Below are 57,671 nucleotides of genomic sequence, written 5' to 3' on the forward strand. Positions count from 1 at the left end.
GTTTGTTTTCTGTACCACAATCTTTTCCTTAATCATCCCGCAAACGTGCCTGACCGCCGCGCATTAAACGGTTTTCATGGTCGATACGTAATAATACGCCGATCGTGATCGACATAATAATCAAGCTCGAACCGCCGTAACTGACCAGCGGGAAAGTCAGCCCTTTGGTCGGCAACAGCCCTAATGCCATGCCCAGATTGACAAAGCCCTGAAAAAAAATCCAGAAACTGACGCCGAATGCGAAAAAGCCTTTAAAACGCTGTTCCAGTTGTAATGATTCACGCCCGATTTTCATCGCTCTGAACACTAACAGCGCCAATAACACAATTACAAAAAAAATGCCGATAAAACCGAATTCCTCGCCGATAACCGCCATCACAAAGTCGGTATGGGCTTCCGGCAAATATTCCAGTTTCTGAATGGAGTTGCCCAGCCCTTCGCCGCTGAATTCACCGCGCCCGAACGCCATGAGGGAATTGGATAACTGGAAACCGGTACCGTACGGATCCTGAAAAGGATCCATAAACCCGGTCAAACGTTTCAGTCGATAAGCGGACGACACCGCCAGCCACAAGATCAGCAACACGCCGGAAAAGCCCAGCGCAACAAACTGCCAGAAATTCGCGCCGGCAATAAACAGCAGCCCGAAGGTAATAATAAACAATACAATGGTGCTGCCCAGATCCGGCTGCAATAATAACAAGCCGCCCAACAGCCCCATGACAATCATCGGTTTAAATGCGCTTAGCCGCTTACTGCGAACTTCATCATAACGGCGGGTAAAATAGCTGGCCAGAAAGCAGGTCAGCGCCAGTTTGGCAAATTCGGCAGGTTGAAAATTAAAGAAAACCAGCGGAATCCAGCGCCGCGCGCCGTTGATTTTCGCCCCGATACCGGGAATCAGCACCAGCACCAGCAAAAACATGGCACTCCAGAAAATATAAGCGTGATATTTTTGCCAGCTGTCCATCGGAACCTGTAAAAAGGTATAGCAGGCGACAATGGAAATCACCACATACAGCGCATCGCGTTTGGCAAAATAGAAAGAATCGTTGAACAGCCGGGTTCCCACCGGAATGGAAGCGGAAGACACCGCCACCAGACCGATCAACAATAAACTGATAAATAGCCAGAACAGCGCACGATCATACAGTAAATTAGCCGGCGCCAGTCTCGTCCAATGTTGGTAGTTCTGTTTAAAATTCTCGATAAACCGCATTAACCTGACTCTAACTTAATTTTGCCAAACGGGTGAATTCCGCTCCGCGCTGTTCAAAGGATGCGAATTGATCCAAACTGGCGCAGGCCGGCGATAATAATACCATATCACCCGCTTTTAATGCCGGGCGCAGGCTTTCAATCGCCTGCTGCATGGTATCGAACAAACGGCTTTGCGCGGATAATTCGGCTAACTGCGCGCCGTCCCGCCCGAAACAGTAACAATAAATATGCGGTTTGTTCAGCAATGTCGCCAACGGCGAAAAATCCGCCCCTTTACCGTCACCGCCCAGCAATAAATATAAATTGCCCGCCACTTGCAAGCCGGTCAGCGCCGCCACGGTGCTGCCCACATTAGTGGCTTTGGAATCGTTAATCCAGCGCACGCCCTGTGCCAAATGAGCTAACTGAAAACGGTGATCCAGCCCGCCGAAACTGCGAAGTGCGGTGCGAATTGCGTGTAAATCGATACCCACCGCCTGTGCCAGCGCCGCCGCGGCCAGCGCGTTCATCAGATTGTGCCGCCCGGTCAGCCGGACTTCGTCGCACGGCAGAATCATCTCATCGTGCGCCATTAAATACGGTTTGCCGTTTTCGCTTTTCAGCCGGTAATCCGCATTCTGTTCGGCAAAACTGACCTGTTTTTGCGCCGTTTGTCCGTTATCTTCCCGGGTGAGCGGATCGTCACCGTTGACTACCGCGGTTTGGCAATGCGCATAGATGGTTAATTTCGCCCGGCGATAATCCTGCAAATCGGTATAGCGGTTCATGTGATCTTCCGTCACATTCAGCACGGTGGCCGCCGCCGCATGCAGGCTGTAGGTGGTTTCCAGCTGAAAACTGGATAATTCCAGCACATAAAGCTGATAATCCTGTTGCAGCAGAGAAAGTGCCGGAATGCCGATATTCCCGCCCATACCGACGCGGATTCCCGCCGCTTTCGCCATTTCGGCCACTAACGTGGTTACCGTGCTTTTACCGTTTGAGCCGGTAATCGCCACAATCGGTTTGTCCGCCGCACGGCAGAATAGTTCAATATCGCCCACCACTTCCACACCGGCCTGAAGTGCGGTCTGAATTTCCGGCGTTTTTACCGCCAGTCCGGGGCTTATCACAATCATGTCGCTTTCCAGCAGCCACTGCTGATTCAGCCCGCCGCAGTGCAGCGCAATGGCGCTGTCCAGTTGTTCGGCGCCGGGCGGAGCGGAGCGCGTATCAATCACGCGGACATGAGCTTGCTGCGCAATTAAAAAATCGACACAGGACAAGCCGGTTTTACCCAAACCGACCACACAGATATTTTTATTCCGATATTGATTATTCATATTGATTCTCTTAACGCAGTTTCAGCGTAACCAGCCCCAGCAGCACCAGCATCAGGGAAATAATCCAGAAGCGGATAATCACCCGCGGCTCGGGCCAGCCTTTCAGTTCAAAGTGGTGATGAATCGGCGCCATACGAAAAATACGTTGTTTACGCAGTTTGTAAGATCCCACCTGCAAAATCACCGACAGGGTTTCCATCACAAATACCCCGCCCATAATCACCAGTAAAAATTCCTGCCGCACCAACACCGCAACCACGCCCAGCGCGCCGCCGAGCGCCAGCGATCCCACATCGCCCATAAACACCTGCGCCGGATAGGTATTAAACCACAGAAAGCCCAATCCCGCGCCCACAATGGCGGTACAAAACACCACCAGCTCGGAAGTATATTTAATATACGGGATATACAGATATTTCGACCATTCCACATTGCCGGTCGCCCATGCGATTAAAGCGAATGCGCCGGCCACGAACACCGTCGGCATAATCGCCAGACCGTCCAGACCGTCGGTCAGGTTAACCGCGTTACTGGTGCCGACAATCACAAAATAGGCCAGAATAATATAAAACAGCCCCAATTGCGGCATCACTTCTTTAAAAAAAGGCACCACCAGCCGGGTGGCGTCGCTGTCTTTGCCCACCGCATACATGCCGAACACCGCAACCAGCGCAATGGCGGACAGCCAGAAATATTTCCAGCGCGCAATCAGCCCGTCGGTATTTTTGCGCGTAATTTTGCGGTAATCATCAATAAAACCGACCGCACCGTAACCGAACAAAACCAGCAGACTGAACCAGATATACGGGTTGGCTAAATTCGCCCATAACAGCGTGCTGACACCGATCGCGAATAAAATCATGATACCGCCCATCGTCGGCGTGCCTTTTTTGCTTAAATGGCTTTCCGGCCCGTCGTTGCGCACTTCCTGACCGAATTTCAGAATCTGTAGGCGGCGAATCACCTTCGGCCCGATCCATAACGACAGTAAAAGTGCGGTCAGTAACGCCAGAATTGCGCGTACCGTAATGTACGACACCACATTAAACCCGCTTTGGTATTGCTGCAAATATTCAGCCAGCCAGACTAACATACAAAATTATCCTTTAATGAATTGATCACATCTTCCATTCGCATACTGCGTGATCCTTTTGCTAATAAAACCACTTTTTGATCGGCGTTCAATTTATCCTGAATTAATGCCGTAACATAGGCTGTCAGCGCCGCCTTATCGGTAAAGTGCGTTCCGCCGCAGGCCGCCGAGACAGCGGCGCTTTGCACACCGAAGCTGACCACCGCCTCCAGTCTTGCCGCCCGGGCGAACTCCGCCACCTGCTGATGACAAAGTTGACTATTTTCGCCTAATTCCGCCATATCACCAACAACTAAAATGCGAAACGCGGCATATTTTTGTAATACGCTGATCGCAGAACGCAACGAAGCCACATTGGCGTTATAGGTATCGTCCAGTAATAACAGGTTGTGACAAGGGGTTAGCGGGAATAAACGCCCGCTCACCTGCGATTTGCGCTCCAGCCCCCGTTTTACATCGGCCAAACCGGTGCCCACGCTCATCGCCAGCGCCGTCGCCGCCAGCGCATTGCTGATATTGTGCGCGCCTAAATAGGGCAGGTTGATCGCAATTTGTCCCTGCGGGCTGTGCAGCACAAAATCGGAACCGTTTTCCGTGATATGTACGTCCGCGGCATAATAATCCGCCTGCGCATTGTCGGCGGAAAACGACCGCACTTGATGGGCGCCGATATCCGCCTGCCAGCGCGTCAGATAATGACAATCCAGATTAATCACCGCCACGCCCTGTGCCGCCAGGCCGCGATAGATTTCGCCTTTTGCCTGTGCTACGCCGTCAATGCTGCCGAAACCTTCCAGATGCGCCGCCGCCACATTGTTGACCAACGCCGCATCCGGGCACACCAGTTCGGTGGTATAGGCGATTTCGCCCGGATGATTCGCGCCCAGTTCGATCACCGCAAAACGGTGCCGTTCGGTTAAACGCAATAAGGTCAGCGGCACACCGATATCGTTATTGAAATTACCATGAGTAAATAAAACCGCTTCGGAATCGACCGCACTTTCACGCAGGATCGAGGCGGTCATTTCTTTTACCGAGGTTTTCCCCGACGAGCCGGTAATCGCCACGGTTTTCGGCTTCAAATGCGCTTTCAGCCATTGCGCCAGCCGTCCCAGCGCCAGGCGGGTATCGGCGACGATAAGCTGCGCTGCGGCAACCTCACTGCGCCGCTGCACCACCACTGCCCGGCAGCCTTGTGCGACCGCCGCGTTAAGATAGGCATGGGCATCGAATTTTTCGCCTTGCAGGGCAAAAAATAAGCCGTTCTCAGTCTGTCGGCGGGTATCGGTGCTGATATTTTCCACGGTGATCGTGCCATCACCGATTAATTCGGCATGCAGAATGTCTGCAATGCATTTGAGATCAAGTTTAATCATGATTATGTGTCTGCGTCCGTCAACAGGCAGCGGCGGCTTAGCCCGTCCCCCTGCCTTGCCGTTTAAAAATACTTGCTTACCGTTTCCTGATCGGAAAAGTGCTGTTTGGTCGTGCCGATGATCTGATAATCCTCATGCCCCTTACCGGCGATTAAAATCACATCATTTTCCACCGCACTTTGCAGCGCGGTACGAATGGCCTGTTCGCGGTCATGAATCACCGAAACCCGCTGCGGTTGGCTAAAGCCGGCTAAAATATCCGCCATAATTTTCCGTTTATCTTCGGTGCGCGGATTATCGTCGGTGGCGATCACCCGATCGGCCAGGCGCTCGGCGATTTGTGCCATTAACGGCCGTTTGCCGCTGTCGCGATCGCCGCCGCAGCCGAAAACGCACCACAATTTGCCATGGCAATGCAGCCGCGCGGCGCTCAAGGCTTTTTCCAGCGCATCGGGGGTGTGTGCGTAATCCACGATCGCCGTCGCTTTGCCGGGCGCGGTCAACATTTGCATGCGCCCGCATACGCCGTGTAATTGCGTCACGCTGTCCGATAACTGCGCCACGGAATAGCCCAAAGCCAATAACGTTGCGCTCACCAGCAACACATTGCTGACATTAAACGCGCCGATTAACGGACTGTGCAATTCGCCCGCGCCCCAACTTGAGTTAAATGCAATGCGCGCCCCGTTAGCCTCGAAGGTGATCCGTTCGGCCTTCAGCCAGCGATGACGGTGCGGTCGAAACGCCGGGTTGCAGCTCACGGCAATGGCCTGCGGTAATTCAGCCAGCCATTGTGCGCCGCTATCATCGTCGGCATTGATAATTTTGTGTTCGCTGTGCAGTTCGGTGAAAAGCCGTTTTTTCGCCGCGGCATAATTTTCCATTGAATGATGATAATCAAGGTGATCGCGGCTGAGATTGGTAAAAATCACAGCGGCGAAATGCAGCGCCTCCACCCGGTGCTGCACCAGACCGTGAGAAGACACTTCAATCGCGGCAAAATCCGCCCCCTGCGCCACAAATTGCGCCAGTGACGCCTGAATTTCCACCGCCGATCCGGTGGTATTGGCCGCGGCTTTTACCTGTCCATACAAACCGTTGCCGATCGTCCCCATCACTCCGGCGCGATGCCCCAGCAGTTGCGTCCATTGCGCCAGCAGCTGCGCCACCGTGGTTTTGCCGTTCGTGCCGGTGACACCGACTAAAGTAAGATGACGGGAAGGCGAATGATAAAAATGATCGGCAATGGCGGATAATTGTTCAGGCAAGCGATAATAAGCAATCAGCGGAATGCCGTTTTGCTGCTGAAGCTGTAGATGTTGCGCGGCGCTGTCGGCCTCAAAAAGCACCGCACTTGCGCCGTTTTGTAAGGCTTGCGCAATATAACGGCGCCCGTCGGTTTGATGTCCTTTGATTGCAACGAAAAGACAGCCAGTCTTTACAGAGCGGCTGTCCAATGTCATATCGGTCAGCTCGACGCGATGGTCAAGCCCGGATACCCCTAAAAGTGCGGTCAGTTTTTGCATAATTTTTTCTTCATTTGACGCTTAGTTCGTTTTTTCCGTTCTTTTATCACTTAAACGAACCGTGCGTTTTGCCACTTTATCCTGATCAATACCGTCCGGCGTGACGTTATTGGTACGCAACGCATACCCCATAATGCTGGAAAATACCGGCGCGGAAACCGCACCGCCGTAATACTGCCCCGCCTTCGGATCATTAATCAGCACGATTAACGCATAGCGCGGATCGCTGATCGGCGCAACGCCGGCGGTATATGCGATATATTTATCCACATAACGGCCGTTTTCCAGTTTTTTCGCCGTCCCGGTTTTTACCCCGACCCGATAGCCGTCCACCATGGCGCGTTTATTTTTGATCGCCACTTTTTCCATCATATTCACCACTTCGCGCGTCAATTTTTCCGGGAACACGCGATTGCCGATCACCGGCGGATCAACCTTGGTAATGGAAAGCGGACGATAAATGCCGAAGCTGCCCAGCGTCACATAAGCGCGCGCAATCTGCAACGGCGTGGCGTTGATGCCGTAACCGTAGGCCACGTTGGCGCGTTCAATATCCGCCCAGCGTTTACGATTGGCGTTCAGCAGGCCGGATTGTTCGCCGATTAACCCGAGATCCGTCGGCTTGCCCAAACCGGCATTCTGATAGGTTTCCATTAACGCCGCCGGCGGCATGCGCAGCGCCAGACGGCTGACGCCGCGGTTACTGGAATTTTCCAGAATCTGATCCAGCGTTTGTTTATCGCGCGGGGCAACGTCGCGGATTTCATGTCCGTTTAACACCAGCGGCCCGGTATTAATCACTTCGTCACGGCGTACCGCTCCACGCTGAAGTGCGGTCAAAACCACGAAAGGTTTTACCGTCGAACCCGGCTCGAAGGTATCGGTAATCGCTCGGTTACGCATCAGATCCGCTTTTACCCCGATTCGGTTGTTCGGGTTGTAAGACGGCGCGTTGACCATCGCCAGTACTTCGCCGGTGCGAATATCCACCAACACGGCGGTGCCCGATTCCGCTTTATTTTCCGCCACCGCTTTTTTGATTTCGCGATACACCATGGACTGCAGCTTTTCATCAATACTCAGCGTTACGTCATGGGCATCGTATTTTTTCACATCGGCAATATCTTCCACCACGTTACCGTATTTGTCTTTACGATAGGTGCGCGAACCGGATTTGCCGATTAACAGCGAATTAAAACTTTTTTCGATCCCTTCAATGCCGGCGCCGTCAATATCGGTGTAACCGATAATATGTGCGGTTTCTTCCACCCGCGGATAAAAACGCCGCGCCTCGGTTTTCAGCACCACGCCTTTGAGTTTTAACTGTTTGATATAATCGGCAACAGTCGGCGAAACCTGACGGGACAAATAGACAAAACGGGAGGCCGGATCTTTTTCCAGCCGTTTAATCAGCGTGTTATAAGGCACGCCCAGCACTTGCGCCAGGGCTTTCCAGCGATCTTTATCCTGTAGGGCGTTTTCTTCATAAATAAATTTCGCATCCGCCACAATGGAATACATCGGCACGCTAACCGACAGCAGCTGGCCGTTACGATCCAGAATGGAGCCGCGCACGGACAACACTTCCTGTGTGCGCAAAGAACGTTTATCCGCTTCATCCATTAACGGATCCGAATTCATAACCTGAACATAAGTGGCTCGCGCAATCAATGCGCTCAGGCCGATAAGCACCACCCCGATAGTCCAGTAGAAACGCCCTTTTAAAAAGCTCGTATCATAACAAACCTTGGGTTTATTGCGTTTAATCGCACTGCCGCCGCTATTACGCTTGGTTTTATTACCGTTTTGCTTATTCAATTTGATCATCGTACGCACCTCAGCCTATTCCAGGATCAGAACTTCCTGTTCAGGCTCAATCGCTTTCATCTGTAATTTTCCCGTGGCAATCGCTTCAATACGGGTATTATCACTTTGTGTCGCCTCTTCTAGTTTTAAATTTAAAAATTCATTTTCCAGCGCCTGATGCTGCAACACCAACTCGCTTTTTTGCGCAATTAGGCCGCGGGTCTGATGGGTAATCCAGATGGTGCCCAGTGCGGTAATCAAAACCAGCATCAGCAATACCATCACTAATTTGTTCGAGACAAATAAATCTTCCAGCAGGATCGTCTGCAGCGGGTAACGCTCTGAATTTTTCAGCATGCCACTACCCTCTCGGCAACGCGCAGCACCGCACTTCTGGCACGGGGATTATGTGCGATTTCGGCTTCCGTCGGCATGATCGCTTTGCCGATCAGCGTTAATGTCTGATTACGCGGAATCTGATCATCGCGCAGCGGTAATCCTTTCGGGATAATCTCGCCCTGACTTTGCTTACGCATAAAATGTTTCACCATGCGATCTTCAAGGGAATGGAAACTGATCACCGCTAAACGGCCTTTCGGCGCCAACACCGTTAATGCCGCTTGCAAAACGCGTTCCAGCTCTTCCAGTTCGGCGTTAATAAAAATGCGGATTGCCTGAAAACTGCGGGTGGCGGGATGTTTATGCTTATCTTTGAAAGGCACGGAGCGGGCGATTAATTCCGCCAGTTGCAGCGTACGGGTTAAAGGCGGCGTGCCTTGCTGCCGGGCATTACGGTTATAGCCGACAATCGCCTGCGCAATACGTTTGGCAAAGCGTTCTTCGCCGAAGGTTTTTAATACCCACGCCAAATCCTGTTCGGAAACCTGTTGCAACCAGTCTGCGGCGGAAAGCCCCTGGGTCGTATCCATGCGCATATCCAGCGGGCCGTCCTGCATAAAACTGAAACCGCGCGCCGCATCATCCAACTGCGGTGAAGATACGCCTAAATCCAGCAAAATACCGTCGATTTTACCGACCAGCCCTAATTTTTCACAAATGTCGGCAATGGCGGAAAAGCTGTTATGTTCGATATGGAAACGGGGATCCTGAATTTGTTCGGCGGCGGCAATCGCTCTTGGATCGCGATCAATGGCAATCAGGCGGGCGCCGGCGGATAATTGTGAGAGGATCAAACGGGAATGACCACCGCGCCCGAAAGTGCCGTCAATATAAACACCGTTTTCTTTCAAAGCCAGTCCCGCAACCGCTTCATGCAATAAAACGGTGAGGTGTTCCGGTGATGAAAAAGTATGCTGCGCGTTCATGATCATTAAATTAAAAAATAAAAAACAAATAATTTGAGGAAGATAAGGCGGTGTACCCTGTACACCGCTTACCTTTGCTAGTGCCGCTGTTCTTTTGCATGAAAGAAAATCTTTCTTTTATATCGACAGCGTAATTAATTCCGGTGATAACGACAGCTGACCGCTGGCACCCAGCGCCATATCTTTTTCGATCTGGGATTGCCACTCAGCGTCGCTCCAAATTTCAAATTTATTCAGCTGCCCGACCAACATGATACTTTTTTCTAATTTTGCATGCTGGCGTAACGGCCCGCTGATCAAAACCCGCCCTACACTATCCAGTTCGCATTCCGTTGCATAACCCAGCATCACACGCTGTAAACTGCGCTGCACCGGATCAAAATTGGATAAAGCGAGCAGTTTTTGTTCTATGCTTTCCCATTCATTCAGCGGATAAAGCAGTAAACAAGGCTGGCGGATATCTACCGTACAAACCATTCTTCCCTGATTATGTTGCATAATTTCCGGACGATAGCGGGTGGGGATAGCCATTCTCCCTTTCGAATCCAGATTCACCGCCGATGCGCCACGAAACATAAGATTTCCTTTGATTTTTTCGCAACTCAAGATTGATACGATTTATTTTCGGCATTTTTTACCACAAAATACCACTTTCCACCACTTTGCCTAAGTTTATTATTAGTTAAATCAACTTGCAAGCGTTTAATTCCCGAATAACGTAAAGTTTTGTATAACGCCATAAAAAAACAAAACCGCTTACGGTTTCCCGTAAGCGGTTCATCACAAGTTACAGCGAATGATTAATTTTCGTTTCCGTCGTCATTGACTAACGGTTTTAACATACCGAAGAACATCAGCACGGACAATACGCCGCAGGCAAGACCGAGCCAGACGGATAAATCATAATTCAGCCCCAATCCGATAGGTGCATTCAGAATGAAAGTCGCACAGACAACCGTCATAAACACGGCCGGAATGGTGGCGATCCAGTGGAACTTGCCGTTACGGTACAGGAATGCCGCGCCGACCCATAATGTCACCATTGCGGTGGTCTGGTTCGCCCAGCCGAAATAGCGCCATAACATGGAGAAGTCCATTTTAGAGACCAGAAAACCGATAGCAAACAACGGCAGTGCGATAGTCAGACGCTTAGCGATATTACGCTGATCAAATTTGAAGAAATCGGCAATCAGCAAACGTGCGGCACGGAATGCCGTATCGCCGGAAGTAATCGGCAGAATCACCACGCCCAGCACCGCTAAAATACCGCCGAACAAACCGAGCATACCGATCGCGGAATCATACACCACTTTCGCCGGTGTACCGATCTTAATGGCTTCGGCCAATGATGCCTGATCATTATAGAAACTTAAACCGACCATACACCAGATCAACGCGATCACCCCTTCACCGATCATCGCACCGTAGAAAATAAAGCGGCCTTCTTTTTCATTTTCGGTACAACGCGCCATTAACGGTGACTGTGTGGCATGGAAACCGGAAATCGCACCGCAGGCGATGGTGATAAACAGCAACGGCCAAATCGGCATATTCGTAGGGTGCATATTTTTAAAGAAGTCCATAAAGCTGACGTCCGCACCCACCGTTCTGAAAAACGGAATGCCTTCAAAGAACAAGCCGAACAACATACCGCAAGTCATAAACATTAACAACGCGCCGAAGAACGGATAAATACGGCCGATAATTTTATCAATCGGCACCAGCGTGGCGAGAATATAATAAATGAAAATGATTGATGTCCATATGGTTAAAATATGGGTGGTGGACGCGCCCGCCTCATCATTTACCGCCGCGGCGCTGACCGAACCGGAACTCATTAAATCATTGGTAATATTGGTTAATAATGACGCCGGGCTGGCTACGAATACCACGCCGACCAACAACAATAACAAAATCGCCAGCACATTCATGAAATGCTTGGCCGGCTGGCCTAAATATTTACCCGCCAAATACGGAATATTCGCCCCGCCGTTACGGATACTCAGCATACCGGTTAAATAGTCATGCACCGCGCCGGCAAAAACGCAACCCAACACAATCCACAACATCGCAACCGGTCCGTACAGCGCGCCCAGAATCGGGCCGAAAATCGGGCCGGTACCGGCAATATTTAATAACTGAATCAGCCAGATTTTCTTTTTGGAGATGGGAACATAATCAACACCGTCTTTTTTACTGAAAGCCGGTGTTTCGCGTTTCGGATTAATAACAAAAACTTTCTCAACAAACTTGCTATAAATAAAATAGCCCGCAAGCAACATTGCAACACAAAAAAGGAACCACAACATATAATCACCTTGAATAAATAATAAAATTCGCCCGCCTTACTGATTTTTATAAAGCGAGCATATTTTATGTAGTCACTGCAATGAAGTAAACGCCGCTCCGGTTATTTGCCGGGAAAATATTCATAAAAAGTGAGGTCTATCACAATTTATCCTGATGTTCGTCTGTTTTTTCGCCGCCTTTTTGCGCATCGGTTTCGTCAAACCGCACCACCGGAATACAGCTGCGGCATGCGCCCTGATCCACCCCGACTTCCTCGCAGAATTGATTGTATTTATCCCATGCTCTGCGAAACCAGCTTTTCTTTGCCTCTGTCATAGTCATTCTCCTTTCATTAACGAGCAAATGTAATCATAAAAGGCTTTCGTATTTTTGCAACATTTCTTTTACTTCCATTCTACAAGCCTTTAACCATTGTTTTTTACCGGCAACGCTTGCCGGCTTTCCGTCTCGCTGCCGACAATAGGCCGTCAGCAACGGGCCAGATAACGCCCCCTGCCGCACAGTCAAACGATGCAGCAAACGCCGGATGGCCGGCAATGCCGCCGCTAAAGTGCGGTGAAAATCGGCAAAGTTTTGCAGGCTTAAGCGGTCTTCCCGGCGCAATGTCCAATCCGGCGCTTCACTCATAAAATGCGCTGCCAGCGGATGAAAAGACAAACCGATATTGCGCCGAAACTGCGCGCCTGCCTGCTGACAGAACGCCTCTCCCGCCGCACTTAACGGGCGTACGGCAAGCGCCGAATAACAACCGCTGCTGGCCTCCCGGTGTTCGCCGAGACAAACTATCTGAAAACCGCAGCACCGCCAGAATGTCATCAACGACGGCGTATAACCGAAGCTGACGGAAACAAAATCCGCCGCACCTTGCTGCGCCAATGCTTCGACCAGCTGCCGCCCGATACCCTGCCGCTGTCTGTCCGGCCGTACCGCAATACGGGAAATACGCACGGATCGCAGGCTACAGGCTGCCGCCACCCCCGTTTGCTGACACAGCATCTGCGCCGCCAGATTGCCCCTCGGACGCCGCACGCCGCGCTGAATATCGGTAATCAGTGCGGTATCATACAAACCGCCTTCCGCCACGCCCCACAAACAACCGAACAGGCCGTCTGCGGAATCCGCCAGCCAGAAATGCTGGCCCGGCGCATCAAATAAACGGCGCAGATCCGACGGCGAGGTTTTATAATGCGCCAACGTCAGCAAACCGTAAAATTCGCGGTAACGCCGCCGCGCAAGCAGCTGCTGCCGGGGGAAACGATAAATCTGGTATGAGGTGCCGGCCGGCGATCGCGGCTGCGGCTGCGCCAGCGCCTGTTCCGCATCCAGCAGCAACAGCGCGTCAATAAAGGGTTCCACCTTATCATCCGCGCGCCAGCGCAACGGCGCACTTAAGGAGAGATGGCATAAAGTGCGGTCGGTTTTTTGCATAAATTTCAGCAAAAATCCCCGCCCGGTGCCTTCGTAACTTTGTACCGTGGTGGTACATAAAATATGTTTGAACGCTGATGTCAGACCACGCAGCAGCGGCAGCGGGATCATCGCCGCCTCATCAATAATCAGCCAATATTCGGCAAACCGCTGCGGCGCCCGTGCAATTTGCCGGCATAATTCATCGGGAGCAATAAAAGGCAATTCGACGCCCGCAAATTCGCGCAAAATATTGACCGCACTTTTATTCGGTGCGGTAATCAGCACATGGGTTAATTGCGCCGCCAGCATGCCCGCCAGCGCGGATTTACCGCGCCCGCGTTTTGCCGTCAGCACGAAAATATCCGCCTGCGCGGATAAAATCCGTTGCAGCACCGCCCGTTGTTCCGCCGTCGGCACATGATGATTGTCCCGGCAAGAAGGGCGCGGCACGGATAAATCGATCCGCGGCATATTCTGCTGCCGGTAAACGGGAAAAGCGCAGCGCGCAATATGGCGCTGAAAAAAACGGATAAAATTCGGTGTGCGGATGCCGCACGCCTCGCCGCTCCAGCGCAGGCTATCCATATCAATCTGTTGTTGTAGCGTTCGCCACCGATTAAACAGCAGCAGCAACAAACCGCCGGCCTGCAAGCCGCCGCCGGCGACGGCCAGCGCATCCAGATGAATGCCGTAGCGCGCATCGTAAATGATCAGCGCCGCCTCTTGCCCCAAACGGTTTCTTGCCTGCGAAAAACTGACCGGTTGATACGGGCAATCCAACGCTAAGTGCGGTGCATTTTCGGCATAAAAAAGCACCGCACTTTCACCACTTCGCCGACCAAGCGCGCGCAGTTGTCCACGCAGTTGTTCAATGAGCCATTCATCTTCGCCGACCAGCAGCGCGATCTGCCGAGCCTGCACGTTACGCTTTTTCCGCCAGATAAGGATCGGCAAAGCCCAGCGCGCCCATAATCTCCGTTTCCAGCTTTTCCATTTCTTCCGCCTCATCATCGTCAATATGATCATACCCGAGCAGATGCAAACTGCCGTGCACCACCATATGCGCCCAGTGCGCCGTCAGCGGTTTGCCCTGTTGCTGCGCTTCGCGTTCCACCACCTGACGGCAAATCACTAAATCGCCCAACAGCGGCAACGCCACTTGCGGCGGGCATTCAAAGGGAAACGACAGCACGTTGGTCGGGCGATCTTTTCCGCGATAGGTTAAATTCAGCTGATGACTTTCCGCCTCATCCACAATCCGCACCGTGATTTCCGGCACGCTGTGCTCCGCCCGCACCGCCGCACTCGCCCATTGCTGAATCTGGGCGGCGCTCGGTAAGTTTTCACGATCTTCACTGGCGATTTGTAAATCGATCATTACATTTTGCATATTCTTTCTCTGACTGGCTGATAATTTGCATAGCTTATCATTCAAACGCGGTGAAGAATATTGATTTTTCTGTTGCGCTCCGTCAGGCGGCGGATATGCAATAATGTCTTATAAATCTGGAAATTAGATCACATTTCAGAAAAAAATGCAGGCTTTTCGCTAAAAAAAGATTTATTATTACCGCACTTTTTCGGTCTTTTGCGAAAAATGAATTTTTACACCGGAATCAGGAGCAATTTTAATGTTTAAACAACTGCAACAGATCGGCAAAGCCTTTATGCTGCCGATCGCGATCCTGCCTGCCGCAGGGTTATTGTTGGGGATCGGCGGCGCCCTTTCCAATCACGCCACCATTCAGGCCTATCCCGTATTAAATCATGCCATGCTGCAAAGCGTTTTCCAGCTGATGTCCGCCGCAGGCAGCGTGGTGTTCGGCAATCTGGCGCTGTTGCTGTGTATCGGGCTTGGTATCGGGCTGGCGAAACGGGATAAAGGCGTCGCCGCGCTGGCCGCGACGGTCGGTTATCTGATTATGAGCGGCACCATTGATGCGCTGATTCCCCTGTTCGCGCCGGACAGCAAAGGCATCGACACCGGTGTGATCGGGGCATTGGTGATGGGTTTGATTACTGTTAAGCTGCACAATAACTATCACAATATTCAATTGCCGCAGGTGCTCGATTTCTTCGGCGGCTCGCGTTTTGTGCCGATTATTACCGCATTCTGCGCAATTTTCGTCGGCGTGCTGTTTTTCCTTATCTGGCCGACGTTTCAGGGCTGGCTGCTTGCCGCCGGCGAACATATTGCCTCAATGGGCGAAATCGGTACCTTTTTCTATGGCTTTTTAATGCGGCTGAGCGGCGCGGTGGGGCTGCATCATATGATTTATCCGCTGTTTTGGTACACCGAACTGGGCGGTACGGAAATCGTGAACGGCGAAACGATTGTCGGCGCGCAGAAAATCTTTTTCGCCCAACTCGCCGATCCCAATCATCAGGGCTTATTTACCGAAGGCACCCGCTTTTTCGCCGGCCGTTTCGACACTATGATGTTCGGGCTGCCCGCCGCCTGTCTTGCTATGTATCATGCGGTGCCGAAATCGCGTCGCAGCCGGATCGGCGGATTATTCCTCGGTGCCGCGCTGACCTCCTTTATCACCGGCATTACCGAGCCTATCGAATTTATGTTTTTATTCGTCGCCCCTTGGCTTTATGTATTCCACGCTTTTCTGGACGGCGTTTCTTTCTATATTGCCGATTTTCTCAATATCGCGATCGGCAATACCTTTTCCGGCGGTTTTATTGATTTTCTGTTGTTCGGCATTTTGCAAGGCAATGAAAATACCCATTGGATTCGGGTGATTCTGGTCGGGATCCCTTGGGCGCTGCTGTATTATTTCTCTTTCCTGTTTTTGATCAAAACGTTTCATGTGATGACGCCGGGGCGCGGCGATGAGCAGGAGGAGCGCACGGAAGTGCAAACCACCTCGCTGACCGAAAACGCGCATGCGATTATTCAGGCACTGGGCGGAGCGCACAATATCGAACACGTCGATGCCTGTATTACCCGTTTACGGGTCGCGGTAAAAGAGGTGAACGCGCTGGATAAAACCCGGCTGAAAGCGCTGGGCGCGATCGATGTGCTGGAAGTGGGCGGCGGTGTGCAGGCGGTTTTCGGCGCCAAAGCGGTGTTATATAAAAGCGAAATCAACCAGATATTAGGCAAGGAAGATTAAAAACCAAGCGGATTAACACTATAAAGCAAGGGCGTTTCGGCGCCTTTGCTTTTTGTTTTCCGACCAATTTATTCCGCCTTCGCCCGTTCGATACGGCGCTGTTCCGCCAGCGCCTGACGGCGGATTTCCTCCTGCGCCTCCCAAGCGTCATAAGCCTGCACCACTTTCGCCACCACCGGGTGACGCACAATATCTTTACTGTCGAAATAATTAAAGCTAAGTTCCGGCACCGCTTCCAGCACTTCAATGGCGTGGCGCAGACCGGATTTCTGGCTGCGCGGCAGATCGATTTGAGTAATATCGCCGGTGATCACCGCTTTGGAATTAAAGCCGATCCGGGTCAGGAACATTTTCATTTGTTCCACCGTGGTGTTCTGGCTTTCGTCCAGAATAATAAAGCTGTCGTTCAGCGTGCGGCCGCGCATATAGGCTAGCGGTGCGATCTCAATTACATTGCGCTCGATTAATTTCTGTACTTTTTCAAAGCCGAGCATTTCAAACAGGGCGTCATATAACGGCCGCAGATAAGGCTCGATTTTTTGTCCCAGATCCCCGGGCAAAAAGCCCAGTTTTTCACCGGCCTCCACCGCCGGACGGGTCAGCAGCACGCGGCGGATTTCCTGCCGTTCCAAGGCTTCCACCGCCGCGGCGACGGCCAAAAACGTTTTCCCGGTACCCGCCGGGCCGATACCGAAACTGATATCATAGCGCAAAATATTATGCAGATACTGAATCTGGTTCGGTCCGCGCGGTTTAATTAAGCCGCGTTTGGTTTTAATCGTGGTGCCGTAAACCCGGCTTTCATCGCTCTGCGCCTGTAGCAGCATGCGGCTTTCCTGAATCGCCATATGCACATCGGACAAATCGATTTCTTTCACTTTGCCGCGAATCGGCGCCGTTTCCAGATACAGACGCTGAATTAATGCCGCCGCACCGGCAATCACCGCCCCATGATGGGATTTTACCTCATCTTCCTGCGATTGTATGGTAAAGGTAAAATTACGGCGGCAAATGTTGAGGTTAAATTCTTTTTCAATCAATTGGATATTTTCATCGAATGCGCCGCAAAGGGCTTGCAGGCGCATATTATCCTGCGGTTCGAGGGTAAATTCCCGGCTCGGTGTTGGTGTCAAAGCATGGTTCCTTAGTTAAGCGTCGCAGCCGCCGGCAGACGGCTTTCATCAGGCTTATTGTAAAAAAGTGCGGTGCGATTTGCTACTGTTTTTAAAACTTGCTAAAAATCCACCGCACTTTTTAGCGCCGTTTGAGCGCCGCTATCATGCCTGTTTCAGACGGCCGGCAAAACATTGCAGAAAATGCAGCATTAAATCGCGATCCGATTCGGCCAGCTCCGTTATCATGCGATGAATATGATGCGTCTGGTCGGACAAGCGCGGACTGCTTTCACCGATCAGATCGGCGGCGGTGCAATTAAAAATCTCCGCCAGTTCGATTAATCTGACCGCATTCGGAACGATAATACCGCGTTCCATGCGCGAGACCGCCTCATTGCCGATCTCCAGTATTTCCGCCACTTGCTCTTGGGTAAAGCCGCATTGCTGGCGATATTTGGCGATGGTTTTTCCGATGCGTTTATTCATTTCGTGATGATTAAAATTCAGTTTCATACAAGCCTCCATTCGACGTTAATAGTGGAGTAATCAACCTGTTTTATTAAGGACTTTTAAATAAGAGATAACAACTTTTTAGGTTGTTTTTACAGCAAGATAGGCTATACTGCCTGTAACGATTCAGTACAAATCGTTGCAAAAATCATATGACCGCGATAATGTCTTATTATTGCACAACCAATCAAAGGAGCATGTCATGGGAAAAACTCTGGATATCATCAACAATCCGCTGACCAATAAAGGCACCGCTTTCACGTTGCGGGAACGCGCCGCACTCGGTCTGACCGGTCGGCTGCCGGCGGCGGTGGAAACCCTTGACCAACAAGTGGCACGAGCTTACAAACAGCTGTCAAGCTATGAAAAAGATATTGAAAAATATATCTTTTTAGATCAGCTGCATAACCGTAACGAAGTGCTGTATTATCGCCTGATTACCGATCATCTGGCGGAAATGCTGCCGATCATCTATGATCCGACCGTCGGCGAAGCGATCAAAAAATGGAGTCGGGATTACCGTCGCTCGCGCACCGTTTATCTGAATGTCAACCGTCCCGAGGATATCAGAGCCTCCTTTGAAACACTGGGATTAGGCGCGGACGAGGTGGATTTAATCGTGGTGTCCGATGCGGAGGAAATTCTCGGTATCGGCGACTGGGGCGTCAACGGGACGGATATTTCCGTCGGCAAACTGGCGGTTTATACCGCGGCCGCCGGTATTGATCCGGCGCGTGTTATCGCCGTCAATCTTGACGTGGGTACCGATAACGAAGCCTTATTGAATGATCCCGCCTATCTCGGCAACCGTCACGCCCGGGTGCGCGGCGAACGTTACGATCATCTGATTAACGAATATCTCAAGGTCGCCGCCGACATGTTCCCGCACGCGTTATTACATTTCGAAGATTTCGGCCCCTCCAATGCGCGCCGTATTTTACAGCAGAACCGCACCCAATACCGCATCTTCAACGACGACATGCAAGGCACCGGAGCGATCGTGATGGCGGCGGTGATTTCCGGCCTGAAAGTCACCAAACAGACTTTTGCCGACCAGCGTTTGGTGGTGTACGGTGCCGGCACGGCGGGTACCGGCATGGCGGATCAGATCAGCGCCGCAATGGAACGCAGCGGCCTTTCACGCGAACAGGCCAAACAGCGCGTGTGGTTAATCGATATTCACGGTCTGGTCACCGATGACATGCCGAATCTGCCTGATTATCAGCAGGAATATGCCCGCCCGGCCGCCGAAGTCGTCGCGTGGCGGAAAGAAGATAACAAGATCGGTCTGTTGGAAGTGGTCAGACAGGTTAAGCCGACCATTTTGATCGGTACCTCCACCGATCACGGCGCCTTTAACCAACAGGTGATTGACGCGCTGTGTGCCGGCGTAGAACGCCCGATTTTATTACCGCTTTCCAACCCGACCGAAAAAATCGAAGTGATGCCGCAGGATGCCGTGCCGTGGTCAAAAGGCAAAGCCTTAATCGCCACCGGCATTCCGGTCGCGCCGGTGGATTATCAGGGAACGACATTCCATATCGGACAAGGCAATAACGCCCTGCTCTATCCGGGTTTAGGTTTGGGCGTGATCGTATCCGGTGCCGAACAGGTTACCGACGCTATGTTGCTGGCGGCCGCCGAAGCCGTGGCAAGTCAGGTCAATCCGCAGGATTTAGGCGCTTCCCTCTTGCCGCCGGTGGATAATCTGCGCGCGTCTTCCGCAACCGTTGCGGTTGCCGTCGCCAAACAGGCGGTCGCCGACGGAGTTGCAACCAAACAATCGGAAAACTGGATACAGACCGTGCAGGATGCCATGTGGCAACCGCTTTATCGCGCCTAACCACAAACCGTCTGCGGCAAGCAGACGGTTTCATTTTTATGCCCAGATTTTACAGGAGATAAAAAATGAAAAACTCAGGTTTATTTATCGCCGGATTACTGTCTTTAATCGGCGGTCTTTTCGCGTGTTTTAATCCGTTCGCCGCCAGCTTAACGGTTGATCTGTTAGCCGGCTGGTTCTTGATCATTTGCGCTGTCGTCATGCTCTATTTCGCTTTCAGCAGTCTGAGCGGACAGGCGAAATGGAGTGAAATTATCATTGCGCTGGCTTATTTACTGCTCGGTTATTTTTTACTGGCGCACCCGCTACAAGGGCTTGTTTCGCTGACGCTCCTGTTCGGGATTATGCTGTTGTTGGCCGGTATTTTTCGTCTCTGCGTGGCAGTTAAACTGCTGCACGGCTACATCCGTTGGATAATGATCGCCTCCGCGGCGTTATCCTTACTGCTGGCCGGTCTGATATTCGCCAATTTCCCGCAATCGGCGGCCGTCACACTGGGATTGATTTTCGCTATTGAGCTGATGTCCAACGGCATTTCTCTGTTGTTCTGGTCATCCGCCGACAGCGTTTAGATAAAAAGTGCGGTGGTTTTTTTTGCAGTTTTTTCGCCCAATCGGCGCTATAATCCCGCATCGTTTTATTCTGAATGCGGTGAACATGATGTTCGCCGTCGCATTAATCCGATAGGAACAGGAGCAAGATTACATTGAGTGTTTATGCGGATAAACTGAAAACGTTCTGCGGGGAAATTTACTGGCGCGAAACGGTGTTGTGCGCACCGGCGATTATTATTGTGCTGGCATTCAGCCTAGATTTGGATCCGACTTCGGCGGTCGTGCTGGTCGGTGCCGCTTTTTCGGTGGGATTCGGCGCCTCCAGAACCTTTGCCGGTTATCGCTGGGGCGCGGTGATCGCCGCAACGCTGGGTATGGCGCTGGCGGCATTTGCCGGCTCGCTGGCCAGCGAACATGCCCTGTGGCTGTTGCCGGTAACGGCGCTGCTGACTGCGGTGTGTGCGTTTCTGACCGGTTATGACAATAATTTATGGTGGATCAGCTTACAGGTGGTGGTCGCCTTTCTGGTCGCCAGTTATTATCCGCAATCTTTCGAACCGGCCTTGCTGCGCGCCGGATTGGTGCTGTCCGGTGGCGGCATACAGTTACTCGGCATGATGTTGTTATCGCTGCTGATCCCGAAAAGTGCGCAGCCGTTACCGGTCGCCGCCACTACGCCGTTAGCGCCGGCCTTGCTGCTGCGCTTTGTGCTGTGTGTGGTGATCGCTGTGATTGCCGCGCTGCTGATGGCGAAACAAGCGGGAATTGCCAACGATTATTGGGCGCCGATGACCGCGCTGCTGATTTTACGTCCGGCGGGCAATGTCACGCTGGCACGCGCGATTAACCGTTTGGTCGGCACCTTATTCGGCTGCGGGCTGGCCACCGTAATTATTTACCTGTTTCATGACGCCTTATTTGTGCTATTGATTTGTCTGACCGTAACCGCAGCCGCCGCATTTTCCATGCAGAAAGCGCATTACGCCTTACTCAGCAGTATGATTTCCGCCACCATTGTCTTTCTGATTGCGCTGGGTTTCGGCGATCCGATTCAAACCACCGAACATCGTTTAATCGCCACCCTGCTCGGCGGGGCGACCGCGCTGGTCATGGGGCGAATTTTCCGTTTATGAGGGTGCAATCGATGCGCTATTCGGCGCATACGCTTACACCGTCTGTTACTCAAGAGGCTTAACTATGGCATTTTTAACCGCACTGGAAAGCGTACTTTCCATTATTCTGATCATCGCCCTGGGCTTTTATCTGCGCCGGCAGGGCTGGTTTGCCGATTCCTTTGCCGCGAATCTTTCCAAACTGATTATGAACATCGCCATGCCGGCGTCCATTTTCATTTCCGTCCTGACCTACTTAAGCCGCGATAAACTGCTTACCTTATCGGACGGTTTGTTTTACGGCGTCGTTTCGGTCGTGATCGGCTATGTACTCGCCTGGCTGATGGTCAAGATGCTGCGCGTACGTCCCGGCCGCCGCGGGGTGTTTATCAACACGATTGTGAACGCGAATACGATTTTTATCGGTTTGCCGCTGAATATCGCGCTTTTCGGCGATCTCAGCATGCCGTATTTTCTGGTGTATTATGTGCTCAATACCGTCTCGACCTGGGCATTCGGCGCCTTGCTGATTGCGCGCGACAGCAGCGAAGCGCAGCCTAATGCGCAGAAACAGGCCTTCAACTGGAAAAAGCTGTTTCCGGCACCGCTTATCGGCTTTTTGATTTCTTTAATCTTTTTACTGGGCGATATTCCCGTGCCGGGTTTTATTCATTCGTCACTGCAATATGTCGGTGCAACCGTGACGCCGCTGTCTCTGATTTACATCGGCATCACCTTATGTGACGCCGGCTTAAACAGCATTCGTTTCGATAAAGACACCCTCGCCGCCCTGTTCGGTAAGTTTGTGCTTTCACCGGTGGTGATGTTTGCGTTGATTATGCTCGGTCAGCACTGGCTGCCGCTGCCGTCAATCGAAGCGAAAACGCTGATTGTACAATCCTCCGTCTCGGCGCTGGCGGTGCTGCCGATTCTCGCCAATGAGGCCAAAGGCGACGTGCGGTTCGCCACCAATGTGGTGACGACCAGCACCATTTTATTTATGATTGTGGTACCGATTGTCGATGCGCTGCTGCAATTGATGCCATAGCGTATCAATCGCAGAACGTGCCTTCGCCTTATTCCGTCATCTTAACTTAAGGATAAGATCATCTTGTATGCCGTTATTTCGTAGCAAATTTCTGTTTTCTCTCCTCGGCGTCGGCATTATCGCCGGGTTGGTCGGTATTTTACTGACGTTGCTGCTGCATCATGTCCAGCACTATGTATTCGACTACGGCTTTAATACGCCGATGTCATTTCGTGAAGGCGTGGAAGATGCCGCGCCCTGGCGCCGTTTCTGGGCGCTGATCGCCTGCGGTGCGGCGGCGGGTCTGGGCTGGATGAGCATTCATCGCTGGGGAAAACCGTTAATCGAGGTTAAAAGTGCGGTCAATAACGGGCAATCGATGCCTTTTGTCACCACAATTAGCCACGCGCTATTGCAGATTATTACCGTCGGCATGGGGTCGCCTTTGGGGCGCGAAGTCGCACCGCGCGAAATGAGCGTCGCCTTTGCCGAACAGTGGTCGCGCCATACCGGACTGAACGCGGAAGAACGGCGTATTTTACTGGCTTGCGCGTCGGGCGCAGGACTGGCGGCCGTTTATAACGTTCCTTTTGCCGCGGTCATTTTTATTCTGGAAACCCTGCTGCTGGCATGGCAGCCTCGACTGGTCGTTAGCGCGTTAATCACTTGCAGCAGCGCGGTTGCCGTCGTCAGAATGGGCTTGGGCGACGGCATACAATATCCGATGACGGATATCCCGTTAAATCAGAATTTCCTGCTGTGGGCGCTGGCGACAGGCCCTTTGCTCGGCTTGGGCGTTTATCTGTTCGACCGCTGTATCGCCGGCCTGCCCGAACTGCCGCGCCGCAGCCCGCGCATGCTGCTGTTCTCGCTGGCAGCGTTCGGATTAATCGGTCTTATGGCGGTGTATTACCCGGATATTCTCGGAAACGGTAAAGCCGGCAATCAATTAAGTTTTCATGCTTTAATCGGTTGGCGGGAAGCGGCGGAGCTGTTGGCGGCCAAATGGTTCGCCGTATTGCTGGCGATGCTGGCGGGGGCTTACGGCGGACGAATTACGCCGTCAATGATGTTGGGCGGCCTGCTGGCGTTTCTCAGCGCCGCGCTGTGGAACGCGCTGTTGCCGGAAATTCCCCTCGGCGCGGCGGCATTTATCGGCGCGGCCGTCTTTTTAGGTTTGGCGCAAAAAATGCTGCTGACCGCCATGGTCTTTATGCTCGAACTCACCCGCCTATCACCGGCTTACTGGCTACCCATGTGTTTATGCACCGCCGGCGCGTTATTGCTGCACCGATATTTATCCACAACGGCATCTCATGCGCCGACCAATCGATAAAAGCATCTCTCGCCGGCGAATCCGGTACGATAAAAAACCGCATGATTAGCATGCGGTTTTTTCTGTTATTTCACTTCCGGGAACAACATGCGGATAACATGTTGCGTCACCCGTCTGGATTGTCCGGCATAAGGGAAAATGTGCATCATCATCATCGGATTGAAATTCGCTTCAATCACGCCCCAAGATGCCAGTGTCGGTTCGGCGGGACGTTTCAGGTCGGGAATGATTAAATCCACCCCGCACACCGCCGCCCCCATGGCTTTGGTAATGCCGACGGCAAGGCGTTTATAACTGTCATGCATTTCATCGGTCATATCAATGCTGTCGCCGCCGGTGCTGATATTGGAATTGGCCCGCAGCTGCACCGACTGACCGTTTGCCGGAATGCTGTCTATCGTCAATCCCTGCTCTTTCAGTTGCAGCCGTTCAATATCCCCCAAGGCGATTTTTTTCAGCGGGGTACGGCTGCCGTCGCCGCGCAGCGGGTGAGCGTTTTTCGCCGCAACCAGTTCCGCCACCGTATGCACGCCGTCGCCCACCACATTGGCAGGCACGCGCAGCAGCACCGCCAGCGTGTCATCGCCGAGCACAAAAAAGCGGTATTCGGTGCCGACCAGATAATCTTCCACCATAATTTCTTTGTCTTCCCGGAAGGCGATTTCTACCGCGGCGGCAAAATCCTCGCGGTGCTGCACGCCCTGCTGGAAAATGGTAATACCCAAACCATAATTGGTGGATTTCGGTTTAATCACGACCGCGCGCCGTTCAAACAGGCTGTAACTTGCCAGCGCCTGTTCCGCCGAGGTAAATTCCACACTCTGCGGCACATTGAAACCGGCTTTGGCCAGCACTTTTTTGGTCACCACTTTATTTTCCATGATCAGCGGCGAAATATAGCTGTCATGTGAGGTCATATTGCCGTTTTTCACATATTCGATATGATCGCCGAATTGCAGGCAAAGGAACTGATCGCGCTCGTCCAGAATTTCCGTTTTGATGCCTTTTTGAATCAAATCGAACAATAATGCCTGCGTGGATAATTCCATATTGTCAAACGCGGAAAGCGCATAAAAACGTTCGAACGCCGCGGCTTTGTACCGTTTTGCCAACGCCGCGCCGAAGCGCTGATAGCCGCCGGCCTGTTCCACCGCCTGCACTAAGCGACCACACAGGGTTTTGTCCGGCTGAGCGAACTGGGTTAATTTTTCTTGTACAATATCCACCGCACTTTGTGGCGCGCCGATATCGTTCAGCATGTCAATCAGGCGCTGTAGCAGCGCTTCGCCTTCCGCCCGATAAGCGGTTTGCGCCAGCGGATTTTCCCACGCCACTTCCGCCAGACGCGCTTTGCCCAACTCCACGCCGTGCTGATCGGCGGTCTCATCCAGCCAGATCATCAGCAGCACAAAATAATGAATGAATTTCGCATCGTTCAGGCTGATGCCGTAAGGCTCGAACGGATTTAAATCGAACAGTCGGAATTCCAGATACTGAATGCCGTTGGTCAGCAGATCGCGGGCTTTCTTGGCGCCACGCAAGCGCACGTTGGAATAAAATTCTTTCTCGGCGATAAGTTTGCCGCTTGTCACCCAATGTTCTAAGGTTTCGACATATTTTGCCACGCTGTCGAAAGACACCACGATTTCCGGCGCATTCACATAACCGTATTGGCTGGAACGCAGACTGCGCACATATTGGCCGGCTTTCAGCGGGGATCCCTGTTTGAAATAATCGGCGTCCACTGTCGGGGTCGCCGACAGTAAATACAGCAATACCCATTGATAGCGCAGAAAATTCTTCGCCATTTTCAGATATAAATCGTTCTGAAAATCCACCGCACTTTGATAGTCATGCTGCGCCTTGAACAAGGCGCGGATCAAATCGGGCGCAAGCTGAAAATTATAATGAATGCCGCTGACCATTTGTTTATTTTTGCCGTAGGATTGCACCAAATGTTCGCGATACGCCACATCGTCGGCGTTATCCAGCTGCGCCACTTTGATCTGCGCCGCCGGCGGCAAGCCGGCCGGCATGCTGAGCGGGAAAATATATTCGTTTTCCGGCAATGAGCGCAGCACCACTTCATGAATGGCGGACAGCCAGCGCAAGCTGTCCTCGATGTTGTTATTCGGCGGTGTGATCAGCTCAAGCTGACTTTCGGCGAAATCCGTCTGAATATAAGGATGATAGGAACGATTACCGAATACGGCCGGGTGCGGCGTAGTCACCACCGAGCCGTCCTCATGCACGCGCTGGCTTTCTTTTTCGATACCGAACGAACCCTGCCGGAATAATACGCCGAGGCGCTGTTGCTTAATTGCTTGTTGAATGTTCATAAGTATCCTTTTAATACTCACAATAAAGGGGAGACCCGCCTATTATTCAGGACAATTCATAAAAACACAAATCGTCCGTTCATCTTGATGCTACGGCGGGTTAGATTTACGGTTGTGTGACGGGGATTAATGCTCTTCCCGGGCGTGATTGATGCTGTATTTCGGGATTTCGACCACTAAATCTTCGTTACCGATTTTACACTGACAGCTTAAGCGGCTGTCCACTTCCAGCCCCCATGCCTTATCCAGCATATCGTCTTCCTGATCGCTGCTTTCGTTTAAACTGTCGAATCCTTCGCGGATAATCACATGGCAGGTAGTACAGGCGCAGGATTTATCGCAGGCGTGTTCGATTTCAACCCCGGCGTCCAGCGCCACATCCAGTAAGTTATCCCCTTCCGCCGCATCGACCACCATACCGTCGGGACACAGCGTTTCATGGGGTAAAAAAACAACTTTAACCATATTTTATTCCTTCAATTTTTCAATATCGTCAATAGAATGACCGGATAAGGCGGCGCGAATCGATTTATCCATACGGCGCGCGGCGAATTCCTGCGTCGCCAGATCCAAGGCTTTAATTCCTTGCTTGATCGCCAGACTGTCATCCTGCTGCTGTAATTGCTGTAACGAAACTAACGCATTTTTAACCGCACTTAATTCCTCATCGTTGAGCAACGCTTCATCCTGTCGCAACGCCGCATACACGCTTTCGATAACCCGCGCCGCTTCCACCCGCTGTTCCGCCAGCAAACGCGCCTGAATATCCTGTTTGGCATTTTCCATTGAGGTTTTCAGCATACGGGTGATTTCATCATCGGTTAAGCCGTAAGAGGGCTTCACCTGAATGGAAGACTGCACGCCGGTGGATTTTTCCATCGCCGTCACGCTCAGCAATCCGTCCGCATCCACTTGGTAAGTAACGCGAATATGCGCCGCGCCCGCCGCCATCGGCGGAATACCGTGTAGGGTAAAACGCGCCAGCGAACGGCAGTCCGCCACCATTTCGCGCTCGCCCTGCACAATATGCACCGACATCGCGGTCTGCCCGTCTTTGAAAGTGGTAAATTCCTGCGCGCGGGCTACCGGAATGGTGGTGTTGCGCGGAATGATTTTTTCGACCAGACCGCCCATGGTTTCAATCCCCAACGACAGCGGAATCACATCCAGCAACAGCATTTCCGCCTCCGGTTTATTGCCGACCAGAATATCGGCTTGAATCGCCGCGCCGAGCGCCACCACTTTATCAGGGTCAATCGAGGTCAAAGGCGGACGGTGGAAAAACGCCTGTACCTGCTCACGCACATAAGGCACCCGGGTCGAACCGCCGACCATCACCACTTTGCGCACCTCTTGCGTGTCGACACCGGCATCTTTCAGCGCGCGGCGACAAGCCGCCAGCGAACGTTTTACCAGCGGCTCAATCAATTGGTTAAACTGCTCAACGGACATTTCGCCCGACCAGTCTTTAAAATGAATCGTGGTTTTCGCGGCGGAACTTAACCGCACTTTCGCCCGATTGGCCGTTTCGATCAGCTGGCGCTGTTGCTGCGCATTGTCAACGCCGAGCGCCGATTGATGCAGGATCCAGTCGGCAATAAGATGATCAAAATCATCCCCGCCCAGCGCCGTATCTCCGCCGGTGGCCAGCACTTCAAATACGCCTTTGGCTAAGCGCAAAACGGAAATATCAAAGGTTCCGCCGCCCAAATCATACACCGCAATCACGCCTTCCTGTCCGCTGTCCAGCCCGTAGGCAATCGCCGCCGCCGTCGGTTCGTTCAATAACCGCAGCACATTCAGCCCGGCTAATTTTGCCGCATCTTTGGTGCTTTGCCGCTGTGCGTCATCAAAATAGGCGGGCACCGTAATCACCGCGCCGGACAGCTCGCCGCCCAGCCGCTGCTCGGCAAGTGCGGTCAGTTTTTTCAGAATTTCCGCCGACACCTCAATCGGGCTGACCAATCCCTGCGCGGTTTGAAATAACGGCAAGCCGTTTTCCGTGCGGGCAAAGGCATAAGGCAGATTCGGATAGCGGCGCTGCACATCTTCCAGGGAGCGGCCGATCAAACGTTTGACCGAAATAATCGTATTGCGCGGGTCTTCGCTGGCCAGTTCGGCGGCTTCATAGCCCACGCGAACCGGTTGATTCGGCTGAAAATTCACAATTGACGGCGTAAGCGGACGTTCCTGTCGGTCGGATAAAATTTCCGTCATCCCGTTGCGCACCGTCGCCACCAGCGAATTGGTGGTGCCTAAATCAATGCCGACCGCGAGTTTCTGTTGATGGGGAGCGGCGCTCTGACCGGGTTCGGCGATTTGCAGTAATGCCATGATTATGTTCTCTAAAATTCTTATGTATCAGTTTATATAATAATGTTCGTCATCCGCCATCGGGCAACGGGATGGCTCAGAATGCCAGCAGCGTTTCTTCAATCCGCTCAATCTCCGCCGTCAGTTTGCGAATAAAACGCAGCCGATCGGTCAGCACCCGTGCCTGCTGCCAGTTTTCCGCACCAAGTGCGGTGGAAAGTTCGCTTAAAATCTCTCTGCCGACCTGTTCGATTTGCGCGGAAAATGCGCTCAGCCGTTGTGAATCCTGCTGCTGTTCGAGCGCTTCCAGCTGTTCGCGCCATGCCATTTGCTGCATCAGAAATGCCATATCGTGATTGGTTTGTTGTTCTGTGTCCTGAGAGCCGAGATGCAGAGCGATAATGCTGTCGGCGCGGGAAATCGGATCTTTCAGAATTTGCAACGCATCGTTGACTTCCGCCGATTTTTGCAGCGCCAGACGCTGCTCCTGTGCCGAACGGTTGGCAAAATTATCCGGATGCAGGGATTTCTGCAACGCCAGATAACGCTGGGAAAGGCGATGCTGATCCAACTCAAAGCTAACGGGTAACGCAAATAATGCAAAAGGATTTGTCATGCCGTTTACCCGCTTACACATTAAAACTTTCGCCGCAGCCGCATTGATCTTTGACATTCGGATTGCTGAACTTAAATCCTTCATTCAGCCCTTCCTTGACAAAATCCAGCTGGGTGCCGTCCAGATAAACCAGACTTTTGCTGTCCACAATCACTTTAACGCCCTGATGTTCAAACACCTGATCATCGTCATTTAACTGATCGACGAACTCCAGCACATACGCCAGCCCCGAACACCCGGAGGTTTTAATGCCTAAACGCAATCCGATACCCTTACCGCGATTAGCCAAAAAGGTTTTTACCCGATTCGCCGCACTGTCAGTTAATGTGATCGCCATAATATTCTCCAAATAGAAGGTAAAATGATAACGCGCGTCTGCTGCGCGCGTATCAGAATAATCAATTACTCGCCTTTTTTCGCTTTATAATCTGCGATCGCCGCTTTAATGGCGTCTTCCGCTAAAATAGAACAGTGAATTTTAACCGGCGGCAATTCCAGCTCTTCCGCAATCTGGCTGTTTTTAATTCCCTGCGCTTCATCTAAAGATTTGCCCTTCACCCATTCGGTAATCAGCGAACTGGAGGCGATCGCCGAACCGCAGCCGTAAGTTTTGAATTTCGCATCTTCAATAATGCCGCTGTCATTCACTTTAATCTGTAGCTGCATGACATCGCCGCAGGCCGGCGCGCCGACCATGCCGGTACCGATATCCGCCGCTTTTTTGTCAAACGAACCGACATTACGCGGATTTTCATAATGATCGATGACTTTGTCGCTGTATGCCATATTTCTTTCCTTTCCTACATGTGTATCAAAAACAATAAGCCGAATTTAAATTATCGCGCCGCCGCGTTACAGGCTTAAACCTTAATGGTGCGTCCATTCGATGGCGCTTAAATCCACGCCGTCTTTATACATATCCCACAGCGGGGATAATTCGCGTAATTTTTGCACCGCACTTTTGACCAGATTAATGGTGTAATCAATCTCTTCCTGCGTGGTATAGCGTCCCAGCGTAAAACGAATCGAACTGTGCGCCAGTTCGTCATTCAGCCCGAGCGCACGCAATACATAAGACGGTTCCAGACTTGCCGAAGTACAGGCGGAGCCGGAAGACACCGCGATATCGCGCAGCGCCATCATCAGGCTTTCGCCTTCCACATAATTGAAACTGATATTTAAATTGTTATCCACCCGATGTGTCATCGAACCGTTGACATAGGTTTCTTCAATGTCTTTCAAGCCGTTATACAAGCGATCGCGCAGCGCTTTCAGACGCGGCATTTCGGTCGCCATTTCTTCCTTGCAGATACGATAGGCTTCGCCCATGCCGACGATTTGGTGTACCGGTAAGGTGCCGGAACGCATCCCGCGTTCATGGCCGCCGCCGTGGATAATCGCCTCCAGACGGATACGCGGTTTACGCCGGACGTATAACGCACCGATGCCTTTCGGCCCGTACAGTTTATGGCTGGACATGGACATTAAATCCACCTTCAGTTCCGCCAGATTAATCGGCAGTTTGCCCACACTCTGAGTGGCGTCCACATGAAACACTACCCGTCGTTCGCGGCAGATTTCGCCGATTGCGGCAATATCCTGAATCACGCCGATTTCGTTATTGACGTGCATGATCGACACTAAAATGGTGTCGTCACGCATCGCCGCTTTCAACTCGTCCAAATCAATCAAACCGTCCGACTGCGGGCTTAAATAGGTTACTTCGAAACCTTCACGCTCCAGCTGACGGCAGGTATCCAGCACCGCTTTATGCTCGGTTTTGCAGGTAATGATATGTTTACCTTTGGTCTGGTAAAAATGCGCCGCACCTTTCAGCGCCAGATTATCCGCCTCCGTCGCGCCGGATGTGAACACAATTTCACGGCTGTCGGCACCGATCAGATCGGCGATATGATTACGCGCCACATCCACCGCTTCTTCCGCCTGCCAGCCGAACTTGTGCGAACGGGAGGCCGGATTGCCGAAAGTGCCGTCGATGGTTAAATAGTCCATCATTTTTTTCGCCACCCGTTCGTCCACCGGACACGTCGCCGCATAATCTAAATAAATGGGTAATTTCATTATCAACTCCTAAAAAACACTTTATTTTTTACCGCACTTTTTGCTAGCGGTTATTTATTAATCATCACTAAATTGTCAAAATCCTGATGGGTCTGTTTATGCTTCACATGATGTTTATCCACCAGTTCCGCCAGCGTAATATCGTTCAGGAAATCTTCAATGCGCTGGCTTAATTGTTCCCATAAGGAATGGGTCAGACATTGCTTGCCGCCCTGACAGTCGCCCTGCCCCAGACAGCGGGTCACGGAAATATTTTCGTTGACGGCGGAGATAATCATGCCGATGGCAATATCGTCGGCCGGCAGCCCCAACTGATAGCCGCCGCCGGGGCCGCGCACGCTTTTTACCAGACCGTGACGGCGCAATTTGGCAAACAATTGTTCCAAATAAGAAAGGGAAATATGTTGCCGCTCGGAAATATCGGCCAGACTGACAGGACCGTTTTCAGCATTGAGGGCAATATCTAAAATTGCGGTGACAGCATAACGACCTTTGGAGGTTAATTTCATCTTCTATTTTCCTTCTTATCAATCAATGGCGATATATTACATAACCAACTAAATTAGTCAACTATTGCGCCGGCTTATTTCAGCCTTTTTTCTACCGCACTTAACATGCCGTGCAAAATATTCAGCTCGTTGCGCTCAATTTGCGCCCGTTGATATAACCGTCTTAATTTCGGCATAACGCCTTGATTCTGAATGAAACCCAGTTGACGATAAAGCCGTTCGGTATGGGCGAAAAAATATTCCAGCGCCTGCGCGTCCGGATAGATATTCTCTATCGCTGAAAGTGGCGATTGCTGTTGTATTTTATCCGTCGCGCGCCATGCGATTCTCAGCTCATAAGCGACCAGCTGCACTGCCATGGCCAGATTGAGCGAAGAATAATCGGGATTGGCCGGGATCGTCAGATGATAACGGCATTTCAGCAGTTCATCATTGGTCAATCCGCTGCGCTCACGTCCAAATACGATCGCCACGTTTCCCTGCCGGGCATGAAAAATGGCTTTTTCGGCGCACTCACGCGGCTCAATCAGCGGGGTTTGCACATGGCGCAGGCGCGCGCTGGTGCCGATCACTAACGAACAGCCGGCAATCGCGTCGGCAAAATCGTTGACCTGCACGGCGTTGTTCACCACATCCTCCGCACCGGCGGCCAAGGCGATAGCCTGCGCATCAACCCGTTGTTTCGGCGCCACCAGATATAAATGCGCCAGCCCCATGGTTTTCATCGCCCGCGCCGCGGAGCCGATATTGCCGCTATGCGACGTTTCCACCAGCACAATTCGGATATTTTCCAACATATCATTATCGTATTATCTGACCTCAAATTGTGGATATTCTATCACAATACCCTTTAAATTTAGTCAGGAATTTTAAAATTTTCTGTAAGTTCTCGCTTTTCAGTGAAAAAATCACTATAATCAGCGCTCTTAACTGTTCTTTAAAATCTGGTGGAAATCTATGAATCCAATGTTAAACATCGCCATTCGTGCGGCACGAAGAGCGGGCAATATTATTGCTAAAGGTTATGAACGCCGCGATGAAATTCAAACCACAAGCAAAGGCAAAAATGACTTTGTCACCAATATTGATAAGGCTTCCGAAGCGGCTATCATCGAAGTCATTAAAAAATCTTACCCCGAACATACCATTATTACCGAAGAAAGCGGTGCGCTGGAAGGCAAAGACAGCGAAGTACAATGGATCATCGACCCACTGGATGGCACCACAAACTTTATTAAAGGTTTACCGCACTTTTCCGTTTCTATCGCAATCCGGGTGAAAGGCCGCACCGAAGTCGGCGTGGTTTACGACCCGATGCGCAATGAATTATTCACCGCCGTTCGCGGCGAGGGCGCGAAACTCAATGAACTGCGTCTGCGCGTGGACAACAAACGCGACTTACAGGGCACGGTGTTAGTCACCGGCTTTCCATTCAAAAAACCGACATTAATGCCGATTCACTTCGCCATGATGAACAGCCTTATTAGCGAAGTTGCCGATTTCCGCCGCACCGGCTCCGCCGCACTGGATTTATGCTATGTGGCCGCCGGTCGGGTGGACGGTTATTTCGAAATGGGTGTGAAAGCCTGGGATATTGCCGCCGGCGATCTGATTGTGCGCGAAGCCGGTGGCTTGGTGTGCGATTTCAACGGCGGGCATAATTACCTGACCGCCGGCCACATCGTCGCCGCACCGCCGCGTTTGGTCAAAGCGATTTTAGCCAACATCCAGCCTTGTCTCGGCAACGATTTTAAAGGCTAATATTACAATTTCTTTCGTCTTACAAATGCTGAATAACGGCCTGTCATTCAGCATTTTTTCTATAAAATTGAAGAAGATAATTCCGCCCTCCGCCCACAGAATAACCCCTAACCACAATATAAAAGTTCAAAGCCCGATGTCAGCTACCCCTTTCTTAGTAGCTTTTTCCATCCAGATCAAAAAAACAGTAAATTAATAAAAATCTTCATTGTGTTATTGATGAAAAGCTTTACTATTTTCACGTTTTTAATAACCGACTTTTTTGGTCAATTATTTATCTGTTAGGAGTGATTTTTATGTATTGCATTCAATGTGAACAAACCATGCGCACCCCGGTCGGCAACGGCTGCAGCTACGCACAGGGCATGTGCGGAAAAACGGCGGAAACATCCGATTTACAGGATCTGCTGGTCGCAGTATTGCAAAGCCTGTCCGCTTGGGCGCTACAGGGACGGGATCTGGGCATTATCGACAATGAAATCGATGCCTTCTGCGCACAGGCATTTTTCTCCACCTTAACCAACGTCAACTTCGACTCACAACGGATCATACAATATGCCCGCCAGGCGCAGGATTACCGTGACGATCTTATCCGCCGCTGTCGGGCGATTAACCCCAGCATTGAAGTAAAACATCCGCTGGCGCATCTGACATTACAAGGCGACAGCATTGCGCAATTAACCGCACAGGCGGCGGATTTCGCGTTAAATTCCGATCGCGCGGAGATCGGCGAAGAGGCGCACGGTGTGCGGATGCTGTGCCTATACGGTTTAAAAGGCGCGGCGGCTTATATGGAACATGCTCATGTTCTGGGCAAATCCGACAATGAAGTGTACCGCCAGTTCCACGAATTTATGGCTTGGCTGGGTACTCAACCGAGTGATCTGGGCGAATTACTGGACAAAGCCCTGGCGATCGGCAACATGAATTTTCAGGTGATGGGGCTGTTGGATCAAGGCGAAACGGAAGCCTTCGGCAATCCGGTGCCGGCTACGGTCAACGTAAAACCGGTCGCCGGCAAATGTATTCTGATTTCCGGCCATGATCTGAAAGATTTAAAAGCGCTGCTGGAACAAACCGAAGGTACCGGCATTAACGTTTATACGCACGGCGAAATGCTGCCGGCGCACGGTTATCCGGAACTGAAAAAATATCCGCATTTAGCGGGCAATTACGGCAGCGGCTGGCAGAATCAGCAAAAAGAATTCGCCAAGTTCCCGGGGCCGATTATCATGACCTCCAACTGTATTATCGACCCGAATGTCGGTCATTATGCTGATCGTATCTTTACCCGCAGCATCGTCGGCTGGCCGGGCGTGGCGCATATTGAAGACCGCGATTTCGCGCCGGTGATCGCCAAAGCGCAGGCGATGTCCGGTTTTCCTTACAGCGAACTGGAACACCGCATTACCGTCGGTTTCGGCCGTCAGACCCTGCTGGACGCCTCCGATGCGGTAATCAACATGGTGGCGGAGAAAAAACTGCGTCATGTCTTTTTAGTCGGCGGCTGCGACGGCAGCAAAGGCGAACGCAGCTATTACACCGATTTTGCCCGCCAAGTGCCGCAGGATTGCGCTATTCTGACCCTCGGCTGCGGAAAATACCGGTTCAACAAGCTGGATTTCGGCACTATCGACGGTTTACCGCGCCTGCTGGATGTCGGTCAGTGTAACGACGCCTACTCCGCCATTATGCTGGCGGTCAATCTGGCGCAGAAACTGAATGTCGGCGTCAACGAATTGCCGCTGACGCTGGTGTTATCCTGGTTTGAACAAAAAGCCATCGTGATCCTGCTCACGTTGTTGGCGCTGGGGGTGAAAAATATTTACACCGGCCCGACCGCACCGGCGTTTCTGAATGATAATGTGATGACGCTACTGAACCAGAAATTCGGCTTACGCGGTTTAACCACACCGGAACAGGATATGGCCGAAGCATTGGCGAAATAATCAATCAAAGTGCGGTGATTTTTTCAGCGGTTTTTAAACCGCGTCGGCACTGAAAAATAAGCCGAAAACGCACCGCACTTTAATCAGGAAAGGATCATGTCGGAAAATCAAAACCCTTTATGTTACAACCAGATGCAAGTGCATTCGGTGATCAAAGAAACCGATGACGTTTATACCATCGAACTTATCGCGCAGGATTTCTACCCCTATCAGCCGGGCCAGTACGCGCTGGTCAGTATCCGCAATACGCCGGATATTGCCCGCGCCTATACGCTGTCTTCCTCGCCGGGATTAAGCCGTTTTATCACGCTGACCGTGCGCCGCATTCAAGACGGCGTCGGTTCCAACTGGCTGACCTCGGAAGTGAAAGCCGGCGATCAGCTCTGGCTGTCGGATCCGATGGGCGAATTTACCTGCGCCAAAATTCTCAGCGACCGTTATCTGCTGGCCGCCGGCGGCTGCGGGGTGACGCCGATTATGTCGATGACCCGCTGGCTTTTGAATAACCGTCCGGATGTCGAGGTGGTGGTGCTGTACAGTGTGCATGCGCCGAAAGATGTGATCTTCAAACGCGAGTGGGAGCAATTACGTCAGCAGTTTCCGCAACTGAAACTGTTTATCAATGCCTCGGTCGATGCGCAACCGGGTTTTCTGTCCGGCCGGGTCAGCCGCGAAATGCTGGCGCAGCTGGTACCGGATATCGCCGATTACAGCGTGCTGACCTGCGGCCCGCAAAGTTATATGAATGATTTGCAGGCCATGACGCAAGCGCTCGGCGTTGCGCCGGAGCGCTTCTTTCTGGAGCAGTTCCATGCCGCGGCGGAAAACTGCCTGCTGGATAACAGCAAGCAGGTGACCTTAACCCTCTCCAATCCGGTGCCGCAGAGTTTTTCCGTGCCGGTGGGCATGACCTTACTGGCGGCGCTGGAAGAACATAAAGTGCCGGTGATTGCCGCCTGCCGTTCCGGGATCTGCGGTTCCTGCAAAACGCGGGTAAGCGGCGATTATGAGGTGTCCACCAACGGGCCGCTGACCGAAGACGAACTTCAGCGCGGCTATGTGCTGGCTTGCAGCTGCCAGCTGAAAGGCAATGTCACCGTAGATTTGCTGCCGGATTAACCCGTTTTAGCCAACCCAAAGCCGAAGCCGCCACGCCTCGGCTTTTGCATTTCAAGCGTTCGGTTAAACGCAAAGATAATCCATAATACTTTGTGCCGCCTCGCGTCCTTCGGCAATGGCGGTCACCACCAGATCCGAGCCGCGGGTAATATCACCGCCGGCGAAAATTTTCGGATTGGCGGTTTGCTGTTTTAACTCGCCGCAAGTCTCGATACGTCCGCGTTTATCCGTCGTAACGCCCACCGACGCCAGCCACGGCATGGCGTGCGGTGCAAAACCGAATGCCACGATCACCGCATCGCAAGGAATCACCGTCTCACTGCCGGCAATCGCTTCCGCACGGCAACGCCCGTTAGCATCCGGCTCGCCCATACGGGTCTGTAATACGCTAATTCCGGTCACTCTGCCCGCCGCATCACTGCACACCGCCACCGGTTCCGCTTCAATCCGCACCGGTTGGGCGTTAAAGCGAAATGCCACGCCTTCTTCTTTCGCATTCTGATATTCTTTTTTAGACCCCGGCATATTGGCGGCATCGCGCCGATAAATGCAGGTTACTTCGGAGGCATGCTGACGAACCGCCGTGCGCACGCAATCCATCGCCGTATCCCCGCCGCCGAGCACCACCACCCGCTTACCGGCCATGCTGACATAATCCGCTGCCTCAAAGCCGAGCAAATGCTGCGTGTTGCCGATTAAAAACGGTAATGCGGAATACACTCCTTGCGCCGTTTCGCCGGCGATGCCCGCCGGCATGCCCTGATAGGTGCCGACGCCGAGAAACACGGCATCATACTGAGCGGCCAGATCCGCCAGCGCAATATCTTTGCCGATTTCCACCCCCAGTTCGAAACGGATACCCATCTCGCTGAAAATCCGACGGCGGCGGGTCATCACGCTTTTTTCCAGTTTAAAGGCCGGAATGCCGAAGGTCAGCAGCCCGCCGATTTCCGGCTGACGTTCATACACCGTCACCTGCACGCCGTTGCGGATAAGCACGTCGGCACAGCCCAATCCGGCCGGGCCGGCACCGATCACCGCCACTTTTTTACCGCTGTCCGGCACGCCGGAAAGATCCGGTTTCCAGCCCATTTCAAAGGCCTTTTCGGTAATATATTTTTCCACATTGCCGATTGTCACCGCGCCGAATTCCCCGTTCAGCGTACAATCGCCTTCGCACAGGCGATCCTGCGGGCATACCCGGCCGCAAACCTCCGGCAGACTGTTGGTGCGGTGCGCCAGTTCCACCGCATCGAAAATACGCCCTTCGTGCGCCAGACGCAGCCAGTCGGGGATATTGTTATGCAGCGGACATTTGTGCTGGCAATAGGGATTGCCGCATTCCAGACAGCGATCCGCCTGCGAAACCGCCTGCGCATCGCTGAAAATCTGGTAAATCTCAATAAATTCGTTCACTCGGCTGTGCAAGGGAATTTTCGACGGATCCACACGGGGTAAATCAATAAACTGGTAAACATTATCACGGCTCATTTTTTATTCCTTCATTCTGTTACGGGTTAGCCGGAAAGTGCGGTCGTTTTGACGAAAGTTTTTAAAAATTAACCGCACTTTTCCGCCTTTTCGGTGTTATTGAATCACGGCGCGCAATTCATTCTGGGTACGCCGTTTATGCCCGAGCAGGGCGTCCACTTCATTGGCTTTCGGTTTCACCAGCACGAATCGCGTCATATAATTATCCCAATCGGCCAAAATCCGCTCCCCGATTGCACTGCGGGTCAGCTCCACATGGCGGGAAATCAGGCCGCGCAAATGTTCCTGATGGGTCGGCAAATCGGCAATACTTAGCCCTTCCACCAGTTCCGGGTTAATGCGTCCGCGGAATTTGCCGTCCGTATCCAGCACATAGGCGAATCCGCCGGTCATGCCCGCACCGAAATTAATGCCGGTTTTGCCCAGCACGGTCACCACCCCGCCGGTCATATATTCGCAGCCGTTGTCGCCGATGCCTTCCACCACCGCCAACGCGCCCGAATTACGCACCGCAAAGCGTTCGCCCGCCCGTCCGGAAGCGAACAATTCGCCGCCGGTGGCACCGTATAAGCAGGTATTGCCCGCTATCACGGCATCTTCCGCCTTAAAGGCCACGCCGTTATGGGGTTTAATGACGATACGTCCGCCCGCCATGCCTTTGCCCACATAATCGTTGGCATCACCGGTCAGGCTCAGATTTACGCCGCCCGCCAGCCACACGCCGAAACTTTGTCCTGCGGTGCCGGTCAGACGAATATGAAATTCCTGCAACGGATTACCGCGGTTGCCGTAACGTTCGGCAATCAGCCCGGATAAGGCGGCGCCGACGGAACGATCCAGATTGCAGATATCGAAAGTCAGTTCCGCACATAAACCGCTGTCGAAGGCCGCTTTGCTTTGCGCCACAATCGCCTGATTGAGCCGCCCCGGATCAAACGGCGGATTGGACTGGGTGCAATACCGGCTGCTGCCGGCCGGCACTTTCGGCGCATACAGCAGTTTGCTTAAATCCAGTCCCCGCTGCGCGCCGGTTTTGCCGTGGATAATTTCCAGCAGGTCGGTGCGTCCGATTAAATCCGTCAGTTTCGCCACGCCCAATTGAGCCAGAATTTCACGCACATCCTGTGCGATGAATTTAAAATAATTCATTACTTTTTCCGGCACGCCGTGATAATGCTGACGGCGCAGTGTATCGTCCTGCGTCGCCACGCCGGTGGCGCAGTTGTTCAAATGGCAGATCCGCAGATAACGGCAACCCAGCGCCACCATCGGTGCGGTGCCGAAACCGAAACTTTCCGCCCCCAGAATGGCCGCTTTGACAATATCCAGCCCGGTTTTCAGCCCGCCGTCCACCTGTAGGCGCACTTTATGGCGCAAATTGTTTTCCACCAGCGCCTGCTGCGCTTCCGCCAGCCCCAACTCCCACGGCGAACCGCAGTATTTCACGCTGGTCAGCGGGCTGGCGCCGGTACCGCCGTCATAACCGGCGATCGTAATTAAATCCGCATAAGCTTTCGCCACACCGGTCGCAATCGTACCGACACCCGGCAGCGACACCAGTTTGACCGAAATCAGGGCGCGCGGATTAATTTGCTTCAAATCGAAAATCAGCTGCGCCAGATCCTCAATAGAATAAATATCGTGATGCGGCGGCGGAGAAATCAGGGTTGAGCCCGGCACCGCATAGCGCAACTGCGCAATATAAGGGGTGACTTTATCGCCCGGCAGCTGACCGCCTTCGCCCGGTTTCGCACCTTGCGCCACCTTAATCTGAATCACTTCCGCACTCATTAAATAGGCCGGTGTGACGCCGAAACGGCCGGAAGCCACCTGTTTGATTTTAGACACTTTTTCCGTGCCGTAGCGTTTCGGATCCTCACCGCCTTCACCGGAATTGGAATAACCGCCCAGCCGGTTCATCGCCGTCGCCAGACCTTCATGGGCTTCGGGGCTTAACGCGCCGATAGACATGGCGGCACTGTCAAAACGTGGATACAGATTTTCCGCCGCTTCCACCTCCTCAAGGGCGATAGGCTGTCTGCCCTCGCTTTTCAGCCGTAACATATCGCGGATTGTGGTTATCGGGCGCTGGTTCACTTTGTCGCGGAATACGCAGTATTCGGCATAATCGCCCGAATTCACCGCCGCCTGCAACGCATTGACCACCTCTGGGTTATAGGCGTGGTATTCGCCTTGCGGTTTAAATTTCAGCAAACCGCCGATATCCAGATCCTGACTGTGACGCCAGGCGCGTTTACGACTCACGCTTAACTGACGCTGTATTTCCGCAAATCCTGCCCCTTCAATCCGGCTGGTAATTCCCGGCAAGCAAAGTGCGGTGATTTCTGCGCTTAAACCGACCACTTCAAACAGACGGGCGCAGCGATAAGAGGAAATACAGGAAATGCCCATTTTGGACATGATTTTATATAAGCCTTTATTGATTCCGTTGCGGAAATTCGCAGTGACCACCCGCAGCGGCTTGCTGATCGCGCCGTGCTGCACCATTTGATACAGGGTTTCATAGGCCAGATAAGGATATACCGCGGTGGCGCCTAAGCCGATCAACACCGCAAAATGGTGCGGATTGCGCGCTTCCGCCGTTTCCACGATGATATTGGTATCGCAACGCAGATTGGCTTCCACCAGACAGCTTTGCAACGCGCCCACCGCTAACGCACTCGGAATCGGTTGTTTGTGCCGATCAATATAACGGTCGGAAATAATTAACAGCACCGTTTTGTCACTCACCGCCTGTTTGGCCTGTTCACACAGACGTTCAATCGCCTGTTTCAGGTCGATTTCATCGGGATTATAAGTGGCGTCTAAAATACTGTGTCGATAATGATCCGGTGCTAAACGCAGAATTTGCTGCATATCGGAATAGACCAGCACCGGCGATTTAAAATTCACTCGCTGTGACATGCCTTCCGCCTCAAAAAAGACACTCATTTCGCGCCCGATACTGGTTGCCAGACTCATCACATGCGCTTCACGCAACGGATCAATCGGCGGATTGGTGACTTGGGCGAAATACTGACGGAAATAATCGAACAACAGACGCGGGCGCTCGCTCAGCACGGCAAACGGTGTGTCGTCGCCCATAGAGCCCACCGCTTCCTGACCGTTTTCCCCCAGCACGCGCAACACGTTTTCCAGCTCTTCGCGATGATATAAAAACTGTTTCTGGTAAATTTTTAAGGTGGCTTCGTCCAGCGTTCCTTCGCCCACTTCATTTTCCGGCAGCTGTTCAAACGGAATCAGGCGCTGCACATGTTTATTCAGCCATTCACGATAGGGATGACGGGCGCGCACTTCGTTATCGATTTCATCGGAATGCAGCACCTGCCCTTTACGGGTATCGATCACCAGCAACTGCCCCGGGCCGACCCGTCCTTTTTCCACCACTTCGTCGGGCGCGTAATTCCAGATCCCGACTTCGGAGGCAATCGTAATCAGACGATCTTCGGTAATCACATAACGCGCCGGGCGCAAACCGTTACGGTCGAGATTACAGGCGGCATAACGGCCGTCGGATAAGACGATCCCGGCCGGGCCGTCCCAGGGTTCCATATGCATGGAGTTAAAATCGTAAAAGGCGCGCAGATCGTCGTCCATATCCGGATTCTGCTGCCATGCCGGCGGTACCAGCAAGCGCATGGCGCGAAACAAATCCATGCCGCCGCTGACGAATAATTCCAGCATATTATCCAGCGAACTCGAATCCGAACCGGTTTCGTTCACAAACGGCGCCGCACTTTGCAGATCGGGAATTAACGGCGTGCGGTATTTGTAAGCCCGCGCGCGCGCCCAGGCACGGTTGCCGGAAATAGTATTGATTTCGCCGTTATGAGCCAGATAACGAAACGGCTGCGCCAGTTTCCAGCGCGGCTGAGTATTGGTGGAAAACCGCTGATGAAACAAACAAATCGCGGTCTGCATGCGTAAATCCGCTAAATCCAGATAGAATTCAGGCAAATCTTTCGGCATACACAGACCTTTATACACAATCGTCTGGTTGGAGAAACTGCAAATATAAAAATCGGGATGTGCAATGCGTTTTTCGATGCGGCGCCGCGCAACAAATAAGCGGCGCTGCAAATCCTGTCCCCGCCAGCCGCTCGGTGCGTTAATAAACACCTGTTTGATCAACGGCATATCCGCCAGTGCGATCTCACCGAGTACCGACGGATTGGTCGGCACGTCGCGCCAGGCCGGAATGCCTAAGGTTTCTTCGGTTAATTCCTGTTCAATAATCGCCATATATTGCTGCGCCAGCACAGCATCCTGCGGCAGAAAAATCTGTCCCACGCCGAAAATTTTAGCCAGAGAAAAACCGTTTTCCGCCGCCACGGTACGGAAAAAACTTTCCGGCATTTGCAGCGACAGACCGCAGCCGTCACCGGTTTTGCCATCCGCTAAAATGGCGCCGCGATGCTGCATGCGGGATAAACCTAAAATCCCGTTGCGCACGACTTTATGGCTCTGCACGCCGTCAATATTTGCGATCAGACCGAAGCCGCAGTTTTCCCGTTCGAACGAACGGTCGTAGAGTTTTGTCATCATCACTTCCTATAAATCATTGTTGTTTTTGTTATATCAAAATCTAATCCGCGCCCCTTGAGGCGAACAGTTAGGATTTTAAATATAAACAATAAAAAAACAATCTTATATAGAAATAATTTTGAAAAAACTTTTATTTATTAGATTATTTTCAATAAAAATAGCAATAACAATATAAAAACTAAAAAATCGTCTTCCACAAAAAAGCCCGGTCATCCCGGGCTTTACTGAACAAGCAATCAGTGATTATTTAGCGCACTTGCAATCCGCCGATTTTTTTTCAAAACGTTCTGCGGCATAATCCCAGTTTACCACGTTCCAGAATTCTTTGATGTAATCCGGACGACGGTTTTGGAATTTTAAGTAATAAGCGTGTTCCCAAACATCCAGCGCAATCAGCGGGAAGCCTTCGCAGCCGGCGATATCTTTCCCCATTAACGGGCTATCCTGATTGGCGGTCGAAACTACTTCCAGTTTACCCTGATTTAACACTAACCATGCCCAACCGGAACCGAAACGGGTTGCCGCCGCTTTTTCAAATTCCGCTTTGAACGCCTCTACGGAACCGAAATCACGAATAATGGCGTCTTTTAACGCGCCCTGTAAAGTGGTGCCTTTTTTCAGCCCTTTCCAGAATAAGCTGTGATTGGCGTGACCGCCCGCATTGTTGCGCACGGCAGTGCGTTTATCCGCCGGCACGGAAGCCAGTTTGGAAATTAACTCACCCGGGCATAAATCGGCAAATTCCGGCAATGTTTCCAATACGGCATTGGCATTGTTCACATAAGTCTGGTGGTGTTTAGAATGGTGAATTTCCATGGTTTGTGCGTCGAAATGCGGTTCTAATGCATCATAGGCATAGCCTAGTTCAGGTAAAGTATAAGACATATGAGTATCCTTCTGTAAAATAATCGTTAGTAATAAAGCCGATAAAATCTTAACAAAAAAATTGATTAAGATCATTAAAAGTTTAAATTTTTGTTAAAAAACAGGGCGGCCTGCATGCCGCCCCGTGTGTAGAAGGAGGATAACTTATTTATCCTGCTGGGCTTTTACCGCGGCCACCGCCACCATATTAATAATACGGCGAACCGATGAAGCGGAGGTTAAAATATGCGCGGTTTTTTCCATCCCCATCAGGATCGGGCCGATGGTGATCGGAGTTGCCGTACCCTGTAGCAAATTCAGGCTGATGCGCGCCGCTTCCATATTCGGCATAATCAGCAAATTCGCCGCCCCTTTAATCGGGCTGTCCGGCATAATATCCCGGCGCAACGTTTCCGACAGCGCCACATCGCAGTGCATTTCACCGTCGATAATCAGTTCCGGCGCGCGCGCTTTAACCAAGCGTAAAACTTCGCGCATTTTCACCGCACTTGGATCATCAAAGCTGCCGTAATTGGAATGCGACACCAACGCCACTTGCGGTTCGATCCCGAAACGGCGGACTTCGGCGGCGGACATCAAGGTGATTTCCGCCAGTTCCTGCGCGCTCGGATTACGGTTAACGAAAGTATCGGCGATAAACAGGTTGCCGGTCGGCAGTACCAGCCCGTTTACCGTGGCGGGAATCGCGCCCGCTTTGACGCCGATAATATCTTTAATCGCGGTTAAATGAGAGGCATACGGGCCGACCAGCCCGCACAGCATGGCATCCGCCTTGCCCAGTGCCAACAGCATGGTGCCAAGTGCGGTCGGATTATGCAGCATTTTTCGTTTTGCCCCCGCCTGCGTCATGCCGCGGCGTTTCAGCTCGTTATAATAAGCCGTCCAGCATTCTTCATAATACGGGTTATTTTCAATATCAATGATGGCAAAATCACGCCCCTGTTCAAGGTGTAGCCCCAGTTTTTTAATTGTCTGCTCAATCACTGCGGTGCGCCCCAATAAAATCGGTGCGGCAATCCCCAGGGTGGCGATTTCCTGCACCGCATGCAGCACGCGGGCTTCCTCACCGTCGGTCAGCAGCACCCGTTTTTTATCCTGTTTCGCCTGCGCGAATACCGGTTTCATAAACAGGTTGGTTTTATACACGAACTGAGTCAGTTTTTCGATATACGCATCAAAATCCTCGATCGGCCGGGTCGCCACACCGCTGTCCATCGCCGCTTTCGCCACCGCCGGAGCAATTTTGACAATCAGGCGCGGATCAAAGGGTTTCGGAATAATATATTCCGGCCCGAACGACACTTCGCTGTCGCCGTAAGCGGACGTCACCACATCGCTTTGTTCCGCCAAGGCGAGATCGGCAATGGCATACACCGCCGCCAGCTTCATTTCTTCATTAATGGTGGTGGCGCTGACATCCAGCGCGCCGCGGAAGATAAACGGGAAGCACAGCACGTTGTTGACCTGATTCGGATAATCGGAACGGCCGGTACACACAATCGCATCCGGGCGCACCGCTTTCGCCAGCGGCGGTAAAATTTCCGGTTCCGGATTGGCCAGCGCCAGAATCAGCGGGCTTGGCCCCATGGTTTTCACCATCTCCTGAGTCAGCGCGCCCGCGGCGGAACAGCCGAGGAAAATATCCGCATCAGGAATGGCGTCCGCTAAGGTGCGGGTGCCGTTATCGTCGATGGCGTAATGTTTTTTGGTGTCGTCCATCCGCTCATCGCGGCCTTTGTAAATCACCCCTTTGGAATCACACACGGTGATATTTTCCCGTTTCATCCCCAGTGAAACCAACAAATTCAGACAGGCGATTGACGCCGCACCCGCGCCGGAGGCGACCAGTCTGACTTCCTCGATTTTTTTATTGACGATGCGCAGCCCGTTGATCACCGCGGCGGCGGAGATAATCGCCGTGCCGTGCTGATCGTCATGGAACACCGGAATATTCATGCGTTCGCGCAGTTTCTGTTCAATATAAAAACACTCCGGCGCTTTAATATCTTCCAGATTAATGCCGCCGAAGGTCGGCTCAAGTGCGGCGATAATTTCCACCAGTTTTTCCGGATCTTTTTCGTCGATCTCAATATCGAACACATCCACGCCGGCAAATTTTTTAAATAAAACCCCTTTACCTTCCATCACCGGTTTACCGGCCAGCGCGCCGATATTACCCAGCCCCAGCACCGCAGTACCGTTTGAAATGACGGCGACTAAATTGCCGCGCGCAGTATAACGATAAGCCAAGGCCGGATCCGCCTGAATTTCCAGACAAGGCATCGCCACTCCCGGCGAATAGGCCAAGGCTAAATCGCGCTGGGTTGCCAGCGATTTGGTCGGCGTGACTTCAATTTTGCCCGGTTGCGGAAATTCATGAAAATCCAATGCGGCTTGACGTAGTTGTGCATCCATAAAACGATCCTTCTAAAATTAACGTTACATCTAAAAACAGCTTAAGCCTGTTTATTATAGGCAAAAAAATCAGAAAATCTGTGATTCAAAACACATTATTGATTATTCTCCGCCAAAAAACACCGCACTTTTCGCCCGCCTTAGCCGATTCAGCAGGGTGCAGAATTTAGGGTTTTGGCGTAATATGTAGTAAAATGCGTGCCATTGAAAATGGAAATACGACGACATGATGCGATTAGATAAATTTCTGGCGGAAAATACCGGCCTTACCCGCGCACAGGCCACCAAAGCCCTGCGCCAAAGTGCGGTCAGTTTGAACGATAAAATTGAAAAAAACGGCGCCGTTAAAATCAGCGAGGCGGATGAGATCCGCTTCAACGGCGAATTGCTGCCTTGGGTGGCAAGCGGTCAATATATTATGTTGCACAAACCGCAAGGCTATGTTTGCACCCATGATGAAGGCAATTACCCGACCGTCTATCAGTTTTTCGATTATCCGCTGGCCGGCAAACTGCACTGCGCCGGCCGGCTGGACGCCGACACCACCGGTTTGGTGCTGCTGACCGACGACGGGCAATGGTCACATCGGATCACCTCGCCGAAACATCATTGTGAAAAAACCTATCGGGTCGGCCTTGCCGATCCGGTGGAAAGTCACTATCGACAAGCCTGCGAACAGGGCATCTTGCTGCGCGGTGAGAAACAGCCGACCAAACCGGCCGCGCTGACGATTCTTGATGATTACACCGTTGATCTGACCATCAGCGAAGGGCGTTATCATCAGGTAAAACGCATGTTCGCCGCCTTAGGCAATAAAGTCGTCGCCCTGCACCGCTGGCGAATCGGCGGCGTCGAGCTGGACGACGGGCTGCCGGAAGGCGAATACCGCCCGCTGAGTGCGGCAGAAATCGCACGCTTAACCAAAGGATAAATTTTGCATAATAACAACGTTCACCAAGCCGGTTTTATTTTTATTCTCACCCTCGGCATATTGTCTATGCTGCCGCCGCTGGGAGTGGATATGTACCTGCCGGCGTTTTTGAATATCGCACAGGATCTGCAGGTCAGTCCGGAACAGGTTCAGCATACGCTGACTTTTTTCGCTTACGGAATGGCCGCCGGGCAGCTGTTCTGGGGGCCGGTGGGCGACAGTTTCGGGCGCAAACCGATTATCTTGCTGGGAGTGATCGTCAGTGCGCTGACCGCCTTAAGCCTGACCAGAGTGGAATATATCGGCAGTTTCACGCTGCTGCGCTTTATCCAAGGTTTCTTCGGCGCCGCGCCCGTGGTACTGGCAGGCGCGCTGTTGCGGGATCTGTTCAGTAAAAACGAACTCTCGCGCACCATGTCCACCATTACGCTGGTCTTTATGATCGCGCCGCTGGTGGCGCCGATTATCGGCGGTTATCTGGTTTCTTATTTTCACTGGCATTCCATTTTTTATGTGATTTCCGCCATGGGCGGTTTGAGCGTTCTGCTGGTCTATTTCATCATTCCGGAAACCCACAAAAAAGAAAATCGCATTCCGCTGCGGTTAACCGTTATCGCGCGTAATTTTGTCAATCTGTGGAAGAAAAAAGAAGTGCTCGGCTATATGTTTACCGGCGCTTTCGGGTTTGGCGGGCTGTTCGCTTTCATTACCGCCGGTTCCATCGTTTACATCGGTATTTACGGTGTGCCGGTGCAGCATTTCGGTTATTTCTTTATGCTGAATATCGGTGTGATGACCCTCGGCTCGTTTTTAAACGGGCGTCTGGTCACCAAAATCGGCGCGGAAAAAATGCTACAGGCAGGCTTAAGCGTGCAGTTTATCGCCGGCATCTGGCTGTTTCTGGTGGCAATGTTTGATCTCGGCTTTTGGCCGATGGCAATCGGCGTCGCCCTGTTCGTCGGGCAGAATTCGGTGATCGGCTCCAATGCGATGGCCTCCATTCTGGAAAAATTTCCTTCGATGGCGGGTACGGCCAATTCCATGGTCGGTAGCGTCCGCTTCGGTACCGGCGCCACGGTCGGCTCGCTGGTCGCCTTAATGGAAATGAAAACCGCCGTTCCCATGTTGCTGACCATGACGCTGTGTTCGCTGATCGCCGTCAGTTTTTATTATTTTTTAACCTATCGAAATCTGAAATAACTATGGCGAAACTGACCATCAAAGATATTGCGCAACTTAGCGGCGTCGGCAAATCCACCGTCTCGCGGGTGCTGAATAACGATCCGAAGGTCAGCGCACAAACCCGCCGGCGGGTGGAAGAAATTATCCGCCGATGCGGATTTCAACCGTCCAAATCCGCCCGCTCCATGCGCGGCATCAATAACCGCACCATCGGCATCATCGTTTCCCGCTTATCTTCCGCTTCAGAAAATCAGGCGCTCGCCGCGATGCTGCCGCGCCTGTACGCCAATCAATGCGAACCGATTATCGTCGAAAGTCAGTTCAGCCCGTCCGCCGTACAAGAGCAGCTTAATTTTTTCAGCCAACGGGCGGTGGACGGCGTGATCCTCTTTGCATTCAGCGAGCTGGACGAACGCAGCCTAACCGGCTGGGAAGATAAAATGGTGGTGATCGCCCGCCGTTATCCCGCCGTCTCTTCGGTTTATTATGACGATGAAAAGGCAATCCGCCTGCTGATGACACATCTTTACGCCCATGGCCACCGGCATATCGCCTATCTCGGCGTGACGGATCAGGATGCCACCACCGGTTACCGCCGCCATCAAAGTTATTTGCAGTTTTGCCGCACTTATCACCTTTCCCCGCGCTCCGTACAGGGCGAACTCGGTTATCATTGGGCGTATCAACATGCAAGTGCGGTCATTTCCGAATCAGTTTCCGCGTTAGTCTGCGCCACGGACAGTCAAGCCATCGGTGCCATCAAATATTTACAGGAACAGCGCTTGCAATCCGTTCAGGTCTGCGCCGTAGGCAACAACCCGCTGCTGCAATTTCTGTTTCCCGCCATTCTGACGGTCGAACCGGGTTTTGCGCAGGCCGGCGACATCGCAGTGACCCAATTATTAGCGCGTTTAAACGGCGAACCGGTTAAGCATTATTGTGTGGATTGCCAATTAGCTAGTTGATCTCGTTCAGAGTTGCCAAAATCATCGTTAATATAAATTCGATAAATACGGTGGAATCATTTTCCGCATCCGCCAAAGCCAGAACATGATAATATTCCGCCTGATGCGCATAAACCATCGTTTCAACCGGCAGCCAGGCAAAAATCGGATTCCAATGGGTTAAAATAACGTTCTGCCAGAGCCGCCCCATTCTCCCGTTTCCATCTGCAAAGGGATGAATCATTTCGATTTCATAATGTATCACCGCACTTTTAATCAGATCCGGCGTATCATCCGTTTTCGCCCAATTAAACAAATCCGACATCAACTTTTCCACAAATTGCGGACGCGCGCCCATGTGCACCAATTCACCTTTTGCGGTATAAATACCGACATCTTGACTGCGAAAACAACCGGCTTCATTCACTAAACCTTCGGTTAATAAGGCGTGCGCTTTCAGAAAATCAGATAAAGAATAAGGGTTGTAAGTAAGGATTTCGTCATAGGCTTCATAAGCATTTTTCACTTCCCGAATGTCTTTCGGGTGTCCAAGTACGCGTTTACCGTTCACAATATCGGTCACTTGCTCAATCGTCAGGCTGTTATTTTCAATCGCCAAAGAAGACTGAATCGAGCGTAATCGGTTTTCTTTACGCAAATGCAAGTTACGCGCGTACTGCGTTTGTAATGTTCCCAGCTTATGAGAAATGTCAACGATTTGATTTAACATCGTTGTCGTAATAGAAAATGGCGGCTTATTCTTCACAATAGTTATCCGGTTAGGTTTGACCCGAATTATATAACAATGGTGGAAATAACCAAATTTTTATTCCGTACCGCAAACGCAAAACGCCCGCAAAACCGAGGTTACAGCGGGCGTTCGGTCATTAGCCGTTTAACTGATTACGTCTTTTTTGCAATATAAAAACCAGAATCAAAAGCAGTGCGCAGGCCAGGGAAATCATAAATAAAGTGCCGAAAAAACCGTTCCATTTAAAGGTCTCAATGATTAACGACAGCGGCAGGCCGGCAATTGCCGCGCCGATATAGGCAAATAGGCTGACAAAACCGGTGGAGGCGCCCGAGGCGTATTTATGGGAATTTTCCGCGGCCGCCATGGCAATTAAAAACTGCGGGCCGAAAATAAAAAATCCCATCAGGAAAAACAGCGCCGACATAATGACCGTGCTGTCCGTCGGAATAAACCACAGTCCCAGTGCGACGGAAATAATGCCGACCACATAAATAATATTCATTTGGGTGCGATTGCCATGGAAAAATTTATCCGATCCCCAGCCGGCAAATAAGGCGCCGAGAAATCCGCCCACTTCAAAAAACGAGATCACCGTGTTGGCCTGCAACAGATTATAGCCGTGGGTTTCGGTCAGATACAGATTTCCCCAGTCGTTAATGCCGGTGCGGACAATATAAACCAGCCCGTACGACACCGCTAACACCCAGATAATATTATTTTTAAACACATAATTTTTCAGAATTTCCCACGTGGAAAGCCCGATCCCTTCGCTTTCGTGTTTCTGTTCGGCGATATCGTTGCGCCATTCGCCCACCGTCGGCAATCCCATGGAACTTGGCCGATCGCGTAATAATGCGCATAAGCCGATGCCGACAACCACCGCGATCACACCGGGAATAATCATGCCGTAGCGCCATCCCCAGGCTAACGCCACCGCACCGGCAATCAGCGGAATCAACGCCCCGCCGAGATTATGCGAGGTATTCCAGATTGCCCACCACAAGCCTCTTTCATTGCGCGAATACCAGGTATTCAGAATTTTTGAACAAGGCGGCCAGCCCCAGCCTTGGAAAAAGGCGTTAATCATCCACAGCGTCACGAACATAAAGATAGACGAACTCATGCCGAATAAAATATTCACCACGCCGGTCGCCATTAATCCCAAGCCCATAAAATAGCGCGGGTTGGAACGATCGCCGATAACCCCGGACAGAAACTTCGATACCCCGTAAGTCAGATAAAACGCCGTTCCCATTATCCCGATATCGGCTTTTTGCAGCCCGAGATCGGCCAGCATTTCCGGCATGACGAAATTAAACCCTTTGCGGGTAAAATAAAACACCGCATAACCGATATAACTGACAATCATTAGATGCAGCCGCCAATAACGATAGGTTTTGTCGATCTCTTCCTTGCTCTTCGTGACCGGAAGATCATCAGCCTGTTTAAAAATAAACATCGTATTTCTCCTTAACTTTAATGTTATTAATTTAACAATTTTATTATTTAATAGTTTATAATGATATTTATGTGAAAAAAGTTACACAGATCACAGTTTGTGCATTTTTTTCGTGTATGATAGAAAAAAAGCAACACCATTCTTTAAACCATAAAACGAGGGAATCAACATGCAGGCAAAAGACATTGCAAAATATATTGACCACACCGCACTGAGCGCAGAAAAAACCGAGCAGGATATTATTCAGCTATGTGACGAAGCCGTTGAACACGGTTTTTGTTCGGTGTGTATCAATTCGGGTTATATTCCGCTGGCAAAACAAAAATTAGCCGGTACCGATGTGAAAATCTGCACAGTGGTCGGTTTTCCGCTGGGCGCGAATCTGAGTGCGGTAAAAGCCTTTGAAGCCCGCGAGGCCATTAAAGCCGGAGCCAATGAAATCGATATGGTGATTAATGTGGGCTGGATAAAATCCAACCGCTGGCAGGCGGTGAAAGAGGACATTCAGGCGGTACTGGACGCCTGTGCCGGCATCACGCTGAAAGTGATTCTGGAAACCTGCCTGCTGACCAAGGCAGAAATCGTGCAGGCCTGCGAACTTTGTAAAGCCTTACAGGTGGCCTTTGTGAAAACCTCCACCGGGTTTAATAAAGGCGGTGCGACAGTGGAAGATGTGGCGTTAATGAAACGGACGGTCGGCACCATCGGGGTGAAAGCCTCCGGTGGCATTCGCGATACGCAAACCGCTCTGGCAATGATTGACGCCGGCGCCACCCGCATCGGCGCCAGCGCGGGGATAGCAATTATTCGCGGATTAGCGGATAATCACAGCCAGTATTAATGGCTCACATCGGTATCGCTATGGAGAAAAAAAGCAACCCGCGCATCCAAAAGCTGGCGTTTTTGCTCAAACAAATGGACAAAATTCACCTGCGTGATGCGGCGGACATCCTCAATGTGTCGGAGATGACCATCCGGCGCGATTTAAACGGCGATACGGATGCTTCCATGGTGCTGCTGGGCGGGTATATCGTCAGCAATCCCCAGCAGAACCCCGACAAACGCTATTTGATTGCCGAGCAGCAGACGAAAAATATCGCCGCCAAAATGCACCTCGGCGCCTTGGCGGCGCCCTTGGTACAGGACGGCGATGTAGTGTTTTTCGATTGCGGTTCCACCATTCCGTTTATTATTTCACAAATCAATAATGGGATAAAATTCACCGCACTTTGCTGTTCGCTGAATACCTTTATGGCGCTGCAGGACAAGCCGAACTGCGAGGTGATTTTATGCGGCGGGCATTATTCGCGGCACAATTCTTTTTTCAGCCCGCTGCACCTTAGCGGCGAATTAGACCGCATCTGCACCACCAAGGCGTTTATTTCCGCCGCCGGGGTGGATATCAAACAAGGCGTCACCTGCTTTAATTTTGACGAGGCGAAAATAAAAGCCAAAGCCATGGCGAAAACCCAACAAGCCATTCTGGCTTTCGATCACACCAAGCTGCATAAAGTGCGGCAGGCGTATATCGGCGAATTAGGGCAGTTTGATCTGATTGTGTCGGATCACACGCTGCCTGCGGAATTTGCCGCTGATCCGGCAAAAATTCTGTCTTAATTTCACCGCACTTTTTCCATTCCGGAGCTGAAACCGTCATAATCAACTGACCGTTATGACCGTTTTGCCACTAAACCATAAGGTTGACGTTAGCCTTATTATTCTCAATCTCAAAAGCAGTTTATTGATTTATCACATAATTATTAAAAATAGCGTGATTTAACGCGCTATTTCCGTTTCACAATCCGAAATGCCCGATTTATCAAATAAATCCCTAAAATCGGTCATATTGTGATTTTTCTTTACCGTTTTTTTGTGACCTGATTCACAGAAAAAGCACAAATCGGCAAAAAAACTGTTTCCGCGCTGTCTTTTAGTCAACAATAATCTTGTCGGCCACACTCACTTCACTTATTAATGAAAACGAGGAGATAACATGACTCAATGCAAAGCAAATCCGGTCAAAATCGGTATTCGTCCAACGATCGACGATCGTCGGCTGGGCGTACGCGAATCCCTTGAAACCCAAACCATGACGATGGCGCAATCCGTCGCCCGTTTATTAGAAAGCCAGCTCAGACATACGGACGGCAGTTTTGTCCAATGCGTGATCGCCGACAGCTGTATCGGCGGAGTGGCGGAAGCGGCGGCTTGTGCGGAGAAATTCAAATTAAACAATGTGGGATTAACCATTACGGTGACACCGTGCTGGTGCTACGGTTCGGAAACCATTGACATGGATCCGCATATGCCGAAAGCCATTTGGGGCTTTAACGGCACCGAACGTCCGGGTGCGGTCTATCTGGCGGCCGCCTTAGCGGGCCATTCGCAAATGGGGCTGCCGGCGTTTTCCATTTACGGCACGCAAGTGCAGGAAGCCGATGACAGCGCCATCCCGCAAGACGTACAGGAAAAACTGCTGCGTTTCGCCCGCGCCGGTCTGGTGGTGGCCACCATTCGCGGCAAGGCGTATTTATCCATCGGCTCGGTTTCCATGGGCATCGCCGGTTCTATCGTCAATCAACCGTTTTTCCAGGAATATCTGGGCATGCGCAACGAATATGTGGATATGAGTGAAATCAAACGCCGTCTGGATCGCAAAATCTATGATCAGGAAGAAGTGGATTTAGCCTTATCCTGGGTCAAACAGTATTGCAAAGAAGGCGTGGATGTCAACAGTCCGGCACACCAGCGCGATGCCGAAGGGCGCGCCGAAGTATGGGAAACCGTGGTGAAAATGGCGATTATCACGCGCGATTTAATGGTCGGTAATCCAAAACTTGCCGAACTGAATTACGGCGAAGAAGCGCTGGGCCATCACGCCATCGCCGCCGGATTCCAAGGCCAGCGTCATTGGACCGATCATTTGCCGAACGGCGATTTTATGGAAGCGATATTAAATTCCACCTACGACTGGAACGGAGTGCGCCCGCCGTATATTCTGGCCACTGAAAACGATTCCCTGAACGGCGTCAATATGTTATTCGGTCACCAGCTGACCGGTCAGGCACAGATTTTCGCCGATGTGCGGACATACTGGAGCGAAGACGCCGTCGAACGGGTGACCGGATTCCGGCCGCAAAGCGGGTTTATTCATCTGATCAATTCCGGTTCGGCGGCATTGGACGGCACCGGTCAGCATCAGGATAAAGACGGCAAGCCAATCATTAAGCCGGTGTGGGATGTCAGTGAAGCAGACGGTAAACGTTGTCTGGAACATACCCGTTGGTGTCCGGCGGTGCATGAATATTTCCGCGGCGGCGGTTATTCGTCTCAATATCTTACCAAAGGCGGCATGCCGTTTACCATGCACCGTCTGAATCTGATCAAAGGTCTCGGCCCGGTGTTACAGATTGCCGAAGGCTGGTCGATCGAGCTGCCGCCGGAGGTTCACGATACCTTAATGAAACGCACCAACGAAACCTGGCCTTGCACTTGGTTCGTGCCGCGTTTAACCGGCAGCGGCGCCTTTACCGACGTTTATTCGGTCATGGCGAACTGGGGCGCGAACCACTGCGTCGCCACTTACGGCCATATCGGCGCGGATTTAATTACACTGGCTTCCATGTTGCGCATTCCGGTCTGTATGCACAATGTGGCGGAAAAAGACGTGTTCCGTCCGAGTACCTGGAACAGCTTCGGTCAGGATAAAGAAGGTCAGGACTATCGCGCCTGCGCCAATTTCGGCCCGCTGTATAAATAAGCCTGTTGCGATCGGTCACCGACCGATTGCACTACCCGTTTCCGCTTTTGATTATGTTATAAAAGTGCGGTTATTTTGACCGCACTTTCGAGGAACTTTATGGCTATTGCACTGATTTTTGACTGCGGTGCCACCAATTTACGCACCATCGCGATCAATGAGCAAGGCGAAATTCTCGCCGCCCATCATCTCGCCAACAGCACTCGGCCGGATGCCGACAATCCCGATTATCATATTTGGGATTTTGCGGAAATCTGGCAAAAACTGACCGATTGCGCGGTTCAGACTCTCGCCGGCTTAAGAGCAAAACAGATTGATCTCTCGCAGATTGTCGGGATCGGCGTCACCACCTTCGGGGTGGACGGCGCGCCGTTCGACAGTCAGGGAAATCCGCTTTATCCGATAATTTCCTGGAAATGCCCGCGTACGCTGCCGGTGATGGCGCAGCTGTCGGAGTATCTGGATGTCGAGGCGCTGTATCGGCGTAACGGCATCGGGCAATACAGCTTTAACACCCTGTTCAAACTGCTGTGGCTGAAAACTCACCGACCTGACATTTATCAACGCATGGATAAATGGGTGTTTATTTCCTCCATGCTCAGCCAGCGGCTGACCGGCGTTTTTACCACCGACCGCACCATGGCCGGCACCTCCATGATGACCAATCTTGCCACCGGCGATTGGGATCAGGATGTGCTGTCGGTGCTGGAGCTGACAACGGCACATTTCCCGCCGATGGTCAATGCGGGAGAGCCCGTCGGTTTGCTGTCCGCATCCCTTGCCGCACAATGGGGGTTAAATCCGGTGCCGGTGATTTCCTGCGGGCATGATACCCAGTTCGCCGTTTTTGGTTCCGGCGCCGGCCTGCATCAGCCGGTTCTCAGTTCCGGCACTTGGGAAATTCTGATGGCACGCACCGAACGGGCGCAGCCGCGCAGGGAATTCGTGGCACAGGGATTAACCACCGAATTTGATGCCCGCCCGAACCGGTTTAATCCCGCCGTACAATGGATCGGTTCAGGCGTTATGGAATGGATGGGCAAATTGCTGTTTGCCGACGTGGCCGGCACCGATCAATATTATTCGACCATGATTGCAGAAGGCGGCCGGGTACCGCCCGGCGCCAACGGCGTCTGTTTACAGGGCAGTTTCGCCGCAACGGACAACCCGTCCGGCGAGGGGCAGATTTTAGGCCTGTCAATGCACAATACCCGTGGTCAGCTTTATCGCGCCGCGCTGGAATATATGGCGCGACAGCTGAAAGACGGCTTAAACGTTTTGCAGCAGGTCAGCGGTTTTCAGGCGGAAAGCCTGCTGTGTGTCGGCGGTGGGTCGAAAAACCCGCTATGGAATCAAATCCGCGCCGATGTTTTAAATCTTCCGCTGGATATTGTGGATGTGGCGGAAAGCACCGTGCTCGGCGCCGCCATGTTCACCTTTGCCGGTGTGGGCGTTTATTCGTCTCCCGAACAGGCGCAACAAGCGATGCACCCGCGTACCCAGCGGATTTATCCGTCTCAACAAGCTGCCGATTATCAACAATGGTTAGCGCAAATAAAACAATAAGAGGTTTCACCATGAATAAAAACGCACTCTCCCGCAAAATTATCGATACTTGTCTGGAAATGACCCGACTGGGATTAAATCAGGGCACTGCCGGTAATGTCAGCGTACGTTATAAAGACGGCATGCTGATCACGCCGACCGGCACGCCCTATGAATTACTGACCGAAGACAGCATCGTTTATGTGGATAAACACGGCAAACACGAAGAGGGTAAATTGCCTTCCAGCGAATGGCATTTTCATTTGGCGGTGTATGAAGCGCGCCCCGATGCGGACGCCGTGGTGCATAATCATTCGCTCAACTGCGCCGCCGTCTCCATTCTGGAAAAATCGATTCCGCCGATTCATTACATGATTGCGGTCGGCGGCACCGATCATATTCCTTGTGTTCCTTATGCCACATTCGGTACGCATAAACTGGCGGAATACGTCAAACAAGGCATTAAAGAAAGCAAAGCGATTTTACTGGCTCATCATGGTTTGATTGCGGCGGAAAAAAATCTGGATAAAGCCTTATGGCTGGCACACGAGGTGGAAGTGCTGGCAAGCTGGTATATCAAGCTGCTCGCCACTAATCAGCCGATTCCGCTCTTACCGGCGGAAGAAATGCAGGTGGTTTTAGAGAAGTTTAAGTCTTACGGACTGAGAATCGAGGAAAAATAATGCCACGCGGCACATTATTTCCGCTCACATCATTGAAAGAAGGAACATGTTATGACTGCCAAAGTACTTGAAAAGAAATTTGTTGTCCCTTTTATTTTAATTACCAGTTTGTTCGCCCTGTGGGGATTTGCAAACGATATCACCAACCCGATGGTGGCGGTGTTTCAGACCGTGATGGAAATTCCCGCCTCCGAAGCGGCGTTAGTACAGTTCGCCTTTTACGGCGGATACGGAACGATGGCAATTCCCGCCGCACTTTTTGTCAGCCGCTACAGCTATAAATCCGGCGTGCTGCTCGGACTGGCGTTATATGCCGTCGGCGCATTTTTATTCTATCCGGCCGCGTTATATGAAGAA

At 51.8% G+C, this 57,671-nt stretch carries 49 protein-coding genes (2 of these 49 cut by a window edge); 18 read left to right on the top strand and 31 right to left on the bottom strand.

The annotated features are described in order from the left end of the window. From murG to ybeY, 14 genes are all read right to left on the bottom strand, one after another. Window positions 1-36: the 5' end (the start) of an undecaprenyldiphospho-muramoylpentapeptide beta-N-acetylglucosaminyltransferase gene (gene murG / locus ACESOH_RS00270; RefSeq protein WP_373098911.1), read on the bottom strand. 1,044 nt of this gene lie to the left of the window's left edge; only the first 36 of its 1,080 coding nucleotides appear in the window; it begins with the start codon at window positions 34-36; the stop codon falls past the left edge of the window. Beyond that, the gene (gene ftsW, locus ACESOH_RS00275; RefSeq protein WP_032091879.1) at window positions 29-1,219 is read right to left on the bottom strand and encodes a putative lipid II flippase FtsW; all 1,191 of its coding nucleotides are present in this window, start codon (window positions 1,217-1,219) and stop codon (window positions 29-31) included. Before ftsW ends, murG begins: the two co-directional genes overlap by 8 nt. 10 nt (window positions 1,220-1,229) lie before the next feature. Next, entirely contained in the window at window positions 1,230-2,543 is a 1,314-nt protein-coding gene (murD, locus tag ACESOH_RS00280; RefSeq protein WP_373098912.1) for a UDP-N-acetylmuramoyl-L-alanine--D-glutamate ligase, read from the bottom strand. Between the two features lie 10 nt (window positions 2,544-2,553). Further along, the gene (gene mraY, locus ACESOH_RS00285; protein WP_032091877.1) at window positions 2,554-3,636 is read right to left on the bottom strand and encodes a phospho-N-acetylmuramoyl-pentapeptide-transferase; all 1,083 of its coding nucleotides are present in this window, start codon (window positions 3,634-3,636) and stop codon (window positions 2,554-2,556) included. Further along, on the bottom strand, window positions 3,630-5,012 hold the full coding sequence (gene murF, locus ACESOH_RS00290; protein ID WP_373098914.1) for a UDP-N-acetylmuramoyl-tripeptide--D-alanyl-D-alanine ligase: 1,383 nt from the start codon (window positions 5,010-5,012) through the stop codon (window positions 3,630-3,632). The genes mraY and murF overlap by 7 nt, the downstream gene beginning before the upstream one ends. Window positions 5,013-5,074: 62 nt before the next feature. Further along, window positions 5,075-6,538, bottom strand: coding sequence for a UDP-N-acetylmuramoyl-L-alanyl-D-glutamate--2,6-diaminopimelate ligase (murE, locus tag ACESOH_RS00295; protein ID WP_373098916.1), 1,464 nt, complete (start codon window positions 6,536-6,538; stop codon window positions 5,075-5,077). A 21-nt stretch (window positions 6,539-6,559) separates the two neighbouring features. After that, a complete protein-coding gene (locus ACESOH_RS00300; protein ID WP_373098918.1) occupies window positions 6,560-8,365 on the bottom strand; it encodes a penicillin-binding transpeptidase domain-containing protein in 1,806 nt (601 codons plus the stop codon). A 15-nt stretch (window positions 8,366-8,380) separates the two neighbouring features. Beyond that, window positions 8,381-8,701 carry a cell division protein FtsL gene (gene ftsL, locus ACESOH_RS00305; RefSeq protein WP_032091873.1) on the bottom strand — a complete coding sequence of 107 codons (321 nt, stop codon included), beginning with the start codon at window positions 8,699-8,701 and terminating at the stop codon, window positions 8,381-8,383. Beyond that, window positions 8,695-9,669: a 16S rRNA (cytosine(1402)-N(4))-methyltransferase RsmH gene (rsmH, locus tag ACESOH_RS00310; RefSeq protein WP_373099835.1), complete on the bottom strand. Its 975-nt coding sequence runs from the start codon at window positions 9,667-9,669 to the stop codon at window positions 8,695-8,697. Before rsmH ends, ftsL begins: the two co-directional genes overlap by 7 nt. A gap of 117 nt (window positions 9,670-9,786) precedes the next feature. After that, window positions 9,787-10,245, bottom strand: a complete 459-nt coding sequence (mraZ, locus tag ACESOH_RS00315; RefSeq protein ID WP_032091871.1) for a division/cell wall cluster transcriptional repressor MraZ — start codon at window positions 10,243-10,245, stop codon at window positions 9,787-9,789. Between the two features lie 224 nt (window positions 10,246-10,469). After that, window positions 10,470-11,978, bottom strand: a complete 1,509-nt coding sequence (locus ACESOH_RS00320) for a carbon starvation CstA family protein (protein WP_032091870.1) — start codon at window positions 11,976-11,978, stop codon at window positions 10,470-10,472. A 139-nt stretch (window positions 11,979-12,117) separates the two neighbouring features. Beyond that, window positions 12,118-12,294, bottom strand: a complete 177-nt coding sequence (locus tag ACESOH_RS00325) for a DUF5363 domain-containing protein (protein ID WP_373098920.1) — start codon at window positions 12,292-12,294, stop codon at window positions 12,118-12,120. A 33-nt stretch (window positions 12,295-12,327) separates the two neighbouring features. Next, window positions 12,328-14,400 (bottom strand): tRNA(Met) cytidine acetyltransferase TmcA, encoded by a 2,073-nt coding sequence (locus ACESOH_RS00330; protein ID WP_373098922.1) that lies wholly within the window; start codon window positions 14,398-14,400, stop codon window positions 12,328-12,330. After that, a complete protein-coding gene (ybeY, locus tag ACESOH_RS00335) occupies window positions 14,312-14,779 on the bottom strand; it encodes an rRNA maturation RNase YbeY (protein ID WP_373098923.1) in 468 nt (155 codons plus the stop codon). Before ybeY ends, ACESOH_RS00330 begins: the two co-directional genes overlap by 89 nt. Window positions 14,780-15,020: 241 nt before the next feature. Here ybeY and ACESOH_RS00340 point away from each other — a divergent pair, with 241 nt between their 5' ends. Beyond that, a complete protein-coding gene (locus ACESOH_RS00340) occupies window positions 15,021-16,514 on the top strand; it encodes a PTS transporter subunit EIIC (RefSeq protein ID WP_373098925.1) in 1,494 nt (497 codons plus the stop codon). 68 nt (window positions 16,515-16,582) lie between these two features. Here the strand turns inward: ACESOH_RS00340 and ACESOH_RS00345 are convergent, their stop codons facing one another. Together ACESOH_RS00345 and ACESOH_RS00350 are read right to left on the bottom strand one after the other, a co-directional pair. Then, window positions 16,583-17,599, bottom strand: coding sequence for a PhoH family protein (locus ACESOH_RS00345; RefSeq protein ID WP_373099837.1), 1,017 nt, complete (start codon window positions 17,597-17,599; stop codon window positions 16,583-16,585). A 192-nt stretch (window positions 17,600-17,791) separates the two neighbouring features. Further along, window positions 17,792-18,142 carry a helix-turn-helix domain-containing protein gene (locus ACESOH_RS00350; protein WP_032091865.1) on the bottom strand — a complete coding sequence of 117 codons (351 nt, stop codon included), beginning with the start codon at window positions 18,140-18,142 and terminating at the stop codon, window positions 17,792-17,794. A gap of 199 nt (window positions 18,143-18,341) precedes the next feature. Between ACESOH_RS00350 and ACESOH_RS00355 the strand changes: the two genes are divergently transcribed. The 5 genes from ACESOH_RS00355 (at window position 18,342) to ACESOH_RS00375 (ending at window position 24,011) form a co-directional block, all read left to right on the top strand. Then, window positions 18,342-19,982: an NAD-dependent malic enzyme gene (locus ACESOH_RS00355; protein WP_373098927.1), complete on the top strand. Its 1,641-nt coding sequence runs from the start codon at window positions 18,342-18,344 to the stop codon at window positions 19,980-19,982. Between the two features lie 65 nt (window positions 19,983-20,047). Next, a complete protein-coding gene (locus tag ACESOH_RS00360; RefSeq protein ID WP_373098929.1) occupies window positions 20,048-20,554 on the top strand; it encodes an HdeD family acid-resistance protein in 507 nt (168 codons plus the stop codon). A 134-nt stretch (window positions 20,555-20,688) separates the two neighbouring features. After that, window positions 20,689-21,669: an FUSC family protein gene (locus tag ACESOH_RS00365; RefSeq protein WP_373098930.1), complete on the top strand. Its 981-nt coding sequence runs from the start codon at window positions 20,689-20,691 to the stop codon at window positions 21,667-21,669. Window positions 21,670-21,733: 64 nt separating this feature from the next. Beyond that, window positions 21,734-22,696, top strand: coding sequence for an AEC family transporter (locus ACESOH_RS00370; protein WP_373098932.1), 963 nt, complete (start codon window positions 21,734-21,736; stop codon window positions 22,694-22,696). A gap of 67 nt (window positions 22,697-22,763) precedes the next feature. Next, entirely contained in the window at window positions 22,764-24,011 is a 1,248-nt protein-coding gene (locus ACESOH_RS00375) for a chloride channel protein (protein WP_373098933.1), read from the top strand. 65 nt (window positions 24,012-24,076) lie between these two features. Here ACESOH_RS00375 and gshAB read toward each other — a convergent pair whose 3' ends face one another. The 9 genes from gshAB to trmJ all read right to left on the bottom strand — a co-directional run bounded on the left by gshAB (window position 24,077) and on the right by trmJ (window position 32,667). After that, complete coding sequence (gene gshAB / locus ACESOH_RS00380; RefSeq protein WP_373098935.1) at window positions 24,077-26,350, bottom strand: bifunctional glutamate--cysteine ligase GshA/glutathione synthetase GshB; 2,274 nt, start codon at window positions 26,348-26,350, stop codon at window positions 24,077-24,079. Between the two features lie 126 nt (window positions 26,351-26,476). Beyond that, window positions 26,477-26,815, bottom strand: a complete 339-nt coding sequence (fdx, locus tag ACESOH_RS00385; protein ID WP_032091859.1) for an ISC system 2Fe-2S type ferredoxin — start codon at window positions 26,813-26,815, stop codon at window positions 26,477-26,479. Window positions 26,816-26,818: 3 nt separating this feature from the next. Next, complete coding sequence (gene hscA / locus ACESOH_RS00390; RefSeq protein WP_373098936.1) at window positions 26,819-28,684, bottom strand: Fe-S protein assembly chaperone HscA; 1,866 nt, start codon at window positions 28,682-28,684, stop codon at window positions 26,819-26,821. Window positions 28,685-28,760: 76 nt separating this feature from the next. Next, window positions 28,761-29,279 (bottom strand): Fe-S protein assembly co-chaperone HscB, encoded by a 519-nt coding sequence (gene hscB, locus ACESOH_RS00395; RefSeq protein WP_373098937.1) that lies wholly within the window; start codon window positions 29,277-29,279, stop codon window positions 28,761-28,763. A 13-nt stretch (window positions 29,280-29,292) separates the two neighbouring features. Continuing rightward, window positions 29,293-29,616: an iron-sulfur cluster assembly protein IscA gene (gene iscA, locus ACESOH_RS00400; RefSeq protein ID WP_032091857.1), complete on the bottom strand. Its 324-nt coding sequence runs from the start codon at window positions 29,614-29,616 to the stop codon at window positions 29,293-29,295. Window positions 29,617-29,681: 65 nt separating this feature from the next. Continuing rightward, a complete protein-coding gene (gene iscU, locus ACESOH_RS00405; RefSeq protein ID WP_032091856.1) occupies window positions 29,682-30,065 on the bottom strand; it encodes a Fe-S cluster assembly scaffold IscU in 384 nt (127 codons plus the stop codon). An 81-nt stretch (window positions 30,066-30,146) separates the two neighbouring features. Further along, window positions 30,147-31,361, bottom strand: coding sequence for an IscS subfamily cysteine desulfurase (locus tag ACESOH_RS00410; RefSeq protein ID WP_032091855.1), 1,215 nt, complete (start codon window positions 31,359-31,361; stop codon window positions 30,147-30,149). A gap of 50 nt (window positions 31,362-31,411) precedes the next feature. Beyond that, window positions 31,412-31,870 carry a Fe-S cluster assembly transcriptional regulator IscR gene (gene iscR, locus ACESOH_RS00415; protein WP_032091854.1) on the bottom strand — a complete coding sequence of 153 codons (459 nt, stop codon included), beginning with the start codon at window positions 31,868-31,870 and terminating at the stop codon, window positions 31,412-31,414. A 74-nt stretch (window positions 31,871-31,944) separates the two neighbouring features. Continuing rightward, on the bottom strand, window positions 31,945-32,667 hold the full coding sequence (gene trmJ / locus ACESOH_RS00420) for a tRNA (cytosine(32)/uridine(32)-2'-O)-methyltransferase TrmJ (RefSeq protein WP_373098938.1): 723 nt from the start codon (window positions 32,665-32,667) through the stop codon (window positions 31,945-31,947). A 160-nt stretch (window positions 32,668-32,827) separates the two neighbouring features. Here trmJ and suhB point away from each other — a divergent pair, with 160 nt between their 5' ends. The 3 genes from suhB to hcr all read left to right on the top strand — a co-directional run bounded on the left by suhB (window position 32,828) and on the right by hcr (window position 36,699). Then, the gene (gene suhB, locus ACESOH_RS00425) at window positions 32,828-33,631 is read left to right on the top strand and encodes an inositol-1-monophosphatase (RefSeq protein WP_373098939.1); all 804 of its coding nucleotides are present in this window, start codon (window positions 32,828-32,830) and stop codon (window positions 33,629-33,631) included. 296 nt (window positions 33,632-33,927) lie between these two features. Next, window positions 33,928-35,580 (top strand): hydroxylamine reductase, encoded by a 1,653-nt coding sequence (hcp, locus tag ACESOH_RS00430; protein WP_373098941.1) that lies wholly within the window; start codon window positions 33,928-33,930, stop codon window positions 35,578-35,580. 96 nt (window positions 35,581-35,676) lie between these two features. Further along, window positions 35,677-36,699: an NADH oxidoreductase gene (gene hcr, locus ACESOH_RS00435; RefSeq protein ID WP_373098942.1), complete on the top strand. Its 1,023-nt coding sequence runs from the start codon at window positions 35,677-35,679 to the stop codon at window positions 36,697-36,699. Between the two features lie 63 nt (window positions 36,700-36,762). On the opposite strand, the gene ACESOH_RS00440 is transcribed toward hcr, so the two are convergent. From ACESOH_RS00440 to ACESOH_RS00455, 4 genes are all read right to left on the bottom strand, one after another. Beyond that, window positions 36,763-38,190, bottom strand: a complete 1,428-nt coding sequence (locus ACESOH_RS00440; protein WP_373098944.1) for a glutamate synthase small subunit GltD family protein — start codon at window positions 38,188-38,190, stop codon at window positions 36,763-36,765. Between the two features lie 96 nt (window positions 38,191-38,286). Further along, entirely contained in the window at window positions 38,287-42,753 is a 4,467-nt protein-coding gene (gene gltB, locus ACESOH_RS00445; protein WP_373098945.1) for a glutamate synthase large subunit, read from the bottom strand. 246 nt (window positions 42,754-42,999) lie between these two features. After that, a complete protein-coding gene (sodA, locus tag ACESOH_RS00450; protein WP_032091848.1) occupies window positions 43,000-43,641 on the bottom strand; it encodes a superoxide dismutase [Mn] in 642 nt (213 codons plus the stop codon). 144 nt (window positions 43,642-43,785) lie between these two features. Further along, a complete protein-coding gene (locus ACESOH_RS00455) occupies window positions 43,786-46,056 on the bottom strand; it encodes an NADP-dependent malic enzyme (RefSeq protein WP_373098947.1) in 2,271 nt (756 codons plus the stop codon). Window positions 46,057-46,285: 229 nt separating this feature from the next. On the opposite strand from ACESOH_RS00455, the gene rsuA reads away from it, so the two are divergent. The 3 genes from rsuA to treR are packed head-to-tail and all read left to right on the top strand — an operon-like array spanning window position 46,286 to window position 49,134. Further along, window positions 46,286-46,987: a 16S rRNA pseudouridine(516) synthase RsuA gene (gene rsuA, locus ACESOH_RS00460; protein WP_373099839.1), complete on the top strand. Its 702-nt coding sequence runs from the start codon at window positions 46,286-46,288 to the stop codon at window positions 46,985-46,987. A 3-nt stretch (window positions 46,988-46,990) separates the two neighbouring features. Next, window positions 46,991-48,187 (top strand): Bcr/CflA family multidrug efflux MFS transporter, encoded by a 1,197-nt coding sequence (locus ACESOH_RS00465; RefSeq protein ID WP_032091846.1) that lies wholly within the window; start codon window positions 46,991-46,993, stop codon window positions 48,185-48,187. Window positions 48,188-48,189: 2 nt separating this feature from the next. Continuing rightward, on the top strand, window positions 48,190-49,134 hold the full coding sequence (gene treR, locus ACESOH_RS00470) for a trehalose operon repressor TreR (protein WP_373098949.1): 945 nt from the start codon (window positions 48,190-48,192) through the stop codon (window positions 49,132-49,134). Here the strand turns inward: treR and ACESOH_RS00475 are convergent. Together ACESOH_RS00475 and uhpC are read right to left on the bottom strand one after the other, a co-directional pair. Beyond that, window positions 49,127-49,843 carry a Fic family protein gene (locus ACESOH_RS00475; RefSeq protein WP_373098951.1) on the bottom strand — a complete coding sequence of 239 codons (717 nt, stop codon included), beginning with the start codon at window positions 49,841-49,843 and terminating at the stop codon, window positions 49,127-49,129. The two genes, treR and ACESOH_RS00475, sit on opposite strands and share 8 nt — an antisense overlap. Window positions 49,844-50,000: 157 nt before the next feature. Then, window positions 50,001-51,326, bottom strand: coding sequence for an MFS transporter family glucose-6-phosphate receptor UhpC (gene uhpC, locus ACESOH_RS00480; RefSeq protein ID WP_373098953.1), 1,326 nt, complete (start codon window positions 51,324-51,326; stop codon window positions 50,001-50,003). Window positions 51,327-51,495: 169 nt separating this feature from the next. Here uhpC and deoC point away from each other — a divergent pair, with 169 nt between their 5' ends. The 6 genes from deoC to fucP form a co-directional block, all read left to right on the top strand. Continuing rightward, complete coding sequence (gene deoC / locus ACESOH_RS00485) at window positions 51,496-52,167, top strand: deoxyribose-phosphate aldolase (protein ID WP_373098955.1); 672 nt, start codon at window positions 51,496-51,498, stop codon at window positions 52,165-52,167. A gap of 20 nt (window positions 52,168-52,187) precedes the next feature. Continuing rightward, window positions 52,188-52,943 carry a DNA-binding transcriptional repressor DeoR gene (gene deoR / locus ACESOH_RS00490; protein ID WP_373099841.1) on the top strand — a complete coding sequence of 252 codons (756 nt, stop codon included), beginning with the start codon at window positions 52,188-52,190 and terminating at the stop codon, window positions 52,941-52,943. A 376-nt stretch (window positions 52,944-53,319) separates the two neighbouring features. Continuing rightward, a complete protein-coding gene (gene fucI, locus ACESOH_RS00495) occupies window positions 53,320-55,086 on the top strand; it encodes an L-fucose isomerase (protein ID WP_373098957.1) in 1,767 nt (588 codons plus the stop codon). A 99-nt stretch (window positions 55,087-55,185) separates the two neighbouring features. Further along, window positions 55,186-56,652: an L-fuculokinase gene (gene fucK, locus ACESOH_RS00500; RefSeq protein WP_373098959.1), complete on the top strand. Its 1,467-nt coding sequence runs from the start codon at window positions 55,186-55,188 to the stop codon at window positions 56,650-56,652. Window positions 56,653-56,663: 11 nt separating this feature from the next. Further along, a complete protein-coding gene (gene fucA / locus ACESOH_RS00505; protein ID WP_373098961.1) occupies window positions 56,664-57,314 on the top strand; it encodes an L-fuculose-phosphate aldolase in 651 nt (216 codons plus the stop codon). A gap of 51 nt (window positions 57,315-57,365) precedes the next feature. Further along, window positions 57,366-57,671 carry the start of an L-fucose:H+ symporter permease gene (gene fucP / locus ACESOH_RS00510; RefSeq protein ID WP_373098963.1) on the top strand. Its footprint extends 981 nt past the window's final position, so 306 of the gene's 1,287 nt are visible here — the first part of the coding sequence; it begins with the start codon at window positions 57,366-57,368; its stop codon lies beyond the right edge, outside the window.

It is taken from the genome of Necropsobacter rosorum (genome assembly GCF_964241405.1).
Taxonomy (GTDB): Bacteria; Pseudomonadota; Gammaproteobacteria; order Enterobacterales; family Pasteurellaceae; genus Necropsobacter; species Necropsobacter rosorum.

Coding starts and splice junctions, on each gene's coding strand:
- ftsW (WP_032091879.1), bottom strand. CDS start 1,219: ATGCGGTTTATCGAGAATTTTAAACAGAACTACCAACATTGGACGAGA.
- murD (WP_373098912.1), bottom strand. CDS start 2,543: ATGAATAATCAATATCGGAATAAAAATATCTGTGTGGTCGGTTTGGGT.
- mraY (WP_032091877.1), bottom strand. CDS start 3,636: ATGTTAGTCTGGCTGGCTGAATATTTGCAGCAATACCAAAGCGGGTTT.
- murF (WP_373098914.1), bottom strand. CDS start 5,012: ATGATTAAACTTGATCTCAAATGCATTGCAGACATTCTGCATGCCGAA.
- murE (WP_373098916.1), bottom strand. CDS start 6,538: ATGCAAAAACTGACCGCACTTTTAGGGGTATCCGGGCTTGACCATCGC.
- ACESOH_RS00300 (WP_373098918.1), bottom strand. CDS start 8,365: ATGATCAAATTGAATAAGCAAAACGGTAATAAAACCAAGCGTAATAGC.
- ftsL (WP_032091873.1), bottom strand. CDS start 8,701: ATGCTGAAAAATTCAGAGCGTTACCCGCTGCAGACGATCCTGCTGGAA.
- rsmH (WP_373099835.1), bottom strand. CDS start 9,669: ATGAACGCGCAGCATACTTTTTCATCACCGGAACACCTCACCGTTTTA.
- mraZ (WP_032091871.1), bottom strand. CDS start 10,245: ATGTTTCGTGGCGCATCGGCGGTGAATCTGGATTCGAAAGGGAGAATG.
- ACESOH_RS00320 (WP_032091870.1), bottom strand. CDS start 11,978: ATGTTGTGGTTCCTTTTTTGTGTTGCAATGTTGCTTGCGGGCTATTTT.
- ACESOH_RS00325 (WP_373098920.1), bottom strand. CDS start 12,294: ATGACAGAGGCAAAGAAAAGCTGGTTTCGCAGAGCATGGGATAAATAC.
- ACESOH_RS00330 (WP_373098922.1), bottom strand. CDS start 14,400: ATGATGAGGCGGAAGAAATGGAAAAGCTGGAAACGGAGATTATGGGCG.
- ybeY (WP_373098923.1), bottom strand. CDS start 14,779: ATGCAAAATGTAATGATCGATTTACAAATCGCCAGTGAAGATCGTGAA.
- ACESOH_RS00340 (WP_373098925.1), top strand. CDS start 15,021: ATGTTTAAACAACTGCAACAGATCGGCAAAGCCTTTATGCTGCCGATC.
- ACESOH_RS00345 (WP_373099837.1), bottom strand. CDS start 17,599: ATGCGCCTGCAAGCCCTTTGCGGCGCATTCGATGAAAATATCCAATTG.
- ACESOH_RS00350 (WP_032091865.1), bottom strand. CDS start 18,142: ATGAAACTGAATTTTAATCATCACGAAATGAATAAACGCATCGGAAAA.
- ACESOH_RS00355 (WP_373098927.1), top strand. CDS start 18,342: ATGGGAAAAACTCTGGATATCATCAACAATCCGCTGACCAATAAAGGC.
- ACESOH_RS00360 (WP_373098929.1), top strand. CDS start 20,048: ATGAAAAACTCAGGTTTATTTATCGCCGGATTACTGTCTTTAATCGGC.
- ACESOH_RS00370 (WP_373098932.1), top strand. CDS start 21,734: ATGGCATTTTTAACCGCACTGGAAAGCGTACTTTCCATTATTCTGATC.
- ACESOH_RS00375 (WP_373098933.1), top strand. CDS start 22,764: ATGCCGTTATTTCGTAGCAAATTTCTGTTTTCTCTCCTCGGCGTCGGC.
- gshAB (WP_373098935.1), bottom strand. CDS start 26,350: ATGAACATTCAACAAGCAATTAAGCAACAGCGCCTCGGCGTATTATTC.
- fdx (WP_032091859.1), bottom strand. CDS start 26,815: ATGGTTAAAGTTGTTTTTTTACCCCATGAAACGCTGTGTCCCGACGGT.
- hscA (WP_373098936.1), bottom strand. CDS start 28,684: ATGGCATTACTGCAAATCGCCGAACCCGGTCAGAGCGCCGCTCCCCAT.
- hscB (WP_373098937.1), bottom strand. CDS start 29,279: ATGACAAATCCTTTTGCATTATTTGCGTTACCCGTTAGCTTTGAGTTG.
- iscA (WP_032091857.1), bottom strand. CDS start 29,616: ATGGCGATCACATTAACTGACAGTGCGGCGAATCGGGTAAAAACCTTT.
- iscU (WP_032091856.1), bottom strand. CDS start 30,065: ATGGCATACAGCGACAAAGTCATCGATCATTATGAAAATCCGCGTAAT.
- ACESOH_RS00410 (WP_032091855.1), bottom strand. CDS start 31,361: ATGAAATTACCCATTTATTTAGATTATGCGGCGACGTGTCCGGTGGAC.
- iscR (WP_032091854.1), bottom strand. CDS start 31,870: ATGAAATTAACCTCCAAAGGTCGTTATGCTGTCACCGCAATTTTAGAT.
- trmJ (WP_373098938.1), bottom strand. CDS start 32,667: ATGTTGGAAAATATCCGAATTGTGCTGGTGGAAACGTCGCATAGCGGC.
- suhB (WP_373098939.1), top strand. CDS start 32,828: ATGAATCCAATGTTAAACATCGCCATTCGTGCGGCACGAAGAGCGGGC.
- hcp (WP_373098941.1), top strand. CDS start 33,928: ATGTATTGCATTCAATGTGAACAAACCATGCGCACCCCGGTCGGCAAC.
- hcr (WP_373098942.1), top strand. CDS start 35,677: ATGTCGGAAAATCAAAACCCTTTATGTTACAACCAGATGCAAGTGCAT.
- ACESOH_RS00440 (WP_373098944.1), bottom strand. CDS start 38,190: ATGAGCCGTGATAATGTTTACCAGTTTATTGATTTACCCCGTGTGGAT.
- gltB (WP_373098945.1), bottom strand. CDS start 42,753: ATGACAAAACTCTACGACCGTTCGTTCGAACGGGAAAACTGCGGCTTC.
- sodA (WP_032091848.1), bottom strand. CDS start 43,641: ATGTCTTATACTTTACCTGAACTAGGCTATGCCTATGATGCATTAGAA.
- ACESOH_RS00455 (WP_373098947.1), bottom strand. CDS start 46,056: ATGGATGCACAACTACGTCAAGCCGCATTGGATTTTCATGAATTTCCG.
- rsuA (WP_373099839.1), top strand. CDS start 46,286: ATGCGATTAGATAAATTTCTGGCGGAAAATACCGGCCTTACCCGCGCA.
- treR (WP_373098949.1), top strand. CDS start 48,190: ATGGCGAAACTGACCATCAAAGATATTGCGCAACTTAGCGGCGTCGGC.
- ACESOH_RS00475 (WP_373098951.1), bottom strand. CDS start 49,843: ATGTTAAATCAAATCGTTGACATTTCTCATAAGCTGGGAACATTACAA.
- uhpC (WP_373098953.1), bottom strand. CDS start 51,326: ATGTTTATTTTTAAACAGGCTGATGATCTTCCGGTCACGAAGAGCAAG.
- deoC (WP_373098955.1), top strand. CDS start 51,496: ATGCAGGCAAAAGACATTGCAAAATATATTGACCACACCGCACTGAGC.
- deoR (WP_373099841.1), top strand. CDS start 52,188: ATGGAGAAAAAAAGCAACCCGCGCATCCAAAAGCTGGCGTTTTTGCTC.
- fucI (WP_373098957.1), top strand. CDS start 53,320: ATGACTCAATGCAAAGCAAATCCGGTCAAAATCGGTATTCGTCCAACG.
- fucK (WP_373098959.1), top strand. CDS start 55,186: ATGGCTATTGCACTGATTTTTGACTGCGGTGCCACCAATTTACGCACC.
- fucA (WP_373098961.1), top strand. CDS start 56,664: ATGAATAAAAACGCACTCTCCCGCAAAATTATCGATACTTGTCTGGAA.